This window comes from Clostridium sp. CCUG 7971 (assembly GCF_017590215.1).
Lineage (GTDB): Bacteria > Bacillota > Clostridia > Peptostreptococcales > Peptostreptococcaceae > Faecalimicrobium.
Map to the genome: position 1 here is coordinate 1 of NZ_JAFFPK010000065.1, position 57,671 is coordinate 57,671.

At 29.9% G+C, this 57,671-nt stretch carries 42 protein-coding genes and 2 rRNA genes; 34 read left to right on the top strand and 10 right to left on the bottom strand.

The annotated features are described in order from the left end of the window. From JWF52_RS08985 to uvrA, 5 genes are all read left to right on the top strand, one after another. Positions 1 to 337: ribosomal RNA gene (locus tag JWF52_RS08985) — 23S ribosomal RNA — on the top strand; the annotation flags it as partial. 86 nt (positions 338 to 423) lie between these two features. Continuing rightward, positions 424 to 540 (top strand): 5S ribosomal RNA (rrf, locus tag JWF52_RS08990). A gap of 132 nt (positions 541 to 672) precedes the next feature. Further along, entirely contained in the window at positions 673 to 2,187 is a 1,515-nt protein-coding gene (locus JWF52_RS08995) for a thiol-activated cytolysin family protein (RefSeq protein ID WP_208333239.1), read from the top strand. Between the two features lie 380 nt (positions 2,188 to 2,567). Beyond that, entirely contained in the window at positions 2,568 to 4,562 is a 1,995-nt protein-coding gene (uvrB, locus tag JWF52_RS09000) for an excinuclease ABC subunit UvrB (protein ID WP_208333240.1), read from the top strand. Then, a complete protein-coding gene (uvrA, locus tag JWF52_RS09005) occupies positions 4,563 to 7,388 on the top strand; it encodes an excinuclease ABC subunit UvrA (RefSeq protein ID WP_208333241.1) in 2,826 nt (941 codons plus the stop codon). It begins immediately after the preceding gene. Between the two features lie 71 nt (positions 7,389 to 7,459). Here uvrA and JWF52_RS09010 read toward each other — a convergent pair whose 3' ends face one another. The 5 genes from JWF52_RS09010 to JWF52_RS19675 all read right to left on the bottom strand — a co-directional run bounded on the left by JWF52_RS09010 (position 7,460) and on the right by JWF52_RS19675 (position 11,882). Beyond that, a complete protein-coding gene (locus JWF52_RS09010) occupies positions 7,460 to 8,413 on the bottom strand; it encodes an ABC transporter ATP-binding protein (protein ID WP_208333242.1) in 954 nt (317 codons plus the stop codon). Next, positions 8,406 to 9,431, bottom strand: coding sequence for an ABC transporter ATP-binding protein (locus JWF52_RS09015; protein ID WP_208333243.1), 1,026 nt, complete (start codon positions 9,429 to 9,431; stop codon positions 8,406 to 8,408). Before JWF52_RS09015 ends, JWF52_RS09010 begins: the two co-directional genes overlap by 8 nt. Positions 9,432 to 9,452: 21 nt before the next feature. Then, positions 9,453 to 10,484 (bottom strand): oligopeptide ABC transporter permease, encoded by a 1,032-nt coding sequence (gene opp3C, locus JWF52_RS09020; protein WP_208333244.1) that lies wholly within the window; start codon positions 10,482 to 10,484, stop codon positions 9,453 to 9,455. 1 nt (position 10,485) lies between these two features. Then, a complete protein-coding gene (locus JWF52_RS09025; RefSeq protein ID WP_353654906.1) occupies positions 10,486 to 11,427 on the bottom strand; it encodes an ABC transporter permease in 942 nt (313 codons plus the stop codon). Positions 11,428 to 11,519: 92 nt separating this feature from the next. Then, positions 11,520 to 11,882 carry a DUF3899 domain-containing protein gene (locus tag JWF52_RS19675; RefSeq protein WP_208333245.1) on the bottom strand — a complete coding sequence of 121 codons (363 nt, stop codon included), beginning with the start codon at positions 11,880 to 11,882 and terminating at the stop codon, positions 11,520 to 11,522. Positions 11,883 to 12,094: 212 nt separating this feature from the next. Between JWF52_RS19675 and JWF52_RS09035 the strand changes: the two genes are divergently transcribed. The 3 genes from JWF52_RS09035 (at position 12,095) to hprK (ending at position 16,837) form a co-directional block, all read left to right on the top strand. After that, positions 12,095 to 13,732, top strand: a complete 1,638-nt coding sequence (locus tag JWF52_RS09035) for an ABC transporter substrate-binding protein (protein WP_208333246.1) — start codon at positions 12,095 to 12,097, stop codon at positions 13,730 to 13,732. A gap of 241 nt (positions 13,733 to 13,973) precedes the next feature. Then, positions 13,974 to 15,782: an excinuclease ABC subunit UvrC gene (uvrC, locus tag JWF52_RS09040; protein WP_208333247.1), complete on the top strand. Its 1,809-nt coding sequence runs from the start codon at positions 13,974 to 13,976 to the stop codon at positions 15,780 to 15,782. A 125-nt stretch (positions 15,783 to 15,907) separates the two neighbouring features. Next, entirely contained in the window at positions 15,908 to 16,837 is a 930-nt protein-coding gene (gene hprK / locus JWF52_RS09045; RefSeq protein ID WP_208333248.1) for an HPr(Ser) kinase/phosphatase, read from the top strand. A gap of 50 nt (positions 16,838 to 16,887) precedes the next feature. Here the strand turns inward: hprK and JWF52_RS09050 are convergent, their stop codons facing one another. The 5 genes from JWF52_RS09050 to JWF52_RS09070 form a co-directional block, all read right to left on the bottom strand. After that, positions 16,888 to 18,681: an NADH-dependent [FeFe] hydrogenase, group A6 gene (locus JWF52_RS09050; RefSeq protein WP_208333249.1), complete on the bottom strand. Its 1,794-nt coding sequence runs from the start codon at positions 18,679 to 18,681 to the stop codon at positions 16,888 to 16,890. Positions 18,682 to 18,703: 22 nt separating this feature from the next. After that, entirely contained in the window at positions 18,704 to 20,584 is a 1,881-nt protein-coding gene (locus JWF52_RS09055) for an NADH-quinone oxidoreductase subunit NuoF (protein WP_208333294.1), read from the bottom strand. Positions 20,585 to 20,597: 13 nt separating this feature from the next. Further along, on the bottom strand, positions 20,598 to 21,095 hold the full coding sequence (locus tag JWF52_RS09060; protein WP_208333250.1) for an NADH-quinone oxidoreductase subunit NuoE family protein: 498 nt from the start codon (positions 21,093 to 21,095) through the stop codon (positions 20,598 to 20,600). A 373-nt stretch (positions 21,096 to 21,468) separates the two neighbouring features. After that, positions 21,469 to 22,956 carry a cardiolipin synthase gene (cls, locus tag JWF52_RS09065; protein ID WP_286184074.1) on the bottom strand — a complete coding sequence of 496 codons (1,488 nt, stop codon included), beginning with the start codon at positions 22,954 to 22,956 and terminating at the stop codon, positions 21,469 to 21,471. A gap of 175 nt (positions 22,957 to 23,131) precedes the next feature. Then, a complete protein-coding gene (locus tag JWF52_RS09070) occupies positions 23,132 to 23,998 on the bottom strand; it encodes a formate/nitrite transporter family protein (RefSeq protein WP_208333251.1) in 867 nt (288 codons plus the stop codon). A gap of 359 nt (positions 23,999 to 24,357) precedes the next feature. Between JWF52_RS09070 and JWF52_RS09075 the strand changes: the two genes are divergently transcribed. The 26 genes from JWF52_RS09075 (at position 24,358) to JWF52_RS09200 (ending at position 57,590) form a co-directional block, all read left to right on the top strand. Next, a complete protein-coding gene (locus JWF52_RS09075) occupies positions 24,358 to 25,152 on the top strand; it encodes a formate/nitrite transporter family protein (RefSeq protein WP_208333252.1) in 795 nt (264 codons plus the stop codon). Positions 25,153 to 25,330: 178 nt separating this feature from the next. Next, positions 25,331 to 26,245, top strand: coding sequence for a UDP-N-acetylmuramate dehydrogenase (murB, locus tag JWF52_RS09080; protein WP_208333253.1), 915 nt, complete (start codon positions 25,331 to 25,333; stop codon positions 26,243 to 26,245). Positions 26,246 to 26,248: 3 nt separating this feature from the next. Then, entirely contained in the window at positions 26,249 to 26,962 is a 714-nt protein-coding gene (locus tag JWF52_RS09085; protein WP_208333254.1) for a PHP domain-containing protein, read from the top strand. 20 nt (positions 26,963 to 26,982) lie between these two features. After that, positions 26,983 to 27,840: an RNase adapter RapZ gene (rapZ, locus tag JWF52_RS09090; protein WP_208333255.1), complete on the top strand. Its 858-nt coding sequence runs from the start codon at positions 26,983 to 26,985 to the stop codon at positions 27,838 to 27,840. Between the two features lie 13 nt (positions 27,841 to 27,853). Continuing rightward, on the top strand, positions 27,854 to 28,963 hold the full coding sequence (gene mgfK, locus JWF52_RS09095; RefSeq protein WP_208333256.1) for a gluconeogenesis morphogenetic factor MgfK: 1,110 nt from the start codon (positions 27,854 to 27,856) through the stop codon (positions 28,961 to 28,963). 65 nt (positions 28,964 to 29,028) lie between these two features. Then, the gene (locus tag JWF52_RS09100; RefSeq protein ID WP_042275935.1) at positions 29,029 to 29,454 is read left to right on the top strand and encodes an NUDIX hydrolase; all 426 of its coding nucleotides are present in this window, start codon (positions 29,029 to 29,031) and stop codon (positions 29,452 to 29,454) included. 16 nt (positions 29,455 to 29,470) lie between these two features. Continuing rightward, entirely contained in the window at positions 29,471 to 30,415 is a 945-nt protein-coding gene (gene whiA / locus JWF52_RS09105) for a DNA-binding protein WhiA (protein WP_208333257.1), read from the top strand. Between the two features lie 170 nt (positions 30,416 to 30,585). Next, complete coding sequence (locus JWF52_RS09110; RefSeq protein WP_208333258.1) at positions 30,586 to 34,134, top strand: DNA polymerase III subunit alpha; 3,549 nt, start codon at positions 30,586 to 30,588, stop codon at positions 34,132 to 34,134. A gap of 192 nt (positions 34,135 to 34,326) precedes the next feature. Beyond that, the gene (pfkA, locus tag JWF52_RS09115) at positions 34,327 to 35,286 is read left to right on the top strand and encodes a 6-phosphofructokinase (RefSeq protein WP_208333259.1); all 960 of its coding nucleotides are present in this window, start codon (positions 34,327 to 34,329) and stop codon (positions 35,284 to 35,286) included. Positions 35,287 to 35,316: 30 nt separating this feature from the next. Beyond that, positions 35,317 to 37,065 (top strand): pyruvate kinase, encoded by a 1,749-nt coding sequence (pyk, locus tag JWF52_RS09120; RefSeq protein WP_502711251.1) that lies wholly within the window; start codon positions 35,317 to 35,319, stop codon positions 37,063 to 37,065. Positions 37,066 to 37,267: 202 nt separating this feature from the next. Then, positions 37,268 to 38,845: a sodium:neurotransmitter symporter family protein gene (locus JWF52_RS09125; RefSeq protein WP_208333261.1), complete on the top strand. Its 1,578-nt coding sequence runs from the start codon at positions 37,268 to 37,270 to the stop codon at positions 38,843 to 38,845. Between the two features lie 249 nt (positions 38,846 to 39,094). Then, positions 39,095 to 39,787, top strand: coding sequence for a hypothetical protein (locus JWF52_RS09130; protein ID WP_208333262.1), 693 nt, complete (start codon positions 39,095 to 39,097; stop codon positions 39,785 to 39,787). Between the two features lie 80 nt (positions 39,788 to 39,867). Further along, positions 39,868 to 41,229, top strand: a complete 1,362-nt coding sequence (rlmD, locus tag JWF52_RS09135) for a 23S rRNA (uracil(1939)-C(5))-methyltransferase RlmD (RefSeq protein ID WP_208333263.1) — start codon at positions 39,868 to 39,870, stop codon at positions 41,227 to 41,229. Between the two features lie 218 nt (positions 41,230 to 41,447). Beyond that, positions 41,448 to 41,768 (top strand): (2Fe-2S)-binding protein, encoded by a 321-nt coding sequence (locus JWF52_RS09140; RefSeq protein WP_208333264.1) that lies wholly within the window; start codon positions 41,448 to 41,450, stop codon positions 41,766 to 41,768. Positions 41,769 to 42,060: 292 nt separating this feature from the next. Next, the gene (locus JWF52_RS09145; protein ID WP_208333265.1) at positions 42,061 to 42,996 is read left to right on the top strand and encodes a phosphoglycerate dehydrogenase; all 936 of its coding nucleotides are present in this window, start codon (positions 42,061 to 42,063) and stop codon (positions 42,994 to 42,996) included. A 284-nt stretch (positions 42,997 to 43,280) separates the two neighbouring features. Further along, on the top strand, positions 43,281 to 45,299 hold the full coding sequence (ligA, locus tag JWF52_RS09150) for an NAD-dependent DNA ligase LigA (RefSeq protein ID WP_208333266.1): 2,019 nt from the start codon (positions 43,281 to 43,283) through the stop codon (positions 45,297 to 45,299). Between the two features lie 201 nt (positions 45,300 to 45,500). Then, positions 45,501 to 46,847, top strand: coding sequence for a ribonuclease PH (rph, locus tag JWF52_RS09155; RefSeq protein ID WP_353654910.1), 1,347 nt, complete (start codon positions 45,501 to 45,503; stop codon positions 46,845 to 46,847). Then, positions 46,847 to 47,317 carry a metallophosphoesterase gene (locus JWF52_RS09160; RefSeq protein WP_208333268.1) on the top strand — a complete coding sequence of 157 codons (471 nt, stop codon included), beginning with the start codon at positions 46,847 to 46,849 and terminating at the stop codon, positions 47,315 to 47,317. Before rph ends, JWF52_RS09160 begins: the two co-directional genes overlap by 1 nt. Positions 47,318 to 47,462: 145 nt before the next feature. Continuing rightward, positions 47,463 to 48,749: a trigger factor gene (gene tig, locus JWF52_RS09165; protein WP_208333269.1), complete on the top strand. Its 1,287-nt coding sequence runs from the start codon at positions 47,463 to 47,465 to the stop codon at positions 48,747 to 48,749. 73 nt (positions 48,750 to 48,822) lie between these two features. Continuing rightward, a complete protein-coding gene (gene clpP / locus JWF52_RS09170) occupies positions 48,823 to 49,413 on the top strand; it encodes an ATP-dependent Clp endopeptidase proteolytic subunit ClpP (protein ID WP_208333270.1) in 591 nt (196 codons plus the stop codon). A 14-nt stretch (positions 49,414 to 49,427) separates the two neighbouring features. Beyond that, positions 49,428 to 50,675: an ATP-dependent Clp protease ATP-binding subunit ClpX gene (clpX, locus tag JWF52_RS09175; RefSeq protein WP_208333271.1), complete on the top strand. Its 1,248-nt coding sequence runs from the start codon at positions 49,428 to 49,430 to the stop codon at positions 50,673 to 50,675. Positions 50,676 to 51,013: 338 nt separating this feature from the next. Next, positions 51,014 to 53,380 (top strand): endopeptidase La, encoded by a 2,367-nt coding sequence (gene lon / locus JWF52_RS09180; RefSeq protein WP_353654907.1) that lies wholly within the window; start codon positions 51,014 to 51,016, stop codon positions 53,378 to 53,380. After that, positions 53,370 to 53,981, top strand: a complete 612-nt coding sequence (gene yihA / locus JWF52_RS09185) for a ribosome biogenesis GTP-binding protein YihA/YsxC (protein ID WP_208333273.1) — start codon at positions 53,370 to 53,372, stop codon at positions 53,979 to 53,981. Before lon ends, yihA begins: the two co-directional genes overlap by 11 nt. 194 nt (positions 53,982 to 54,175) lie before the next feature. Further along, positions 54,176 to 55,531: an APC family permease gene (locus JWF52_RS09190; protein ID WP_208333274.1), complete on the top strand. Its 1,356-nt coding sequence runs from the start codon at positions 54,176 to 54,178 to the stop codon at positions 55,529 to 55,531. A 164-nt stretch (positions 55,532 to 55,695) separates the two neighbouring features. Continuing rightward, a complete protein-coding gene (locus JWF52_RS09195; RefSeq protein WP_208333275.1) occupies positions 55,696 to 56,769 on the top strand; it encodes a PRK06851 family protein in 1,074 nt (357 codons plus the stop codon). A 137-nt stretch (positions 56,770 to 56,906) separates the two neighbouring features. Then, on the top strand, positions 56,907 to 57,590 hold the full coding sequence (locus JWF52_RS09200; RefSeq protein WP_208333276.1) for a DUF881 domain-containing protein: 684 nt from the start codon (positions 56,907 to 56,909) through the stop codon (positions 57,588 to 57,590). Positions 57,591 to 57,671: the final 81 nt, after the last annotated feature.

Sequence of the window (57,671 nt, forward strand, 5' to 3'; positions counted from 1 at the left end):
CCATTAAAGTGGTACGCGAGCTGGGTTCAGAACGTCGTGAGACAGTTCGGTCCCTATCCGTCGCAGGCGTAGGAAATTTGAGGAGACCTGTCCTTAGTACGAGAGGACCGGGATGGACGTACCTCTGGTGTACCAGTTGTTCTGCCAAGGGCATGGCTGGGTAGCTATGTACGGAATGGATAAGCGCTGAAAGCATCTAAGCGCGAAGCCAACTTCAAGATAAGATTTCCCACCGTAAGGGTAAGACTCCAGGAAGACTACCTGGTTGATAGGTCGAAGGTGTAAGTGCAGTAATGTATTTAGCTTATCGATACTAATAGGTCGAGGACTTGACCAATTAAAATGATTAATTCAATAAATGTTTGTAGTTTTCAGAGTATTAACTTTGAAAAACTTAATAGAAATATTAAGCATAAGAGATTATGTGGTTACAATAGCAAAGAGGATACACCTGTTCCCATTCCGAACACAGAAGTTAAGCTCTTTAGCGCTGATGGTACTTGGTGGGCAACTGCCTGGGAGAGTAAGACGTAGCCACGTAATCTTTTTTATGTGCAAAAATATATTGATATTAACTTAATAAGTGGACTTAAATCCTTAATAAATGGACTCAAATCTTATCAACCTTATTATAATCTGTCCGTAAGATTATAATAGAGAGGGGGTATTTTTATGAGAAATACAAAACAAATTCAAAGGATAAAAAAATTATTATGCCTTACAGTTATGTTGACTATGGGTACGCAAATGTCTTTAAGCTTTGCCCAAACATCTAGTGATCTCAATAAAGATGAAATTAACGATGGTATAGCTAACTTAAAGTATAATAGAAACGAGGTTCTAGCTACAAACGGTGACAGCATAGAAAATGTAGTTCCAAGAGAAGGAGTAGAATCTAATGGAAAATTTACAGTGATTGAGAGAAAGAAAAAGTCTCTTACAACATCACCAGTAGATATTTCTATAATAGACTCAGTTACAGACCGTACATACCCAGGAGCATTACAACTTGCAGATAACTCTTTTGTAGAGAATAGACCAAGCTTATTAATGTGTAAAAGAGAACCTATAAATATAAGTATAGATTTGCCTGGTATGAAGAAAGAAAATACAATAAAAGTAGACAATCCTACATATGGTAATGTATCTGGAGCTGTAGATGAATTAGTATCTAATTGGAGTGAAAAAAATTCATCAACGCATACTTTACCAGCAAGAACACAATATTTAGAATCTATGGTATATAGCAAATCTCAAATAGCAGGTGCGTTAAATGTTAATGCAAAGCTTATAGATAATTCATTAGGAATAGATTTTAATGCTATTGCAAATGGAGAAAAGAAGGTTATGGTTGCTGCATATAAGCAAATTTTTTACACTGTAAGTGCGCAATTACCAAATAATCCTGCAGATCTTTTTGATCAAAGTGTAACTTTCAAAGAATTAACAAGAAAAGGTGTAAGTAATGATACACCACCTCTTATGGTATCTAATGTAGCATATGGTAGAACTATATATGTAAAATTAGAGACAACATCAAAGAGTAAAGATGTACAATCTGCATTCAAAGCCTTAATAAAGAATAATAATGTAGAATCTAAACAAGAGTACAAAGATATATTTGAAAATAGTTCATTTACAGCTGTAGTATTAGGTGGAGATGCTAAAGAGCACAACAAGATTATAACAAAAGACTTTGATGAAATAAGAAGTGTGCTTAAGGAAAATGCAGAGTTTAGTTTAAAGAACCCAGCATATCCAATTTCATATACAAGTATATTCTTAAAAGATAATTCAGTAGCTGCTGTTCATAATAAGACTGATTATATAGAAACTACTTCTACAGAATACTCTAAAGGAAGAATAAATCTTGACCATAGTGGAGCATATGTTGCTCAGTTCTGTGTATCATGGGATGAAGTTACATACGATAAGGACGGTAAAGAAATATTAACTCATAAGACATGGGATGGAAACTATAGAGATAGAACAGCTCATTTCTCTACAGTTATACCCCTTAAACCTAATGTAAAAAATATAAAAGTTTCAGCTAGAGAGTGTACAGGTCTTGCTTGGGAATGGTGGAGAACGGTAGTTGATGAACAGAACATGCCATTAACAAACAATATAAATGTTTCAATTTGGGGAACAACATTATACCCAAGAACAGAAGTGACTTATCAATAAGATTAATAAATATTAATATGGTTTTGTAAAATTTAATATAATATTATTTATGAAAATATACATTGGATTTAAATTTAATAAATTTTGAATCTGATGTATATTTTTTATATATGTGGAAATAATTATAATGTAAAACTTAATAGAAACAAATGAATTACTCAATCTCCCCCATTTTATAAGACCTCTATCCCCCATAGAGGTCTTATTTTTTATACTTTATATAAAATAAATGGGGTTCAAATTATAATATATTGGGTAAAATATGTAAAAATATTTTATTAAATATAAGAAAAATTGATATAAAAATTATTTAAGAATTATATGATTAAAAACATTTAAATACATAAGAGATATGGTATAATGATATTTATAAGGAACGAATGTTCGAAAAAGGAGTGAGAGTTTTGGATTTTGACTTAAAATCAGATTTTAAACCAACGGGAGACCAACCCCAAGCTATAAAATCAATTGTCACGGCTATAAATAATGATGAGAAGTTTTCAACAGTATTAGGGGTTACTGGATCGGGAAAAACTTTTACAATGGCTAATATTATACAAGAAGTTAAAAAACCTACATTAATACTAGCTCACAATAAGACATTAGCAGCACAGCTATATGGTGAGTTTAAAGAATTTTTCCCAAATAATGCGGTTGAATATTTTGTAAGTTATTATGATTACTATCAACCAGAAGCTTACGTTGCACATAGTGATACATATATTGAGAAAGATGCAAGTATAAATGATGAAATAGATAAATTAAGGCATTCAGCAACAGCATCAATTTTAGAAAGAGAAGATGTAATAATAATATCATCAGTATCATGTATATACGGTTTAGGGGATCCAGAAGATTATAAAAAACTTATGGTATCTTTAAGGCCAGGAATGGAAAAAGATAGAGACGATATTATTAAACAATTAATTGAGATACAATATGAAAGAAATGATATAAATTTTACAAGGGGTACATTTAGAGTTAGAGGAGATATATTAGAAATATTTCCAGCTAGTAACGATGAAAGGGCAATAAGAATTGAATTTTTTGGAGATGAAATAGATAGAATAACGGAAATAGATTATGTTACAGGTAAAATAGCAGGAGTTAGAAATCACGTTGTAATATTCCCTGCATCTCACTATGTAACAACTCCAGAAAGAGTAGAAAATGCAGTTACCCAAATAGAAAAAGAGTTAGAAGATAGAATAAATTATTTTAAAGAAAATGATAAATTACTAGAGGCTCAAAGAATAGATCAAAGAACTAGATATGATATAGAAATGCTAAAAGAAATAGGATTCTGCCAGGGAATAGAAAACTATTCAAGACATATAACAGGTAGAGAGCCTGGAGAAAAGCCATATACATTAATGGACTTTTTCCCAGATGATTATTTAATAATAGTTGATGAGTCTCATGTAACTATACCTCAAGTTAGGGGAATGTATGCAGGGGATAAATCAAGAAAAGGCTCACTTATAGATAATGGATTTAGATTACCTTCAGCATATGATAATAGACCATTAAACTTTAGTGAGTTTGAAGAAAATATTAATCAAATTCTGTTCGTAACAGCAACGCCTGGTCCTTATGAAATTGAACATTCAACTACAATAGCAGAACAAATAATAAGACCAACAGGATTATTAGATCCTATAATTGAAGTTAGGCCTATAAATAATCAAATAGATAATTTAGTAGGTGAAATAAATCAAATAATTAAAAAGAAAGAAAGAGTATTAATAACGACTTTAACTAAAAAAATGAGTGAAGATTTAACTAATTACTTAAAAGAAATAGGTATAAAGGTAAAATATTTACACTCAGATATAGATACATTAGAGAGAGTAGAGATAATAAGAGACTTGAGACTAGGTAAATTTGATGTACTAGTAGGTATAAATTTACTTAGAGAAGGTCTAGATATACCTGAAGTTTCTCTTGTAGCAATACTAGATGCAGATAAAGAAGGATTCTTACGTTCAGAAACATCTTTAATACAAACTGTAGGTAGAGCTGCCAGAAACTCAGAAGGTAAAGTTATAATGTATGCTGATAAAATAACAAGATCTATGGAAAGTGCAATAGAAGAAACGAAAAGAAGAAGAGAAATACAAACTCTATATAATGAAGAACACGGAATAACACCGACTACTATTAAAAAGAGTGTAAGGGATGCTATAGAAGCAACTGTTGTTGCAGACGAAGAAGTAATCTATGGAATTAAAGAAAGTGATGATATAGAAGAAATTAAGAAAAATATAGCTAGCTTACAAGCTGAAATGATGGAAGCTGCGCAAAATCTACAATTTGAAAGGGCAGCTGAACTTAGAGACAAAATAAAACAGCTAGAGGAAAGGATGCAAGAATAAATGGAAGATAAAATCATAATAAAAGGTGCTAAAGAGCACAACTTAAAAAATGTAAATTTAGAGCTTCCTAGAAATAAATTTATAGTTTTTACAGGATTATCGGGATCTGGTAAATCTTCTTTAGCTTTTGATACTATATATGCAGAAGGTCAGAGAAGGTATGTGGAAAGTTTATCTGCATATGCTAGACAATTCTTAGGACAAATGGAAAAGCCAAATGTAGAATATATAGAAGGATTATCACCAGCTATATCAATAGATCAAAAAACTACTTCTAAAAATCCTCGTTCTACAGTAGGTACAGTTACAGAAATATATGACTATTTAAGACTATTATTCGCAAGAGTAGGGGAAGTACATTGTCCTGTTTGTGGAGAAAAAATAAGCCAAATGACAGTCCAAGAAATAGTAGATAAAATGATGGATTTCCCAGAAAGAACAAAACTTCAAATATTATCGCCTGTAATCAGAGGTCAAAAAGGAACTCACAAAAAAGTATTAGACAATATAAAAAAAGAGGGTTTCGTAAGGGTTAGAGTAAATGGAGAAAATTACGAAGTTACTGATGATATAGAGTTAAGCAAAAACAAAAAACACAGTATAGAAGTTGTCGTAGATAGAATAGTAATAAAAGATGGTATAGAAGCTAGACTTGCAGACTCTATAGAAACAGCTATAAAGTTATCGGATGGACTTGTAATAGCTCAAATAATAGATGGAGAAGAAATACTTTATTCAACTAAATTTGCTTGTCCAGAACATGGTATAGGTATTGAAGAGTTATCTCCTAGAATGTTCTCGTTTAATAGTCCATTTGGAGCATGTGATACTTGTAATGGCCTTGGAGAAAGTAGAGAAGTCGATCCTGATTTAGTTGTTCCAAATAAAGATTTATCTATTAAACAAGGTGCAATAGCTGCCTGGGGTTCAGTTGGAGCAAATGATGATACATACTATAGCAAAATGGTACAAAGTTTAGCTGATAAATTTGGTGTATCTATAAATACTCCATTTAAGGATTTACCAGAAGACTTCATTCAAGAACTGCTTTATGGAAAAGATAATGTTATGGTCGAATTTATATTTGAATCTAAATTTGGAGGAAGAAGAGAGTATAAAGCGCCATTTGAAGGTGTAATAGTAAATTTAGAAAGAAGATATAGAGAAACAAATTCTGAATATTCTAGAGAAAAAATAGAAGAATATATGGCAGAAACACCTTGTCCAAAATGTAAGGGAGCAAGACTTAAAAAAGAAGTACTATCTGTATTAGTAGATGGAAAGAATATAATGGATGTAACAGATTTTTCTGTTAATGATCTTATAGCATTTATGGAAAATATAGATTTAACTGAAAAACAAAAATTTATAGCTCATGAAATACTAAAAGAAATAAAAGGAAGAGCATCATTTTTAAGAGATGTTGGGCTAGATTATTTGAATCTATCAAGAAAAGCAGGAACATTATCTGGTGGAGAAGCTCAACGTATAAGACTTGCGACTCAAATAGGATCAGCTCTTGTTGGAGTATTATATGTTCTTGATGAGCCAAGTATAGGTCTACATCAAAGAGATAATGATAGACTTATAGGAACTTTAAGACATTTAACTGATATAGGAAATACTCTTATAGTTGTAGAACATGATGAAGATACTATGAGAGAAGCTGATTATGTAGTAGACATTGGTCCTGGAGCTGGAGTTCATGGTGGAGAAATAGTTGCACAAGGAACTTTAGAAGAAATATTAGAAGATGAAGACTCAATAACAGGTCAATATTTAAGTGGTAAAAAGCAAATTTTAATACCTGAACAAACTAGAGAAGGTAATGGACAATTTATAGAGATAGTTAAAGCTAGCGAAAATAACTTAAATAATTTAAGTGTAAAATTCCCTCTAGGTAAATTCACTTGTATAACAGGTGTGTCAGGTTCAGGAAAAAGTACATTAATAAATGATATATTATATAAAGGTATAGCAGGTAAAATAAATAGACTTAGAGAAAGACCTGGTAAACATAAGGAAATAAAAGGAATTGAAAATATAGATAAAATAATAAATATAGATCAAAGCCCAATAGGTAGAACTCCTCGTTCAAACCCAGCTACTTATACTGGAGTATTTGATATGATAAGAGATTTATTTGCAGCAACTAATGAGGCAAAAGCTAGAGGATATAAAAAAGGAAGATTTAGTTTTAATGTTAAAGGTGGAAGATGTGAAGCTTGTAAGGGTGATGGTATAATCAAAATAGAAATGCACTTTTTACCAGATGTTTATGTTCCTTGTGAAGTTTGTAAAGGAGAAAGGTATAACAGAGAAACTTTACAAGTTAAGTATAAGGACAAAACTATTTCAGATATACTAGATATGAACGTAGAAGAAGCAGTTAAATTCTTTGAAAATATACCTAATATAAAAAGAAAATTAGATACTTTAATAGATGTAGGTCTTTCATATATTAAACTAGGACAGCCTTCAACTCAGTTATCAGGAGGAGAAGCCCAAAGAATTAAATTAGCTACAGAATTAAGTAAAAGACCAACAGGAAAAACTTTATACATCTTAGATGAACCGACAACAGGTTTACATATGGCAGATGTAGATAAGTTAATTCATGTATTACAAAGATTAGCTGATACAGGAAATAGTATCATAGTAATAGAGCACAATCTAGATGTTATAAAAACATGCGACTATATAATCGATTTAGGACCAGAAGGTGGATACAGGGGTGGAGAAATAGTAGCAACAGGAACTCCAAAAGAAGTATCACAAGTAGAAGGTTCATATACAGGAATGTTCTTAAAAAAATATTTTGAATAAAATATCCAGAAATAAAAAAGACTACTTCTTATTTTGAGATAGTCTTTTTTATATATAGTTAAATTTTAACTCTAAATAGTATTTCCGTTTGCAACTAATTCCTTTTCATACTCAACTAATTCTGACGTAGAAGCATATATGAAATGACCTGGTCTTATTTCAACCCACTGAGGACTTTCTTTAGAATAATCATGCATATTAGGGTCATACTTAATACGAACTCTATCCTTTTCATAATCAGGATCAGGAAGAGGTATAGCTGATAGTAATGACTTAGTATATGGATGAAGAGGATGTTCATATAATTCATCAGCAGTAGTTAATTCTACTAATTTACCACGATGCATAACACCTATTCTATCGCTTATATATTTAACCATTGAAAGGTCATGAGCGATAAATAAATAAGTAAGACCATTTTCTTTTTGTAACTTTCTAAGAAGATTAACAACTTGTGCTTGGATAGATACATCAAGTGCAGATATAGGCTCATCAGCAATTATAAACTTTGGTTCTATAGCTAAAGCACGAGCAATACCAATACGTTGCCTTTGGCCACCAGAAAATTCATGAGGATATCTACTAGCATGTTGTTCGTTAAGACCCACAGTTCTTAAAAGCTCATAAACTTTTTCTCTTCTTTCTTCTTTACTTTTACAGAGACCATGAATATCTAACCCTTCAGCAATTATATCACTGACAGTCATACGAGGATTTAGACAAGCCATAGGGTCCTGAAAAATCATTTGCATATTTTTATTTACATGATTTTTTTCACCTTTTTTTAATTTTTTAGAGGATATATTTTTTCCGTCAAATATAACTTCTCCGTCAGTTGGGTCATAAAGACGAATTATAGTTCTACCTGTAGTAGATTTTCCTGAACCTGATTCACCAACTAATCCAAAAGTTTCACCTTCATATATATGAAAACTTACATTATCAACTGCTTTAACAGTAGTATTTCTATCAATTTTAAAATATTGTTTTAAATTTTTAACTTCAAGTAATTTATTTCTACTCATCTAAAGACACCTCTTTTCTTGATACATTGATAGGACTTTCTGTTTTCTTAGCTAAAGGATGTAAAAGCCAAGTAGCAGCATAGTGAGTATCAGAAACTTTAAACATAGGTGGCTCAGCTATATGATCTATTTTAAGTGCATAATCACTACGAAGTGCAAAGGCATCACCTTTAGGAGGATGCATTAAATCTGGAGGAGTTCCAGGTATATTATATAAATCATTATCTCCGATATCTAGAGTTGGCATTGATCCTAAAAGACCCCAAGTATATGGATGTTGAGGATTATAGAATATATCTTTAGATGTTCCATACTCTACAATTTTACCAGCATACATAACTGCAACTCTATCAGCCATATTAGCAACAACTCCAAGGTCGTGAGTTATAAATATAAGAGCAGCTTCAGTTTTTTCTTGAAGGGCTTTCATAAGTTCTAATATTTGAGCTTGTATAGTAACATCTAGGGCAGTAGTTGGCTCATCTGCTATTAATACTTTAGGGTTACAAGCTAAAGATATAGCTATTACTATACGTTGTCTCATACCACCAGAAAACTGGTGAGGATATTGTTTAAATCTTTTTTCAGGTTCAGATATACCAACTAAGTCTATAAGTTCTATAGCTTTAGCTTTAGCTTCTTCTTTACTAAGTCCCTGATGTTTAACAATACCTTCCATTATTTGCTTTCCTATAGTCATAGTAGGATTTAGAGAAGTCATAGGGTCTTGGAATATCATTGCAATATCCTTACCTCTTAATTTCTCCATTTCACTTTCACTAAGTTTAGTTAAATCTTTTCCATCAAATAATATTTCACCGTCTTTTATATAACCATTTGCAGATAAAATTCTCATTATAGTTTTACAAGCAACAGATTTACCTGATCCAGATTCTCCAACTATGGCTAAAGTTTCGCCTTTATGTAAATCAAATGTGACACCTCTAACGGCTTGAACTTCACCACCATAAGTGTTGAAATTAACACATAAGTTTTTAACTTCTAATAATTTTTCCAATTTCCTCATCTCCCTTACTAATTATTGATTACGCATCTTAGGGTCAACTGCATCTCTTAAACCATCAGCTAATAAGTTAAGAGCAAATATTAATGAACATACTACAATAGATGGTATGAACATCATATATGGATAGTTTTGTAATGCCTTGAATCCTTCGTTTATTAGTACACCAAGTGATGCATCTGGTGGTTGTAGTCCTAATCCTATAAAGCTTAAAAATGCCTCATAAAATATTGCTTGAGGTAGTGAGAACATAATCATTACCACAATTGGGCCTATAACGTTAGGGAAAAGATGCTTAAGAATTAGCCTAAAGTCAGAAGAACCTAAAGTTTTAGAAGCTAATACAAATTCTTGGTTTTTAAGTCTAAGTACATGTGAACGAACAACCCTAGCCATACCAGTCCATCCAGATACAGCCATTGCTAAAGAGATAGAAACTATACCTGGTTCAAACACCATTATAAAAAGAGTAACAATAACTAATTGAGGAATACCTGTAATTATTTCAATTATACGCTGCATCACAATATCTACTTTTCCACCATAGTAAGCAGATATACCTCCATAAGTAACGCCTATAAGTAAATCAAACACAGCTGCTAAAATTGCTATGAATAAAGAAACCCTAGCACCAGTCCACGTACGAGTCCATATATCACGTCCAAGTGCATCTGTACCAAATAAATAATTATCTTTTATATCTTTTTGGGCATATACATCAACGCCATTTGAATCTTTACCATTCATTATACCTAAAGAAGATACTATAGGCATTTTAGGTGGAATTTTAACATGTCTTAAATTCTGAGATTTATAATCATATTTAGAAAACATAGGAGCAAATATAGCCATTAAAACTATACTTATAAGGATGACTAATCCTACTACAGCTCCTTTATTTTTAAATAATCTTTTTCTAGCATCTTGCCAGAAAGTAAGACTTTCTCTAGTAATGGCCTCATTATCTCCTGCTTGAACAGGGGTAGGCTCAAATAAATCTGCTGTTAATTCTACTTCTTGACCATCAATTATTACTTTATCAACCATTTTATTTACCTCCTGCCAAACGAATTCTTGGATCTATTATGCCATAAAGGACATCAACTATTAGTATAACTGCTATATAGAAAGCACTATAAAGTATAGCGACTCCTGAAATTATAAATAAATCATTAGTAGTTATAGCATTAACTAATAAGTCACCTATACCAGGAACAGCAAAAACTTTTTCTACGACTAAAGAACCAGTAAGTAGGCCTGCAGCTAAAGGTCCTAAAACAGTTATGACAGGTATTAATGCATTTCTAAGAGCATGTTTTAAAATAACTGTAGAGCGTTTTAATCCTTTTGCCTTTGCTGTAACTATGTAGTCAGAATTTAATACTTCAACAAGCTCTGTTCTAGTAAAACGAGCTACACTTGATATTGTAAAGAATGAAAGTGCAATTGATGGAAGTATAGTCCAAACATATCTAAAATCTGAACCTAGAGGAACTCCCCAAGTTATAGGTAGTAATTTAAATTTACTTGCAACATATAATTGGAGTGTGGCCGCAAATACAAAAGATGGGACAGAAACTCCTATTACTGAAATTATGGTACAAGTATAATCCCAAATAGTATTTCTTTTAAGTGCTGCAATAATTCCAAGAGTTAATCCTACGAAAGTACCTAAAATTAAAGATTGGGCTCCAAGTAAAGCAGAAGGACCTATACGAATAGCTATAATATCTTCTACTTTTTTATTAGCTTGCTTAAAAGAAGTACCAAGATCGCCTTTAAATACACCTGTTAAGTATCTTACATATTGAACAGGAACAGGATCATCTAAACCATAAGTAGCTTCCAATCTAGCAATTTGTTGAGGATTTAACTTTTGTTCATTAAATGGACTACCTGGAAGAAGCCTTACTAGGAAAAAAGTAACTGATATAACTACAAATAAAGTGACAAACATATATGCAATACGTTTCATTATATAGCGAAACACCGCTATCCCCCCCTTTTTTTATTTTTTAATCAAAACCACGAATTTTGAGTGATATAAACTCTGAGAATAATAACTTATATAGTTTTATATGCTTATGATATGATAATAAAACTTATACCAATAGAAGAGATTGATATTAATAGACCTGATATTAATAAACTATTTGTAAGATGAAAGCTATTTTGTCTACAGATATAATCTTCAATTGTTATATTATTATCCTCTGATAATATTCCTTTTCTTCTTTGAAATTGTTGACTTATCTTATTAAAAGAGAAAAGTGTAATATTAAAGAAGCCTTTTTCCCAAACGAAACACAATAATCCGAAAAGGAAATAGACCATTCCTACAATAAATGCGCAATTTAGAAATGAATATGCACTAAAATTGTTGATAATTGAATATAATATACTAACAATAGCATCAATTGCAAGAAGATGTAATATATTTTTCATATTTGACCACCTTTCGAAATTATTTATTATTCTAATTGTAGTACCATAATAAAGTATTTTCAAGTTTAAATTAATATTTTTGTATAAAAAAATTTTTTAATTAAAAAATCAGAAAATTTAAAAAAACAAATGATTTTTAACTCAATATGTTATATAATAAATTTTAAACATATGAGTTTATTTATAAAAAGGTATATGGGAGGGTGATTGTTATGTTTTTAAAAAGAAAAATATCTGCATTAGCAACGATAGCTCTAGTAAGTTCAAGCTTACTTGTTGGATGTAGTAGTAGTAAAGATGGAGGAGAAGCTACTTCAGAAGAGGTTCTTGCAAATAAGAATGCAAGAAATGCTATAGCTATGGCTATAGATAAGCAAGCTTTATGTGATGTTATATTAAATAATGGTTCAACAGCGACAAATACATTCACATCATCTAACGTAGCCTTTGATAACGGAAAAGATTATGCAGAGTATACTAAAGGTATGGGAATGGCATATGACGAAGAAAAAGCTAAGGAAGCTTGGAAAAAAGCAAAAGAAGAAGTTGGATTTGATACAGTTAAACTTGAATTATTAACATTTGATCATGACTCAGGAAAAAGAACAGGAGAGTTTATTCAAGGAGAATTAAATGACGCATTAGAAGGATTAACTGTAGAAGTTAAAAACCTTCCATTTAAGCAAAAGCTAGCAGAAGAAACTGCTGGAAATTTTGATTTAGCTTATTCAGGATGGGGAGCAGACTATCCAGATCCATTGACATTCTTAATAACAATGAAAAGCGGAAATCAATTTGCTAATCAAACTGGGTATAAAAGTGATGAATTTAACAAGTTGGTAGATGAAGCTACAAAGGCAGATAATAATGCTGATGCTTATAAAAAATACTCAGAAGCTGAAAAACTTATGCTAGAAGATGGATTTTTAGCACCATTACAACAAAAAGGAAGAACTTATTTAGAAAAACCTTATGTTTCAGGAATAATAAATTACTCTTGGGGAGCTGACTATGATTATAGATATGCAGATGTAGATAAGCCTAAAAAAGTTCTTAATTTAGATATAACTTCAGATATACCTACAATGGATCCAAGTAAAGCAACAGACGTTTCATCTTTTACAGTTATGAATAATACTATGGAAGGTTTAACTAGAATAGATAAAGATGGTAAAGTTGAGCCAGGAGTAGCAGAGTCTTGGAAAGTTTCTGAAGATGGATTAACTTGGACATTTAAATTAAGAAAGGATTCTAAGTGGTCAAATGGAGAACCTGTAACAGCTAAGGACTTTGAGTATTCTTGGAAGAGAACATTAAACCCTGAAACAGCATCTGAGTATGGATACATAATGAATGATATAGCAGGGGCACCAGAAGCAGCTGATAAAGGCTCAGAAAATGTAGGAGTTAAAGCTATTGATGATCATACTTTAGAAGTTAAATTAAATAGAAAAGTTTCTTATTTCCCTGAGTTAGTATCATTCCAAGTATTCTTCCCTCAAAATCAAAAATTTGTTGAGGCTAAAGGAGAAAAATATGGTACTACAGCAGATGCTCAATTATACAATGGACCATTTACATTAACTTCTTGGAAAACAGAAGATCAATATACTATGACTAAAAACCCTGGATATTGGAATAAAAATATAATAAAATTAGATACTATAAACACTAAAGTAGTTAAAGAGACTGGTGCATCAGTTAACTTATATGAAGATGGTCAAATAGATAGATGTTTATTGGATTCTGACTATGTTGATAAATATAAAGATAGTAAAGAAATACACAACTATAGTCAAGCGTCTACATTCTTCCTACAAGTAAATGGTGGAAGAGGAGCTTCTAAGTAAAATAAATTAAAAAGTTTAAATTTATGATATCCCTTAAATAGTTTTATAATAAATGATTTGAAATTTGTTTAAAGTAAATATATTAATTAAAGCGGTTTGTCCACAAACTAAAGTGTAGATATAAATCAGTTCTGACTGTATTATATCTACACTTATTTTTTAAATAAAATTATCTATGGGAATAATTTATTCTTTTAGGGTATAATTTTAGTATGAAAATATAAATGTCGGAGGTAATAAATTGTTTGACATACAGGATCATTTAAAGAAGCTTCCAGCTGAGCCGGGTGTGTATTTAATGAAAGATAAATTTGATAATATTATATATGTAGGAAAAGCCATATCTTTAAAAAATAGAGTAAGGCAATACTTTCAGTCATCGAAAAATCATTCTTCAAAAGTAAAGTCTATGGTTAAAAATATATATAAATTTGAATACATTATAACAGATTCGGAATTAGAAGCACTGATATTAGAATGTAATTTAATTAAGCAATATAGGCCAAAGTATAATGTTTTACTAAGAGATGATAAAACATACCCATATATTAAGGTAACTACTAATGAAGACTTTCCTAGAGTACTAAAAGTTAGAAGAGTACTAAAAGATAAGGCTAGATATTTTGGGCCATATACAAATACAACAGCAGTTAATGATACATTAGAAATAATAAGAAACACCTATCCAATAAGGACTTGTAATATAGATATAGATAGAGCTGTAAAAAACAAAGTAAGACCATGTTTAAACATGCATATAAAAAAATGTGTTGGTCCATGTACAGGAACTGTTACAAAAGAAGAATACGATAAAATGATAGAAGAGATAATATTGTTTTTATCTGGAAAAGAAGAAAAATTAATAGAATTATTAAAAGAAAAGATGAATAAATGTGCTATAGATTTTAATTTTGAAGATGCAGCTATGTATAGAGATAAAATTAGAAGTCTAGAAGATATGATGCAAAAACAAAAGATAGATGCAACTACATCAGATTTAAACCAAGATGTAATTGCTATGGCTAGAGCTCATGATGAAGCTTGTGTCCAAGTATTCTTTGTTAGAAATGGGAAAATAGTAGGTAGAGAACACTTTATATTAGAAGGTGTAATGGATAGCTCGAGAGAGTCTATCTTAGGATCATTTGTTAAGCAATTCTATATGGAACAAGAATATATACCAAAGGAATTAATAGTAGAATATGAAATAGAAGATAGTTTCATATTAGAAGAATGGCTGTCTTCTAAAAAAGGTCAAAAGGTAATAATAAGGGTACCGCAAAAAGGGGAAAAGAAAAATCTTGTTGAAATGGTAAGAAAAAATGCAGTAGAGTATTTAGAAAAATTCTCTGATATGAATAAGAGAAAATATGAAAAAAGCATGGGTGCGCTAGAAGAATTAAAGCAAATACTAGATTTAGAAAATGTACCGAATAGAATAGAATCATTTGATATTTCTAACATACAAGGAGTTGACTCAATAGGGTCTATGGTTGTATTTACTAATGGAAAAAAAGACAAAAAGGAATATCGTAGATACAAGATAAAAACTGTCATAGGTCCAAATGATTATGATTCCATGGCAGAAATAGTAGAAAGAAGATTAAAATATGGAAATTTACCAGATTTAATATTATTAGATGGAGGAAAAGGTCAAGTAAGCTCTGTTAAAAAAGTTTTAAATTTATATAATGTAGAAATTCCTCTATGGGGGATGTATAAAGATGATAAACATAGAACAAAGGGATTAATTTCCCAGGAAAAGGAGATTGAATTAGATAAAACGTCTAATTTGTATAGATTTGTCGCGAGTATTCAAGAAGAAGTTCATAATTATGCTATAACATACCATAGAAGTCTAAGAAACAAAGCTTTGACAAAATCAGTATTAGATGATATACAAGGAATAGGAGAAAAAAGAAAAAAAGCATTATTAAGTCACTTTAAAGATATAGAAGCTATAAAAAGTGCTACTTTTGAAGAACTATTAGAAGTAGAGGGGATGAATAAAGCTTCTTGCGAGAGTGTGTATAACTTCTTTAAACAGTAGGAAACTATAATTTCCTACCGATTACCTTGAGCAACAGGCCTGATTTGTAGGTCGTTTGAGCCACGTGTGGGCTAATTACTTGAGTGAAATGAGCAAAGGGAATTTTTCAGAAAGGGATAAAGAGTATGAATTTAATCGATAAAGTATCAATAAAAGATATAATAAGAGATTTAGATTTAGAAGTGGTTTATATGCCTGAAAATAAGGACTACTATGTATATTCTCAGGATATAAATAGACCAGGATTACAATTTGCTGGGTATTTCGAATACTTTGCACATGACAGAATACAAATAGTAGGTAAGACAGAATATAATTTTTTTAGTTATATCGATGATGAAACAAGAGAAAATGTTTTAGATAAATTTTTCTCATATGAAATTCCTGCATTAATAGTATCTAGGGAATTAGAGGTAAAACCGGATGTTATAAAGTATGCAAAAAAATATAATAGAGTAGTGTTAAGTACACAAAGAAACACTACAAGGCTTATAAATAGGCTATCAAATTATCTAGATGATAGGTTGGCTCCCTACACAACCTTACATGGGGTTTTAGTGGATGTATATGGAATCGGAGTATTAATAAAGGGTGAGAGTAGCATAGGTAAATCAGAAACAGCATTGGAATTAATCCAAAGAGGTCATAGATTAATCGCTGATGATGCTGTAGAAATAAGAAAGCTAGATGAGAGCATACTTTCTGGTAGATCTCCTGAACTTCTTAAACATTTCTTAGAAATAAGAGGTATAGGAATAATAGATGTAAGAAGCTTATATGGGGTAGGAGCAGTTAAGAATTCTAAGACAATAGATTTAGTCGTTCATCTAGAAGGATGGGATGAAGGTAAATATTATGATAGACTTGGATTAGATAAAGAGTATGAAGAAATATTAGGGATAAAAGTTGAAAAATTAGTTGTACCAGTTAAGCCTGGTAGAAATACAGCTATGATACTTGAGGTAGCGGCTATGAACTTTAGACAAAAAGGTATGGGATATGATGCAGCTCAAGAGTTTACAAAAAAACTATCTAATTTAATAGATGCTAAATAATAAAAAAGGATTGGTATTAGCCAATCCTTTTTTATATAAATAATTTTAGATTATTCGCAAGTAGATTCTGCTAATTTATTACAATCACATGAGTCAGACTTTTCATATACTAAGCTTTTGTCAAAATAGTAAGTATGAAGATACTTATGAGCAATCTCGCTATAAGGTTTCTCTAAAAATTCTTTATATAAAGCAATTATAGAAGGGTTTTCATGAGATTTACGAAGGTTTTTATTGCTATCTATATTATATAATCCATCAGAACGTTTTTTCACTATATCATAATTTCCATAGTGATATGGCTGACCAGCGCCACCTATACATCCTCCAGGACAAGCCATTACTTCTATAATATGATACTTAGAATTGCCAAGAGCAACCTCATCCATAATTTTTCTAGCATTTCCAAGACTATTAGCTACACATACATTTACTATTGTGCCGTCAATATCTATACTAGCTTCTTTTATACCTTCTAATCCTCTAACAGAAGTAAAATTAACATCAGTTAATTTTTTATCTGTTGCCCATTCATATGCAGTACGAAGAGCAGCTTCTAAAACACCACCAGAAGTTCCAAATAAATCAGCAGCACCACTAGATTGACCTAGAGGGCTATCAAATTCATCTTCTTCGAGGTTAGCTAAATCTATACCGGCCTCTTTTATCATCTTTGCTAATTCTCTAGTAGTAATAACTATATCTACATCAAGAGAATCTTCTTGACCTAGTTCATATCTTGCGCATTCATATTTTTTAGCTACACAAGGCATTATAGATACTACATACATATCTTCTGGATTTATATTTAATATTTTAGGACCATAGTAATTTTTAGCTATAGATCCAAACATTTCTTGAGGAGATTTACAACTAGAAGTTAAGTTTAGAAGATTAGGATAATTGTGTTCAATAAAGTTTACCCAAGCAGGACAACAGCTTGTTAATATTGGAAGTTTATGATTTTCTTTAAATCGATGTAAAAACTCAGAAGCTTCTTCTAAAATTGTAAGGTCGGCTGAAAAATTAGTGTCAAATACATGTTTAAATCCTAGAGATTTTATAGCGGAAACCATCTTTCCTGTAGATATAGAACCAGGCTCTAATCCAAATTCTTCACCAATAGCAACTCTTACAGCAGGAGCTACTTGAACAACTACAGTTTTCTTATTTTGATTTGATATATCCCATACAGTAGGAATATTATTTACTTCAGTTAAAGCACCTGTTGGACAGACTGCTATACATTGACCACAGAATGTACATTCAGTATTGCATAATTCAGTATTAAAGAATGTTCCAACTTGTGTATTAAAACCACGGTTAACTCCAGAAAGAACACCTACAGTTTGGATTTCATTACACATTGTTTCACATCTTCTACATAAAATACATTTATTATAATCTTTTACTATTGATTTTGAAGAGGTATCCATAGGAGCATAAGACTTCTCACCATTAAATTTTATATCTCTTACACCTAAGTCAGATGCTATATTTTGTAATTCACAGTGTCCGTTCTTATCACAAGATAAGCAATCTTTAGGATGGTCAGATAATAATAATTCAACAACATTTTTACGAGCTTTTAGAGCTTCTATAGTATTAGTTTTAACTTCCATACCTTCTTTGACAAGAGTACCGCAAGCTGGCACTAACCCTCTTCCAGAACTTACCATACATACACGACAAGATGCACATTGATTAACCATGTTTATTTCATCCATGTGCAAGTGGCAAAGATTAGGTATTTTAATGTTTACTTGTTTAGCTGCTTCTAATATAGTGGTACCCTTAGGAACCGAAACAGATTTACCATTTATAGTTAAATTAACTAAACTCATTAATATTCCCCCTAAACTAAAATTATTGCTTAATTATAGCTTTGAATTTACATGAATCCATGCAAGCACCGCATTTTAAGCACTTAGTAATATCTATTGAATGCTTTTCTTTTACTTTTCCAATAATACATCCAGCAGGACAGACTTTAGAGCATTTAGTACAACCTTTACAGTCGTCTGTTATAACAAAATCTAGCAATGCTTGACATTTACCAGATGGACATTTCTTATCTACAACATGAGCTAAATATTCATCATAGAAACAATCAAGTGTACTTAAAACTGGATTAGGAGCACATTTACCAAGACCGCATAAAGAAGTAGTTTTAATAGTTTTAGCTAAATCTTTTAGATCATCTAAATCTTCTTTTGAACCTTTACCTTCTGTTATTTTAGTAAGAATTTCTAAAAGTCTTTTATTTCCTATACGGCATGGAGTACATTTACCACAAGATTCTTCAACAGTAAATTCAAGGAAAAATTTGCATATATCAACCATACAGTCCGAATCATCAAGGACAAGCATACCACCAGAACCCATCATAGAACCTATTGAACTTAATGACTTGAAATCTATAGGGGTATCTAAATTTTTAGAAGCAATACATCCACCAGATGGACCTCCAGTTTGAACCGCCTTAAATTCTCTACCATTAGGTATACCGCCGCCTATTTCATATACTATCTCTCTTAAAGTTGTTCCCATTGGAACTTCAACAAGACCAACATTATTAATTTTTCCACCAAGAGCAAATACTTTAGTACCAGAAGAATCTTCTGTACCATATTCAGTAAACCAAGAAGCTCCTTTATTAATTATTGCGGGTATATTAGCAAAAGTTTCAACATTATTTAAACAAGTTGGAACATCCCAAAGACCGCGCTTAGAAGAACTAAATGTTTTCATTCTAGGCTCTCCACGTTTACCTTCGATTGAATTTATTAGAGCTGTACCTTCACCACAAACAAAAGCTCCAGCACCGTATTTCAATTCAATCTTAAAATTAAAGTCTGTACCAAGTATGTTTTTACCAAGTAAACCTGCTTCTTCAGCTTGATTAATAGCTATTTTTAATCTTTCAATAGCAAGGGGATACTCGGCTCTTATATAGATATATCCGGTATCAGCTCCAATAGAATAACCACATATAGCCATAGCCTCTAATACACTATGAGGATCTCCTTCAAGTATAGATCTATCCATAAATGCACCAGGATCACCTTCATCGGCATTACATACAACATATTTTTGTCCGGGAGGTGTTTGCGAAGAGGATTCCCATTTAACTCCAGTAGGAAATCCTGCTCCACCTCTACCTCTTAATCCAGAAGTTTTTACTTCTGCTATAACATCTTCAGGTTTTAAATGGCAAATGCATTTAGCCAAAGCTACGTACCCACTAGCACCTATGTATTCTTCAATATTCTCAGGATTTATATGACCACAATTTCTAAGGGCAACCCTTGATTGTTTTTTATAGAAAGACATATCATCGTGTTTTTCAACCTTTTTATGATCTAAAGAAGGTTCTTCGAATAATAATCTCTCAACTACTTTATTATTAACTATATGCTCAGTAACTAATTCTTTAGCATCAGAAGGCGTTACTTCTATATAGAATACATTATCAGGAAAAACTTTAACTATTGGTCCTTTAGCACAGAAACCAAAGCAACCTGTTAAGTGAACTTTAACTTCATTTTCAAGGCCTGCACATTTTATTTCATATTTTAAATTTTCAATTATGTCTAAACTATCTGCAGAAGTACAGCCAGTACCACCGCAAACTAGAATTTCTCGTTTTGTAAGGTTCTCTTTAGTATGATTTTCTCTTAAATCAAGAGTTGGTTTTAACTCAGTGACTAAATCTTTTAATTGATCAAATGATACTATTTTATTCATCATTCATCACCCCTTAGCAATTTAATTCTAAATTCTTATAATGGCTTAATATTTCTCCTACCGATTCTGGTTTTACCTTTCCGTAAACTTTTCCATTAACAACTACAACAGGAGCTAATCCACAAGCTCCTACACATCTTAGTCCTTCAAGACTAAACTTAAGATCTTTAGTTGTTTCACCAGATTTTATACCGAGCTGTCCTTCAAATTCAGCAAGTATTTTATCTGCACCTTTTACAAAACATACAGTACCTAGACAAACACTAATTTTATATTTTCCTATAGGTTCAGTAGTAAAGTATGAGTAAAAACTTACAACTCCATATACTTTAGATGGTGCAACATTTAGCTTTTTAGCTATATAAAGTTGAACCTCTTGAGGTAGATAGCCAAATATACCTTGAGCATGGTGAAGCACTTGTATTAAAGAGCCTTCCTTGGTTTCAAGTGTATCAATAAAACTATCTAACTGTTCAAATAACTGTTTATTGCGTGAAACAAAATCGCACATACAAATCCCCCTTTGTTTTAAAATTGCTTTGATTTTACTTAACTAGTAAGAATTATGATTTAAAATAAAATATTGGGTAAAATTAAGAAATTTATAAAAGATGAATGACTTATAAGAATATACAAAAGTCTGCTTTGGTTTGAAATTGAAATGGTTAGTTTATGATAAGTATATTATAATATATAACCACTTCAAAATGACGATAAACAAAAAAATAACTGAAAAAGTTTTATATTAACTGTTAAATTTTAGTTTAGAAATATTTTAGTATATAAATATTAAAAAACACTATATAAAAGTATAAATAAATTTAAAGCAAAAAATTCCTAATATAGGTATTTATATTAGGAATTTTAAAAATTATAATATTTTTTTATAAAACAGGAGATAAAAGTCTAGAAATAGATTCTTTAAATCTCATATAAGTAGATCTTGAATTATAAATCTCTTCTGTAATTTCCTTTGAGTTTAATATATCATTTGCAAATATTAATCTTTGTTTTTTAGCGATTTCAGAAGAATAAATAAATGCATTTACTTCAAAGTTTAATTCAAAACTTCTTATATCCATATTGGCAGTTCCTATTGAACAAATGGAGTCGTCCATTACTATAGTTTTTGCATGTAAGAAAGAACCTTCGTCATAAGTATATAATTTAGCTCCAAATTTTAATAATTCTCCAGCATATGAACAAGATGCCCAATATACAAATGGATGGTCTGGCTTAGATGGAATCATAATTCTAACATCTACACCAGATAAGCAAGCTATCTTTAAAGTATCAGTAAGAGTTTGATCTAGGATAAAGTATGGACTTTGTATATATACATATTTTTTTGCCTTTTGTATCATTTTAATATATCCATATTTTATTTCATCTAAGTCGGTAATATCAGGTCCACTAGATACAATCTGTATTCCAATATCTTTACTAGATTTAGATTTTGAATTAGAGGTATGGCATGTCTCATTAAAGTACTTATTTAAATCTAAATCTTCTTTAGTTGTGTATCTCCAATCAAGAATAAATCTTATATTTAAATCTCTTACACAATCTCCGGTAAGTTTAAGGTGAGTATCTCTCCAATTTCCGAATCTAGGGTCTTTACCTAGATATTCATCTCCAATATTATTTCCTCCGATAAATCCTATATCTCCATCTATAACTACAATCTTACGGTGATTTCTATAGTTTAAGTTAAAGTTTATAATTTTAAGAAAAGAAGGGAAGAATGCACCAACTTTAACACCTGAATTTTTTAATTTAATTACAGATTTTTCAGTAAATAATCTACTTCCGACCTCATCATATAAAAGTCTTACCTCAACTCCTTCTTTTACCTTATCTATAAGAATATCAATTATTTTATTTCCAATTTCATCATCTTTAAATATATAAAATTGTATATTTATATATTGCTTAGCATTTTTTAATTCCTCTAAAAGAGTGTCAAAGAAACTATTACACTCGGGGTATATATCTACGTCATTATTAGTTGTAAAATTAGCATCATTTGAATTAGCTAAGGCATAAATCATATCACGATGCTCTATTATATTAGAATCTAGTTCGTGGTCATACTCAAGCCGAACCTGAGTATCTAATATATTTTTCTTTATAATTTTATCTTCAGCTTCCTTTATTTTAAACATATTATCCTTAGAAATGCCACGACCTACAGCTAAGTATAAAATACACCCCACAGCAGGTAATATAATTAATATCATAACCCATGCTATAGTAGTTTCGGTCTTACGTTTTTCCCTAAATAAAAGATTTAATATAGCTAAGAAGTTTATTAAGTATACAATTGTAATAGCTATTTCATAGGCAAAATCTTTAAAAAATGACAAGTGCAATGTGAAAATTCCTCCTTTTATAAATATAAATGCTTAAAACGTGTAATAAATAGGTATATTAACATTATAAACATTATAAAGTCAATAGGTAAAAACTGAAGATATAAAAAAGGTTGCCTATTGAATATAGAACAACCTTTGTATATTTACATATATTAAAAATTATTTAATTATATTAAGCAGCTTTATTTGATTCAGAAGCTTCATTCTTAGTTTCAAATATGAAGAAGTATACACCAGCAACAAATACTGCACCACCTATTATGTTACCTATTGTAACAGGTAATAAGTTGTTTACAAATATATTAGGTATATTTATAACAGATGCATCAGCTATAGTCTTATGAGCAGCTTCTAAAAATGCTGGGTTAGATTTAGCGAATAAACCACCGAATAAGTATGCCATATTAGCAACACTATGTTCAAATCCAGCACATACAAATAAGAATATACCGAAGAATCCAGTTAAAGCTTTACCTGATATATCTTTAGCACCGTAAGTCATCCAAACAGTAGCACAAACTAACCAGTTACATAATATACCTGAAACTAAAGCAGGCATAAAGCTATATCCTAGTTTACCTATTGCAGTTTTAACTACAACCCCACCGTATAAACCATTACTCCAATCGAATACTCCTGAGAAGCTTACCATCCAAGCCACTAAAGCTCCACCAATTAAGTTACCTATCCAAACTAAAGCCCAGTTTTTGAAAGCTTGTCCCCAAGTTACTCTTTTCTTTAAAGCAGCTAAAGTAACAAGTATGTTACCAGTAAATAAATCCGCACCAGCTATTAAAACAGCTATTAATCCAACTGGGAACATTAATCCAGCAACAAATTTACCTAATCCATAAGTTGCAGGATTTGCTAATAAGTTGTAAGAAGCTGCAATTGACCCTAAAGCTCCGAATGCTATATAAGCACCAGCTAAGAATGCAGAAGCTAAAACTTTTTTAGCAGGTGTATTAACTTTTTTTATACCAGCTTCAATAGTATATTTAGCTATTTCTGCTGGGTAAAGCATTTTTTTATCTGACATATAAAAGTCCTCCTTAAATATTAATTAGAATAATTTATTTTAAAATTCCATTTTAATTTTTGTGCATAAAGACACAACATTTGTAATTATACATCAAAAAAAAATATTTGTATACATTAAACAACATAAGTTTTTAGTTAAATTATGTATAGAAAGGTATTTTTGTTAATAAATTAATTATATATAGTATAAATGATTATATAATATTAAGATATTGAATTTCTAACAATGATAAATAAGGTGTAGAACCTATAAAAAATGAAAAATTTAGAAAATTTCAAAATTTAAATTAAACAATGATAACTTAAAAGTGTTACAATATTTTATAAGCTTGTTAAATAAAAATAGGGGGTGGATTTATGGACAAAAGATTCTTAACACCCGGGGAAATAGCAGAAGCTATAGTAAATGTAAATATAAAAAGGGCTGGACTTGATACAAAGCCATGTCTTTTGCTAGGAGTACTTGCAGGTATTTTTATTGGCTTAGGGGGATTAGGTAACATTATATTTACCCAAACTCTCGCAGGAATAGATCCAGGATTAGCAAAATTTGCAGGCGGTGTAGTATTCCCAGTTGGACTTATGCTAGTTGTTATGTGTGGAGCAGAATTATTTACAGGTAACAATTTAATGTCTTTAGCAGTAATGGAGAAAAAAATATCTATGGGTCAAATGTTTAGAAACTGGGGATTAGTATATATAGCTAATTTTATAGGGTCATTATTTTTAGTTTTACTTGTTTTTTATTCATCAACTCTAACTGGAGATGCTGCTACAAAGGCAATTGCAATAACTGAAAGTAAGGTTGCATTGACTTTTTCAGAAGCATTTTTTAAGGGTATACTTTGTAATATATTAGTTGTATTAGCTGTATGGATGGCAACAGCAGCTCAAGATGTAGTATCTAAAATATTTGCATGTTGGTTTCCTGTTATGTTATTTGTTTTATGTGGATTTGAACATAGTGTTGCAAATATGTTTTTTATACCAATGGGAATGTCTTTAGGAGCTGATGTGGGAATTGCTCAACTTATTATGAATTTAATTCCAGTTACATTAGGAAACATAGTTGGTGGTGCAATAATAATTCCTTTTATGTATCGCAGCTGTTATTTAAATAAAAAAGTAAAAAAAACAGAAAAAGTACGATAGAAATTTCGGCGTTGATATAGATATATCAACGCTTTTTTAATTTACTTTAAACTCTTTATATATTGTTATTTTTTTTTAATACATTATTATATTAAATATATGAAATTAATTACGAAATTAATAATATAGTTTAACATAGATAAATAATGAATAAATAGTATAAACTAGGAGGAAATATATGAATAAAGAATATATATATGAAAATTTATTAAATATATTAGATAAGGAAGACATAAAACTGGATGAACCTATGAGAAAGCATATTTCTTTTAGAGTTGGTGGTCCAGCTGACATATTAGTAAAGCCAAGAACAGAAGAACAATTAAGAGGAGTTTTTTCTTTAATAAAGAAGGAAAATATTCCTTATCTAGTAATTGGTAATGGTTCAAACCTTTTAATAAAGGATGGAGGTATCAGAGGTATAGTAATAGAAATATCAGATAACTTTAATTCATTTAATATAGAAGGGAATAAGCTTACAGTTCAATCAGGAGCATTACTTTCTATAGTAGGTAAAGCCGTTTTAAGAGCAGAATTAAAGGGATTTGAATTTGCTGCAGGAATACCAGGAACAATAGGTGGAGCATTAGCTATGAATGCAGGAGCTTATGGTGGAGAAATGAAAGATATGGTTAAATCTGTAAGACTTATGGATACAGATGGAAACATAGTAGAATTCACAAATGAGCAAATGGAATTTGGTTATAGAAGAAGTATACTTTCTAAAACAGATTATGTAGTTTTATCAGCAGAAATAGAACTTGAAAAAGGGAACTACGATGAAATAAAAGCTAAAATGGCTGATTTTACACAAAGAAGAATTACGAAGCAACCATTAAGTTTACCAAGTGCTGGAAGTACATTTAAAAGACCTGAAGGATATTTTGCAGGTAAATTAATAGATGATAGTGGGCTTAGAGGACTTACATTAAGAGGAGCTCAAGTATCTGAAAAGCATTGTGGATTTGTTGTTAACCTAGGTAATGCAAATGCAAAAGATCTTTTAGACTTAATGTACGTAGTTAAGAGTACTGTAAAAACTAAATTTGGAGTAATACTAGAGGAAGAAGTAAAAATACTCGGAGAGGATTAACAAATGCAAATATTAGCAGATTATCATACACATACAGTATATAGCCATGGAAAAGGTACAATAGAAGATAATGTTAAGGTAGCTATTTCTAAAGGGATAAAAACTATAGGAATATCAGACCATGGATATAAGCATATAAGCTTTGGAGTTAAAATAAATGATATCTATAAAATGAGAGAAGAAATAGATAATCTAAATATGAAATACGATAATATTAATATACTTTTGGGAATGGAATGTAATATATTAGATGATAATGGTAATATAGATATAAATGACAAGATTATTGGCTCATTAGATTATGTTATGGCAGGTTATCACTTTGGTTCGACACCTACTTCATTAAAAAGTATGCTAAACCATTGCAACAATTATATAATAAAAAGTGAGAAATCTAAAGAATATAATACAAAAGCTTTAATAAATGCAATGAAAAAAAATGATATATTTATAATAACTCATCCTGGTGATAAGGGAGATATTTATATTGAAGAAGTTGCAAAAATAGCAAAAGAGACAGATACTAAGTTGGAAATAAATAGTAGTCATGGATTTTTAAATGCAAATCAATTAAAAGAAATAAAAAATATAGGAAATAAATTTATTATTGGTTCTGATGCTCATATACCAGAAAATGTAGGGAATTTTGAACTAGCTATGAAAATTGCAAAAGAGGCAAATTTAGATTTATCACTAATTGAAAATATAAAAATATAATTTAAAGAGGGGGAGAAAAGATGAAATTCGTAATAGTAACAGGTCTTTCAGGATCAGGGAAAAGTGAAACTATGAGGGCTTTAGAGGACATGGGATTTTATTGTGTAGACAACTTACCTCCTGCCCTAATAACTAAATTTGCAGAACTTTGTTATCAGCCTAATTCAAGTATTGATAAAGTTGCTTTAGGTATAGATATAAGAGGTAGAAAGTTTTTTAAAGAACTTCATGAAAGTTTAAACTACCTTCAAGAACAAAACTATAAATATGAAATATTATATTTAGAGTGTGCAGATGATGTATTATTAAAAAGGTATAAAATGACAAGGAGAAATCATCCATTATCTATAGACATACAGATACCTGAAGGTATAAAAATGGAAAGACGTATAATGGAGCCTTTAAAGGAAATATCAAATTGTATAATAGATACAACAAATATGAAACCTAAAGATCTTAAAGAAGAAGTTAGTAAAATATATTCTGTTGGAGAAGAAAATCCTAATTTGACTATATCAGTAGTTTCTTTTGGATTTAAACATGGAATACCATCAGATTGTGATTTATTATTTGATGTAAGATTTCTTCCAAACCCATATTATGTAGAAGAACTAAGACCTAAAACTGGAGATGAGCAAGATGTTAGGGATTATGTAATGAACTCTAAAGTAAGTGAGGAGTTCTACGAAAAACTTAAAGATATGATAGAGTTTTTAATACCTCAATATATTGAAGAAGGAAAACACCATATAGTGATAGGGATTGGTTGTACAGGTGGAAGACATAGATCTGTAACTATATCTAACCTTATATATGAAGAATTAAGTAAAAAAGGATATAGAGTGGTAAAAAAACATAGGGACTCTATGCTAAGATAATTTGGAGGAAAAAATGACAAGTATACTTATAGGCATAGGTGTAACAGGATGGATTGCCCTTTTTATATCTCTATATTTATATAAAAAAATAAAGAGAGAAAAAAATCAATCTTTGCATATTAAATCTAAAGAATATAAAGGGCCAAAAGTAGTGGTAATTGGTGGAGGAACAGGCCAATCAATTTTCTTAAGAGGTCTTAAGCATTTTACGCAAAATATAACCGCAGTAGTTACTGTTGCAGATGATGGTGGAGGTTCAGGTATATTAAGGGAAGACTTAGGTATGCTACCGCCAGGAGATATAAGGAACTGTTTGCTGGCTTTAGCTAATATAGAGCCAACTATGAATGAGGTTATGAAATATAGATTTACAGAAGGTGCTTTAAAAGGTCAAAGTTTTGGAAATCTATTTTTAGCAGCAATGAATGGATTATATGAAAATTTTGAACTAGCAGTTTATAAAATGAGTGAAATATTTGCTATAACAGGTAGAGTACTGCCTATAACATTAGAAGATATAAACTTAATTGCTAAACTTAAAAATGGAGAATTTGTAAAAGGAGAATCAAGTATACCTAATGAAGTAAAGACTCAAAAAAGTTGTATAGATAGAGTATACTTAGATCCAATAGATGCAAAACCTTTAGATGAAGTAATCAATTCTATTGCAGATGCTGATATAATTATAATGGGTCCAGGAAGTTTATACACGAGTATAATACCAAACTTATTGGTCGAGGGTGTAGTGGATGCTATTAAAAAATCTAGTGCTCCTAAAGTATATATATCTAATATAATGACTCAACCAGGAGAAACAGATGACTACAATGTATTAGATCATATAAATGCTATAGTAAAACATGCTAATGAAAATATAGTAGACTATGTAATAACTAATAATGAAGTATTACCTATTGATATTTTTGAAATATATCAAAGGGATGGTGCAAAACAAGTTATACTAGATAAAACTCAAAAAGATGTTTTAAAAAGTATGGGGATAAAAGCTATAGAAGAAAATTTAATTGAAATAAAAAGCAATTATATTAGGCATGATGCAAATTATATTGCTAATATAGTAGTTAATTTGGCACTAAGTCATAAAAATGACACAAGCAAGTAAAAAAGGATTTTAAAAATTTATGTAGAAATCCTTATTATTATGTTAGTTTTAAGGAGTGAACATCTATGAGAGAAGAGGTTAGTGCCGGTGGTGTAGTACTTTTTGGTAACGCTATACTTTTACTTAGAAAATTCAACGGAGATTGGGTTTTGCCAAAAGGTAAAGTAGAAGAAGGAGAAAACAGACAAGAAGCAGCGTTGAGAGAAGTACTAGAAGAAACTGGAGTAAAAGCGGATATACTAAAGTATTTAGGAGAAATACATTATACTTTTAAAGAAAACTGGGATGAAAATAGGGCAGTTCATAAAACAGTTTTTTGGTATTTAATGCAAGCAAGAGGCATGGATACAGTACCTCAAAAAGAGGAAGGATTCATCGATGCTAAATTTATACACTTAGATAGAGTAGTAGATTTAGCAAGATATGATGATGAAAAAGAAATAATAAAAGTAGCACTACAAGAAATAAAAAAAAGATCAAAAAAGAACTAGTTAATAGGTGATAGATATGTCTTTTTCAGCTGAAACAAAGAATGAATTAGCAAGGATTTCATCTGAAAACCATTGCTGTAATGTAACTGAACTAGCTGCTATAGTTAGGTTAGCAGGAAGTATACAAATTGCAGGGTATAAGAAATTAAATCTTAAAATAACAACGGAATTAAACTCAATAGCTCGTAAAGCATTTAAATTATTAAAACAAAACTTTGGAATCAACACGACAATTTCAGTAAATAAGAACCAAATGCTAAAGAGAAATAATAGTTATGTTTTAATGGTTACAAGTGAAATGGGAGCTGAAAAGTTGTTAAAGGAATTAGGAATACTAGCTCCAGGAGATCAATTTTATACTTTGAATAAAGTACCTACAAACCTTATACAACACGATGAGTGTGCAAGGTCGTTTATAAGAGGAGCATTTCTTGGAGGAGGGTCCATAAGTGATCCTGGTAAAACATACCATATGGAGTTTGTAACTAACAATGAAGATTTTGCAGAATCTTTAAAAGAGCTTATAAATTCTTTAGGATTTAATTCTAAGATAGTATCTAGAAAAAATAATTATGTTGTCTATCTAAAAGAAAGTGAGCAAATATCAGATTTACTTAGTATAATAGGAGCTCATCAAGCCTTATTAAGCTTACAAAACATTAAAGTAGTCAAAGAAATGAGAAATAATGTTAATCGTATTGTTAATTGTGAAACGGCAAACCTTTCGAAAACAGTTAATGCAGCTGTTAGGCAAGTAGAAAATATTAAGTTAATACAAAATACAATAGGAATAAGCAGTTTACCAGAAAATTTGCAAGAAATAGCTAGCCTTAGAGTAGAATATGAAGACATGACATTAAAAGAATTAGGAGAAATGTTAAGTCCTCCTATAGGAAAATCAGGAGTAAATCATAGGCTAAGAAAAATAGAAGAAATTGCTAATAGATTAAGAGATAAATAATTATAAATAGGGGGTTATATTACAATATAATCCTCTATTTATATTGCAATAATTTATTCAAGATAATGTAGTATTAAAAGTAATTATGTCAAATTTTATATAAAGTGTTGAACTTTGTTTTATAATATACTTTTGTGGTAAAATTATATCATAAGATAGGAGGTGATTTGATGAATAAAGATTTTGTTCATCTTCATGTTCATACAGAATACAGTTTACTTGATGGTTTCTCAAGAATAAAGAAACTAGTAGGTAGAGCTAAAGAATTAAATATGAGTTCAATTGCTATAACAGACCATGGATGTATGTTTGGTGTTATAGATTTTTATAAAACAGCTAAAAAAGAAGGAATAAAACCTATAGTAGGATGTGAAGTATACACAGCACCTCGTACATTAAAAGATAAAGACCCAAATTATGATAAAAGACAAGGGCATTTAATTTTATTAGCTAAAAATATGGATGGTTATAAAAATTTAATTAAATTGGTATCTACATCTTATGTAGAAGGGTTTTATTATAAGCCAAGAGTAGATATGGATGAATTAAAGAAATATAATGATGGAATAATAGCTTTATCTGCTTGTCTAGCAGGTGATGTATCTCAAGCTCTTATGGACAGAAATTATGACAAAGCAAAAAGTAAAGCTTTAGAGTATAGAGATATATTTGGAGAAGAGAATTTTTATTTAGAAATACAAGATCACAACTTACCAGAACAAAGAGAAGTAAATTCAGGCCTTGTAAAACTATCAAAAGAGACGGGAATTCCATTAGTAGCAACAAATGATGTTCATTATGTAAATAAAGAAGATGCAAAAATACATGATGTGCTTATGTGTATACAAATGGGGAAAACTGTAAATGACCCAAATCGAATGAGATTTGGTAGTGATGAATTTTATTTAAAATCTAGAGATGAAATGGAAGAATTATTTCCATATGCATTAGAAGCTGTAGAAAATACAGTTAAAATAGCAGAAAGATGTAATATTGAATTTGATTTTAATACTATACATCTTCCTCAATATGAAGTACCTAATGGATATAATACGGATAGTTATTTAAGAGAATTGTGTTTTAAAGGTTTAGAGGAAAGATATGAAAATCCAAGTCAAGATGTTATAGATAGACTTAATTATGAGTTAGATGTAATAGAGAGAATGGGATATGTAGAATATTTCCTTATAACATGGGATTTTATAAACTTTTCAAAGAAAAATAATATAATGGTTGGACCTGGAAGAGGTAGTGCAGCAGGTTCAATAGTTGCGTATACTCTTAAGATTACAGATATAGACCCTATAAAGTATTCTCTTTTATTTGAGCGTTTTTTAAATCCAGAACGTGTATCTATGCCCGATATAGATATAGATTTCTGTTATGAGAGAAGAGAAGAAGTTATAGATTATGTAAAAAGAAAATATGGAGAAGACCATGTTGCCCAAATCATAACATTTGGAACTATGGGAGCTAAAGCTGCCATAAGAGATGTTGGTAGAGTTCTTGATATACCTTATAATAAGGTTGATAAGATAGCAAAAGAAATACCTTTTGCACTTGGAATGACAATAGATAAAGCACTAGATACCAATCCAAATTTAAAAGATTTATATGATCAAGATAAGGAAACTCGTGAAACCATAGATATATCTAAGCAGATAGAAGGAATGCTTAGACATGCTTCAACTCATGCAGCAGGTGTAGTTATATCCAAAAATCCAGTAGATGAATATGTTCCGTTATACAAACATCAAGATGCTATAACAACGCAATTTACAATGACTACACTAGAAGAACTAGGCTTACTTAAAATGGATTTTCTAGGACTTAGAACTCTTACTGTAATTAGAGATGCATTAGAACTAATAGAAAAAAATCATAATAAAAAAATAGATTTTTCTAAAATGGGTGATGATGATCCGAAAGTATATGAATTATTATCATCAGGAAACACACTAGGAGTGTTCCAGCTAGAAAGTGCTGGTATGAGAAGTTTCATGAAACAACTAAGACCAGACAACTTTGAAGATATAGTAGCGGGAATTTCTTTATATAGACCAGGACCAATGGACTCTATACCAACTTATATAGACAATAAAAATAACCCACAGCATGTAAAATACTTACATGATAAGTTAAAACCTATAATGGATGTTACCTATGGATGTTTAGTTTATCAAGAGCAGGTAATGCAGGTAGTTAGAGATTTAGGTGGATATAGTTATGGTCGTAGTGACTTGGTTAGAAGAGCCATGGGTAAAAAGAAAATGGATGTTATGGAAGAGGAAAGAAGATATTTCATCCATGGTAAAGAAGACGAAAATGGTAATATAGAAATTGCTGGATGCGTAAGAAATGGAGTTCCAGAAGATATAGCTGATAAAATATTTGATGATATGATAGATTTTGCAAAGTATGCATTTAATAAATCACATGCTGCGGCATATGGAGTTTTATCATATCAAACAGCATATTTAAAAGCATATTATCCAGTAGAATTTATGGCAGCACTTATTACAAGTGTAATGGGTAATACAGATAAAGTTGTGGAATATATAAGAGAATGTAGTGCTTTAAAAATAGATATTTTAAAGCCAGATATAAATAAAAGTTTTGCAAAATTCTCTGTTGAAGGAAATAATATTAGATTTGGACTAGCAGCAGTAAAAAATGTTGGTGTAAATATAATTAATAACATAATAAATGAAAGAGAAACTAATGGTTACTTTAAGGATTTTGGTGACTTAGCAAAAAGATTAGACTCAAAAGATACTAATAAAAGATGTATAGAGAGTTTAATCAAATGTGGAGCATTTGATGAAATAAGTGAAAATAGAGCAAGTTTAATGGCTGGATATGAAAGTTTACTAGACAGTATATCTATGGATAGAAAGAAAAATATTCAAGGCCAAATATCATTGTTCGATGCTTTTTCGTCAACTGAAGAAAGTCAAGATTTTCAAGAGGTAAGTGTAATTAAAAAACTGAAGGAATTTGAAGAAAGAGAAAGGCTTAACTTAGAAAAAGAAGTATTAGGTATGTATGTAAGTGGACATCCATTAGCTGAATTTAAAGAAGAATTACAAATAAATACGTCTATAGATAACGGAAAACTAAATTCCTTAAGGGAAGATGAAGAATCTTATGTTAGTTTAGACGAAAGAGAAGTTATAATGGGTGGGATGATTGTCAATAAAACCATAAAAACTACTAAAAGAAATGATATAATGGCATTTTTAGAATTAGAAGATTTATATGGAACAATAGAAATAATAGTATTCCCTCAATTATTACAACGATATAATAATATTTTAAATGAAGATAATATTATATATGTAAAAGGAACTTTAAGCATAAAAGAAGATGAGAGTCCAAAACTAATAGCAAGAGAGTTTAAAGATATAAATGATAAGTCTGAATTTGAAGATAGTAGATATAAATCTAGAAACACGTATAACAATCAAAATAATAGTAATAGTAATAATAATTCTAAGTTAGGACTATATTTAAAAATAGATAGCTTTAACAATAAACCACTTATTGATAATATAGTTGATATTTTGAAACTTTATCCAGGAAGTGAAAATATATTTTTATATGCCCAAGATTCAAAACAAATGTATAAATACAATGGGCTATTAGTAAAAACGTCTGAAGAATTAATTAAAAAGTTAGAAAAAATACTATCTAAAGAAGATATAAAAATTAAGAAATAATATTAAAAAAATTAGAACTTTAAAAGTAAAAAATTATATAATAATATGAAAAAGTTTTTCAGATTATGGTATAATATGAAAAAATGGATATTTTAACAGTTCTAATTTTTTTATCTTTGATGGGATGAAAAATTAATAGGGGGACAAAAAAAGACCCTATGTTACTAAAATAGATAATTAGGAGGTAACACTATGAAAACTATAGGAATATTGACAAGTGGAGGAGATGCTCCAGGAATGAATGCAGCTATTAGAGCTGTAGTAAGATCTGCAATATACTATGGATGTAAAGTATACGGAATTAACAGAGGATACAAAGGATTAATAGAAGAGGATATAAAAGAAATGAATTTATCCTCTGTTGGAGATATTATACATAGAGGTGGAACTATACTAAAATCTTCTAGATGTGAAGAATTTAAAACAGAAGAAGGAAGATTATTAGGGGTAAAAATGTTAAAAAAATATGGCATAGACTGTTTAGTTGTTATAGGTGGAGATGGATCGTTTAATGGAGCTTTAAAGTTAAGTGAATTAGGATTCCCAGCTATAGGTCTTCCAGGAACTATAGATAATGATTTAGCTTACACAGATTATACAATAGGATTTGATACAGCTATGAATACTGTTATAGATGCAATAGGTAAAATAAGGGATACATCTTCATCTCATGAAAGGGTTAACATAGTAGAAGTAATGGGAAGACACTGTGGAGATTTAGCTTTATATGCAGGTCTTGCAGGTGGAGCGGAAACTATAATAGTGCCAGAGGTAGATTTCAAAGTAGAAGATGTATGTAATAGATTAAAAACAACTCAAAAAAGAGGTAAGAGACACAGCATTATAGTACTAGCTGAAGGTGTAGGAAATGCACAAGATTTAGGAAGAGAAATAGTTGAAAATACAGGAGCAGATTTAAGAGTTACTGTTTTAGGTCACGTACAAAGAGGCGGAAGCCCAACTGCATTTGATAGAATACTAGCTAGTAGAATGGGAGTTAGAGCAGTAGAATTGCTTTTAGATGGAAAAGCTGCAAAGGTAGTAGGTATAAAAGATAATAAGATAATTGATATGGAAATAAATGAAGCTTTAGCAATGAATAGAGATTTTGATAAAAATACTTATGAAATGGCAAAAATACTATCTATATAACAATAGGAGGGTAAATATATGTTAAAGAATATTAAGAGGACTAAAATAGTTTGTACATTAGGACCAGCATCAGACAAAGAGGAAACTTTAACTCAACTAGTTGAAAATGGGTTAAATGTTTGTAGATTTAACTTTTCACATGGATCTCATGAAGAACACAAGGGGAGATTAGATCTAGCTAAAAAAGTTAGAGAAAAATTAAATCAACCAGTAGCTCTTTTATTAGATACTAAAGGACCTGAAATAAGAACTGGAAACTTTGATCAACCAGAAGTTCTTCTAGAAGAAGGTAAAAAATTCACTATAACTATGAAAGAAGTTATGGGAACTAAAGAAATGTGTACAGTAAGTTACAAGGGTCTTGCAAATGATGTTAAATCAGGGGATACTATATTAATCGATGATGGATTAGTTGGACTTAAAGTTCAAGAAGTAAATGGTGATGATATCGTTTGTGTTGTTGAAAACTCAGGAATAGTTAAAAATCATAAAGGTGTAAATGTACCTGGTGTAAAAATAAATTTACCAGCTATAACGCCTAAAGATAGAAGTGATATAGAATTCGGTATAAGCCAAGGAATAGACTATATAGCAGCATCATTCGTAAGAAAAGCATCAGATGTATTAGCGATAAGAGAAATATTAGAAGAAAACAATGCTACAGATATACAAATAATATCTAAAATAGAAAACCAAGAAGGTGTAGATAATATAGATGAGATATTAAAAGTATCTGATGGTATAATGGTTGCTAGAGGAGACTTAGGTGTTGAAATACCTACAGAAGAAATTCCAATAGTTCAAAAAATGATGATAAAAAAATGTAATGAATTAGCAAAACCTGTAATAACTGCTACTCAAATGCTTGATTCTATGATTAGGAACCCAAGACCTACTAGAGCAGAAGTTACAGATGTTGCAAATGCTATATATGATGGAACTGATGCAATAATGTTATCAGGGGAAACTGCTGCTGGTAAATATCCGGTAGAAGCTGTTAAGACTATGGCTACTATAGCTAAAAGAACAGAAGAAACACTAGACTATGATGCTATATTAAAAGCAAACGGAAAAAATAATAATACAGTTACAGACGCAATAAGCCATGCAACTTGTACAACAGCAGTAGATTTAGATGCATCTTCAATAATAACTTCAACTTCTTCAGGATATACTGCAAGAATGGTTTCTAAATTTAGACCTAAGTGCCCTATAATAGCAACTACAAATGATGAAAAAATAATGAGAAGATTAGCTCTTACTTGGGGTGTATACTCTATTAAATCATCAGAAGCAGGAAATACAGATGAAGTTATAGAAAATTCTATAGAAGCAGCTAAAGAAGCTAAATATATAAATAATGGAGAATTAGTAGTTATAACTGCTGGAGTACCAGTTGGTGTAAGTGGAACTACTAACTTAATAAAAGTACATGTAATAAGTGAAGAAATGGCTCAAGGTATAGGTGTAGGAGCTAAAACAGTAGAAGGTAAAGTCCGTATAATCAAGAGTGGAGAAGAGTGTAAAGATTTTAATGAGGGAGATATATTAGTTACTACTATGACTGATATAGAAATGAACCCTTATATAGAAAAATCATCTGCTATAGTAACAGAAGATGGCGGAATGACTTCTCATGCAGCAATAGTAGGATTAAACTTAGATAAGCCTGTTATAGTATCTGTAACAAACATAACTAACTTAGTAAAGAATGGTGAAGTAGTAACTGTTGATGCAGCAAGAGGTGTAGTATACAGAGGTTCTACAAGAGTATTATAAAATAATGTATTTTTCAGAAAATTTAAAAAATAGCTTGAAAAAAATATAATATGATGCTACTATATTTTATAAGTAGTATAAATGGCCGCTAAGTCTTAAAATGCTTAGTGGCTCTTTTATAAAATGAATAGTCAGAATATTCAAATTAAATAAAAAATTATAGAGATTAGTTTGAATATGAAAAAAAGAGGAGGGAGAGTTAATGACAGAAAGTAGAGAGAACTGGGGTTCAAAAATAGGTCTTATATTAGCAATGGCAGGTAATGCTGTTGGATTAGGGAATTTCTGGAGGTTCCCATATGTAGCTGCTTCAAATGGTGGAGGAGCATTTATGATACCATACTTCTTTGCACTAATCGTTATAGGTATACCTGTAATGCTAGTAGAATGGAGTATCGGTCGTTACGGTGGGAAATATGGTCATGGTACATTAGGTCCAATGATGTACTTACAAGCAAAACAGGCTATGAAGCCGAAAAAGGCAATTATAGTTGGAGCTTTATGCGGAATGATAGCGTTTGGGGTTACAATATTAGTCAACTCTTATTACAACCACATAATAGGATGGTCACTAGGATTTGCATTTAATTCTCTTACAGGAGGGTATAACGCAGATCCAGGTGGTTTCTTTAGTGCATATATACAAGATCCCAAAAATTTAATATTTTGGGTTATAGCATTGCTTTTCCTAGCAGTTGCGGTAATGAAAGGTATACAAAAAGGGATAGAATCTTGGGCTAAAGTAATGATGCCTGTACTTTATGTATTCGGTATAATACTGGGTATTAGAGCATTAACTTTAGGTTCACCTGTTAACCCTGATTGGAGTTCACTAGCAGGACTTAACTTTATATGGAATCCAGATTTTAGCCAATTATCATGGGGTTCTGCAATAGCTGCAGCGGGTCAAATATTCTTCACACTATCTTTAGGAATGGGTATAATTCACAATTACGCTTCATATCTACAACCAGATGAAGACATAGTAACTGCATCTGTAGCAACAGTATCATTAAACGAATTTGCAGAAGTAATATTAGGAGGAACGGCTGTTATACCTATAGCTTATGCATTTTTAGGACCAGAAGGTATAAAGGGAAGTATAGGTTTAGCATTTATGGCACTACCAAATGTATTTAGCACAATGACTGGTGGAGGAATATTTGGAGCGATGTGGTTCCTATTATTATTCTTTGCTGGTATAACATCTGCTATAGCAATGTATAATTATTTAGTTGCATTATTAGAGGAAGATGCTGGAATCGAAAGAAAAAAAGGTGCTTGGATAGTATTTATTGGATACTTAATAGTTGGAGCTCCTATAGCATTAGAATCAATATTGACTCAAAGCTCTAATTTAATATACTTTACAGAAGTTGATAACTGGATAGGTAACTATTTATTAATAGTTTTAGGATTAATAGAAATAATAGTAATTGGATGGTGCGTTAAAGATAAAGCACTTGATGAAATGAATAGAGGTGGATTATGGAAAGTACCTAAATGGTTCTTTAGATTATTCCATCAATTCTTAACTCCAATTACAATAATAACATTCTTATTATTCTTCACAAGGGATTACTGGATTGCTGGTAACTTTAAAGCAGTCCCTAGCTATATAGCTCAAATACCAGAGTTTGCTGTTTGGGTTAATTTAGGTAGAGCTGTAGTATTTGGAGTACTATTAATAGGATTTATACAATCATATAGATCAATAAAGAAAAAATATAAAGATGAAATAGATTCTAATAAAGTAAGAGATAAGGAGAAAAATAAGTAAACTCCATAAAAAGTAGGAGGGTGATTATATGACAGGTGCAGCATGGGTATTTATGGGGACAATATGGGTTACCATATTTACCTGTATAGGTATATCAATGAGAAAAATAGTAAAAGATCAAAGATAAATTCATAAAAACCCTACTTAAAACAGGTAGGGTTTTTATATAAAAAGTGATTATAAAAAATTAGAAATTTTCTGATAAAATAAGATTGAGTATAGTATTATATACTTAAAGGGGGGATTTAAATGAGTTCAAATTTAGTTATGAGTACAATAAAGCAATTAAAATTAGAAATAGGAAAATCTAAGATAATAAAAGATAATAAAAAACAAAAATATAAATCTGATTTAGCTAAGATATATGATAAATACGATAATATTAATGTGCCAGATGGCATGAAAAATCAATATAATCAATTAAATTCAAAAGGAATAGAGCTTATAAAAGATGTAAAGTCATTAAAAGACAAGAATAAGTTAGAAACTAATATAGAAGTTTATATAAGATATTTAAAAGCATCATTATGTGACTTTGAAGGTAAAACTAATTACTTAAGAAAATACATAACAAGTTTTTTATTTAGTGCAATATTATTTCTAGCACTATCACCTCAATTTTATGGATTTATACTTCCGGTATTATTTTTCTTACCTATTTATTTGGGATTAAAAGGTGTAAAGAAAAGGACAATAACAGGATTTTATATGACTATGAGTTTAGTACCAGTTGCACTAATGACATCTTTTACATGGATAAGATATGGAATAAATGTAAAGATAGATTACCAAGGTGCAGTTAAAGCAATTGTAGACAGTGGAGTAGCTCAAGGGCTAGCAGAGAAATTAGTATATATAGGACCATTATTTGGATGTGTTCTTCTAATATTTGCATGTTTACAGCTATATAGAGGATATAAAAGTAGAGATTTATTCATATAAGGGCTTTATAAGCTCTTATTTTTTTGGTAAAATTAATTCTTGGAGATTTTTTTAAAAATATATGTACGGAGGACAAACCTATGCTTCAAAAACAAAAAGAATATATAGTAGATATAGTAGATATAGGTCAAGGTGGAGTTGGAATAGGTAAATATGATGGCTTTACTGTTTTTGTAGAGGGCGGATTAATACAAGATAAGATAAAGGTTAAAATAAATAAATCTAAAAAAAACTATGCAGTAGGTGATATAGTAGAAATAATAGATGCATCACCTTTTAGAGTAGAAAGAGCTTGTAGTGATAGCCTTAAAGATTGTGGAGGATGTCAAATACAAGAATTAGACTATAAAAATCAGCTTGATATAAAAACAAATGAAGTAAAACAAGTTATAACTAGAATCGGAAAATTAGATAATGTTTTAATACATGATACTATGGGAATGGATACGCCTTTAAGATATAGAAACAAAGCTCAATTCCCTATTCAAAGAATGAATAATGCACCAGCGATAGGTTTTTATAAAAAGAAAAGTCATGATGTGATACCTATGGATAAATGTATAATACAACATGAAGTAAATGATAAAATAGTTAAAATTATAAAAACATATATAAATGCATATGACGTAAGTATCTATGATGAAAAGTCTCATACAGGAGTACTTAGGCACTTAGTTACTAAAATAGGATTCACAACAAATGAAGTTATGGTAGTATTAGTTGCAAAAAATAATAAATTACCACATCTAGATGAATTAGCATCAGTTCTTAGAGAGAATGTACCTGGTTTTAAAACTCTAGTGATTAATGTTAATAAAGAGAGAACGAATGTAATATTAGGAAAAGAAAATATAGTAGTGGTTGGAGAAGGAAAAATAAATGATTATATAGGAGATTTAGTATTTGAGATATCGCCTTTATCATTTTTCCAAGTGAACCCTATACAAACAGAAGTTTTATATAATAAAGCATTAGAGTATGCGGATTTAAAAGAAAATGATACTGTATTTGATATATACTGCGGAATAGGAACTATATCTTTATTCTTAGCTCAAAAAGCTAGTAAGGTATATGGTATAGAGATAGTAGAAGATGCTATTAAAGATGCTAAAATAAATGCTAAATTAAATAACTTGGATAATGTAGAATTTTATGTAGGTAAAGCTGAAGAAGTTGTTCCTAGAATGTATAAAGAAGGAAAAACAGCTAATGTAGTGGTAGTTGACCCACCAAGAAAAGGATGCGATGAGAAGGTACTAGATACAATGATATCTATGAAGCCAGATAGAGTTGTGTATGTTTCTTGTAATCCGTCTACTTTAGCAAGAGATTTAAACTATTTAGATGAGCGCGGATATAAATGCACAGAAATTCAACCAGTAGATATGTTCCCACATACTATGCATGTTGAATGTGTTGCTAAGTTAGTAAAAAAAGATTAATTATAAATCAAATGTGTTTACACTAATAAAAAGCATTGCTGAAAGTTGAATTTTTTAGCAATGCTTTTTATTTATATACTAATCTACTGTTACTTGCATATAAATACTTAGATAGTAAAAGATTGTGTTAGATAGGCTATATTATTTATAATAGTTTAACTGTGGATATATTTGGTATAATATAATTACATAAATTTAATTAATTAAGGAGAATGAAAATGGCTGGAGATCAAATGGTGTGTTTTTGTAAAAATGTAAGTTATATAGATATAAGAAAGGCAATGATAGCGGGCGCTCGTACTGTAGATGAAATAAAGGAAATGACAGGGGCTGGAACAGGATGTGGAAGATGTATACCAGAAATACAAAAAATATTAGCATCAGTTTGTGGATGTAAAGGAGTTTCTCTTGAAACTGTAGTTAATGCAGTTAAAGATGGAGCGGATACAACTGATAAGGTAGCAGAAATAATAGGAGCAGGATCTGCTTGTGGAAGATGTAGAGCTTTAGTTCAAAATGTAATAGATACTAAAAAATAATAAAATTAAAATAAAACTAGTTATTTTTAAATTGAAATTAGCTAGTTTTATTTTATGCAATAAACTTAATAGAAAATATTTCTAATGAGCAAATTAATATTAAGCAAATAAATAGTCTAAAAGTGGATAGAATATTATTAAATAAATGTATATCACACCTCGTCATTTTGACATCATAGTCTTTATGCATTTATTTTAAAATAGATTAAGTCCTCCAAATTTTGGAGGACTTTTTAATTTTATATTAAAATATCTATATATGGTAGGATATTTTAATTGGAGGAGATTATAAATGAAAGTTCTATTTACACATAATTACGGAGAAGAGAAGTTTCAAAAAATTAGAGATTTAGGATATGAAGTAACTTATTATAAAGAAAGTAAAATTCAAAATAATGAAGATACAGATTCAGCGGATGTATTAGTAACATATAATCCATTTAAGACACTAGATATATCAAAAATTAATAATTTAAAATATATACAGACATCTAGTGTAGGAGTAGACCAAGTTCCAAAAGAAGAAGTGCTAAAGAGAAATATAGTTTTAGCAAATAACAAAGGTGCATATAGCATACCTATTAGCGAATGGATCATAATGTATATACTACAAATTTATAAGAATAGTATGAAATTGTATTCTAATCAGCAAAATAGAAAGTGGAAAATAGAATTTGATTTACTTGAACTATATGATAAAAGAGTAGGATTTATAGGAACTGGTACTATAGCAACAGAAGCTGCTAAAAGATTAAAAGCTTTTGGAGTAGAAGTATGGGGTGTAAATACAAAAGGAACTGATAAAGAATACTTTGATAGATGTTTCTCTAGTGAGAATATGAATGATGTATTTAAAGAATGTGATGTGATTGTATCAACTATACCTGCTACTAAATCTACTATAGGTATGATTAATAAAGATAAATTTTCAATTATGAAAGATAAATCAATTTTTATAAATATTGGTAGAGGAAATATAGTCAATGAAAATGATTTAATAGACTGTATAGATAAATTTAGAGGAGTAGCATTAGATGTCTTTGAAAAAGAGCCGCTAAGCAAAGATAGTAAGTTATGGGATTTTGAAAATGTGATAATAACACCTCACAATTCATGGATATCAGATAAAGATACAGAAAGAACATTTAATGTTATTTATAATAATTTAAAAAATTATATAGAAAATAAACCTTTAAATAATGTTGTTGATATATTAAAAGGTTATTAAAATAAAAAATGTCTATTAAGCTACCGAATTTTAAGGTAGCTTTTGTTATAATACTAAGGTAGTATAAAATATCTATTTATTTAAATATGGATTAAATAGAATACTTTTTATTAATTAATATACTAAAAATATATTAAATTCATAAAAGGGTAATAATACTATGGAGTTAATTTTAAGCAACTGATATGGATTAGATGAATAATAGATAATATGGTTGGCAACACAAACTAATTCTATAATAAGTTGCTTAAGTGAATCAAATTTTTAAAAGAGGTGAGATAAAAATGAATATTGAAAATAGAATAGATGAACTAATAAATTTAATAAACTATCATAATGAAAAATACTATAATCAAGATGCTCCAGAAATATCTGATGCAGAGTATGACAATTTAGTTAAAGAGCTAATAAAATTAGAAGAGGAAAATCCAAATTTAAAAAGAGTAGATTCTCCAAGCAATCGTGTTGGAGGAAAGGCTTTAGATAAGTTCGATCAAATAGTACATAAAATACCTATGCTAAGTTTATCAAATGCATATTCAAGTCAAGGCTTAAAAGATTTTGATAAAAGAGTAAGAGATATGGCAGATTCAGATGTAGAGTATGTAGTTGAATTTAAAATAGATGGATTATCTGTAGGCTTAACTTATAATGATGGAGAATTTGAAAAAGGTGCAACTAGAGGTAATGGAGTAGTTGGAGAAGACATTTCTCAAAATTTAATGACAGTAAAAAGTATACCTTTAAAGATAAAAGAGGATAATGAAATAGTAGTAAGAGGGGAAGTTTATATATCAAAAGAAAACTTCCAAAAGATAAATGACCAACAAGAAAATTTAGGACTTGCCCTTTATGCTAATCCAAGAAATCTTGCAGCAGGTTCATTAAGACAATTAGACTCAAAATTAACAGCTAAAAGACCATTGGATATATTTGTATTTAACCTTGAGTATGGTCAAAATTTAGAGTTTGAAAGCCATAGTGAATCTCTAGAATTTTTAAGTGATTTAGGATTTTCGGTTAGCCCAAACTATAAGGTATTTAAAAATATAGATGATGTAATAGAACATATTGAGTACTGGACTGAAAATAGAGGAAATCTAGATTTTGAGATAGATGGAATGGTTATAAAAGTTAATAACCTTAAACAAAGAGAATCTATGGGATATACTGCAAAAAGTCCAAGATGGGCAATCGCCTATAAATTCCCAGCAGAAAAGAAGAAAACAAAAATTTTAGACATAATAGTAGAAGTAGGTAGAACTGGAACTATAACCCCAACTGCAGTACTTGAACCAGTAAGACTTGCTGGAACTAGTGTAAGTAGAGCAACATTACATAATGAAGATTACATAAAAGAAAAAGATATTAAAATAAATGATACTGTATTAGTTCAAAAAGCTGGAGATATAATACCTCAAGTTATAGAAGTAATAAAAGAAGAACGTAGTGGAGAAGAAATAGAATTTAATATTCCTAATGTTTGTCCGGTATGTTCAGAGCCAACAGTTAGACTAGAGGGAGAAGCTGCTGTAAAGTGTATAAATATGTCTTGTCCTGCTCAAATAAGAAGAGGGATAATTCACTTTGTATCAAGAGATGCAATGAATATAGATGGATTAGGAGAATCTATAATAACATTATTATTAAATGAGAAAATAATAGAAGATGTTTCAGATTTATATAGCATAAAGAAAGAAGATGTAATTAACCTAGAAAGAATGGGAGATAAATCAGCAAATAATTTAATTAAATCAATAAAAAAATCAAAAGAAAATGATTTATGGAGATTAATAAATGGTTTAGGAATAAAATTTGTTGGAGTAAAAGGTGCAAAGATACTTGCTAAAAACTTTAAAGATATAGATGAAATTATGAGTGTATCAGAAGGAGAATTAGTTAATCTAGAAGAATTTGGAGAAACTATGGCTAATAGTGTTGTAGAATTCTTTAAAGAAGATAAAAATATAAAAGTAATAGAAAAGCTTAAAAAAGCTGGTGTTAATACTAAAACTATAGAAGATAAAAATTCTAATATACCTAAAATATTTGATGGCATGAAAATAGTATTAACAGGAACTTTACCAACACTAAAAAGAAATGATGCTAAAGAAATGATAGAAGCTAGAGGAGCAAAAGCAACTTCTAGTGTTAGTAAATCAACAACATTTGTACTAGCAGGAGAGGAAGCCGGTTCTAAGCTAACAAAGGCTAATGAATTAGGAATTAAAGTAGTTGATGAGGAAATGTTTATAAAACTTTCAAACTTAAACTCTAAAGAAGAGGTAGAAAGTAAATTATAATTATAATTTACTTAAATAATAAATTTAGACTTTATCCACACAAAATTTAAGATAAATTAAGTTTATATAGATATGTTTGAATGTAGAAAAATACTTAAAACTTGTGTTAATATTATTAATAGATAAGATAAAATTTCTAAAAAATATAATATTGATAATTCAATAATATTTTGAAATAGATTTAAGGAAGGATTAAAAATGATTAGAATTGATAATAGAAAGAACGACCAAATAAGGGATATAAAAATTACAAGAGATTATACTAGATATGCAGAAGGTTCTGTTCTTATAGAAATGGGAGAAACTAAAGTAATATGTACAGCTTCAATAGAAGATAAAGTACCACCTTTCTTAAGAAATACTGGAACAGGATGGATAAATGCAGAATACTCTATGTTACCTAGATCTACTCATCAAAGAAAAATAAGAGAATCATCTAGAGGAAAGGTTGATGGAAGAACTCAAGAGATACAAAGATTAATAGGCAGAGCTATAAGATCGGTAATAGATTTAGATAAAATAGGAGAAAGAACTATTTGGGTAGATTGTGATGTAATACAAGCGGATGGAGGAACAAGAACAGCATCTATAACAGGTGCATTTGTTGCTGTGGTAGACGCGTTAAATAAATTACATAAATCAAAAGCAGTAAAAGAAATACCGGTTAGAAATTTTGTATCAGCTATAAGCGTGGGTATAGTAAATGGGGAACATGTTCTTGATTTATGCTATGAAGAAGATTCTAATGCACAAGTAGATATGAATATAATAATGACTGATAAAGGTGAATTTGTTGAAGTTCAAGGAACAGGGGAAGAAAGACCTTTCTCAAGAAAAGACTTAAATGCACTTTTAGAGCTTGGTGAAAAAGGAAATAAAGAATTAATAAAGGCTCAAAGAGCTGCACTAGGCGAGATAGCAGATGAAATATTAGGTATGGAATATGGAGATGAAGTAGTCATAGCTACTAATAACGCTCACAAGTTAGAAGAAATAGGATCAATATTAGAAGATTTTGATTATACAATATATTCATTAAAAGATGTAGATTTAGGTGGTATAGAGATAGTTGAAGATGGTAAAACATTTGAACATAATGCACTTATAAAAGCTAGAACTATAGCAAAACTTACTAATAAAATATCAATATCAGATGACTCAGGTTTAGAAGTTGATGCTATAGGTAAAAAACCAGGTGTTTATTCTGCTAGATATGCAGGAGAAAACGCAACAGATGAAGAAAATAGAGAAAAGCTAATAAAAGCATTAAATAATGTACCTATGAGTAAAAGAACTGCAAGATTTGTATCGGCAATAGCAGTAGTATTTCCTGATGGAAAAGAGTTTGTTGTTAGAGGAACTTGTGAAGGTAGCATAGGATTTGAAGAAAAGGGAAAAAATGGATTTGGATACGATTCATTATTTATAGTAGATGGTTATAATAGAACTTTTGGAGAGATACCAGCTACAATAAAAAATTCTATAAGCCACAGAGCTAATGCTTTAAAATTAATGAAGAATGAGTTTAACAAAAGGGTATCAAGATAATGAAAGTTGGAGTAGTAAGTGACACACATATGATGAAGAAGTTCATTGATAAAACTATACCATACCTAAAAGAATGTGATTTAATAATTCATGCAGGAGATAATTTTTCTGATTCTAAGTATATACATGCAGAAACTAAAGTGCCTATTATGGCGGTAAAAGGAAACTGTGATTTTGATAATGTAGAAGAAGAATTAGTATTTGATATAGATGATAAAACTATATTTCTATGCCATGGTGATAGATACGCTGTAAAATATGGTATTGAAATGTTAGAATCAATGGCAAAATCTGTGAATGCTGATATAGTAGTATTTGGTCACACTCATGTACCTTTATATATAGAAAAAGATAAAATCATTTATATAAACCCAGGGAGTGTATCACTTCCTAGAGAAGTTGATTATAGAAGTTTTTCTATACTTAACATAGAAAAGGGGAATATAAATATAGAAAAAATAAAAATATAATAAAGCGTGTACAACCTTGCAAATCAAGGCAAAGACTTGTAAATAAAAAAAGTTATGTGCTATAATTAAAGAGTTAAACTATAAGTAGAATGGATTATAATGCCATACGAAAATTATTACATAATGATATAGGAGGATTAATTCAATGAAGGCAGAATTAATTAAGAAAGAAGGTAACAAAGTTACTTTAAAAATAACTGTAGATAATAATAAATTTGAAGCAGCGGTAACTAAAGCTTACAATAAAAATAAAGGTAAGTACAATATACCAGGATTTAGAAAAGGTAAAGCTCCAAAGGTTGTTATAGAAACTCAATACGGTAAAGGAGTATTCTATAATGATGCTATAGAATTATTATTCCCAGAGGTTTACCCAACTGCTCTAGATGAGTTAAACATAGATCCAATAGACAGACCAGACTTAGATGTTGAAGAAATAAGCAAAGATAACGGATTAGTAATGGTTGTTAATGTTGAAGTTAAACCTGAGTTTGAGTTAGGGAATTACAAAGGTATAGAAGTAGCTAAAGTTGATAATACTGTAACTGAAGAAGAAGTAAAATTCGAGTTAGAAGAGATGGTAAACAAAAACGCTAGATTAGTAAGCGTTGAAGATAAAGCTTTAGAAGCTGGAGATACAGCTGTTATAGACTTTGAAGGATTTGAAAGTGGTGTAGCTTTCGAAGGTGGAAAAGGTGAAAACTATAGCTTAGTTATAGGATCTAACTCTTTCATACCAGGATTTGAAGATCAATTAGTTGGTAAAAAAGCTGGAGAAGAAGTAGAAGTAAATGTTACTTTCCCAACTGAATACCATGCAGAAAACTTAGCTGGTAAAGCTGTAGTATTCAATGTAAAAGTAAATGATGTAAAGGTTAAAGAATTAGCAGAGTTAGATGATGAGTTTGCTAAAGATACAAGTGAATTCGATACATTAGCTGAATTAAGAGCAGATGTAAGAGCTAAATTAGAAAAAGATGCTACAAATAAAGCTGAGGCAGAAATGAGAAATGCTATAGTTGAGAAAGTTGCTGCAAACACAGAAGTAGAATTACCTGCTGTTATGGTAGAACATCAAATAGATAATATGTTAATGGAGCTTAATTACCAATTACAATATCAAGGACTAAACTTACAACAATTATTATCAATGACTGGTAGAGATATAGCTGAATTAAGAGAAGAAAGAAAAGCTGATGCAGAGAAATTAGTTAAATCTTCTTTAGTATTAGAAGCTATAGCTAAAGCAGAAAATATAGAAGTAAGTGATGAAGACTTTAATGCTGAATTAGAAAAAATGGCAGCTATGTACAACATGGAAGCTGACAAATTAAAATCTTCTTTAAGAGAAAATGATATAGAAGATATAAAAGGTCAAGTAAAAATAAGAAAAACAATAGACTTATTAGTTGACAACGCAACAATAGCTTAATTTTTTACAGTAGCCTAATTTGGCTACTGTAAATTATATATAGAAATAGAAAGATATAGAGGGGGTATGATATATGGCATTAGTACCTACAGTTGTAGAGCAAACAGGAAGAGGAGAAAGGTCTTACGATATATATTCTAGACTATTAAAAGATAGAATCATATTTCTAGGAGATGAAGTAAATGATGTTACAGCAGGGCTTGTAGTAGCTCAGTTGTTATTTTTAGAAGCTGAAGACCCAGATAAGGATATACATTTATATATAAACTCACCAGGTGGTAGCGTAACTGCAGGAATGGCTATTTATGATACTATGCAATACATCAAACCTGATGTAAGTACTATATGTATAGGCCTAGCTGCTTCAATGGGAGCATTTCTACTAACAGCAGGGGCAAAAGGAAAGAGATTTGCATTACCTAACAGTGAAATAATGATACATCAACCTTTAGGTGGAGCAAAAGGTCAAGCAACAGATGTAGAGATACATGCTAAATGGCTGCTAAAAACTAAAGAAAAATTAAATAAAATACTAGCAGAAAGAAGCGGTCAGCCAATAGAAAATATCCAAAGAGATACTGATCGTGATAACTTTATGAGTGCACATGAAGCTAAAGAATATGGTTTAATTGATGAAGTAATCACACAAAAAGACCGTGGATAGGAAGAGGTGTTAATATGTCAAAATACGAAGAGAAAAGACAGTTAAAATGTTCATTCTGCGGTAAAAATCAAGAGCAAGTAAGAAGATTAATTGCAGGTCCAAATGTTTATATATGTGATGAATGTGTGGAACTTTGTGATGAAATCATTCAAGAAGAAATAGAAGAAGCTGTAGAAGAGGATACAACATCATTACCAAAGCCTAAGGAAATGATGGAAATATTAAATGATTATGTAATAGGTCAAGAAAAAGCTAAAAAAGCTTTATCAGTAGCTGTATATAACCATTACAAGAGAATCTATAGTAAGAAATCAACATCAAAAGATGTAGAAATACAAAAGAGTAATATACTTTTACTGGGACCAACAGGTTCAGGAAAAACTTTATTAGCTCAAACTTTAGCAAAAACTCTTAATGTACCTTTTGCAATGGCAGACGCTACATCTTTAACAGAAGCAGGATATGTTGGTGAAGACGTTGAAAATATTCTTTTAAAACTTATCCAAGCTGCTGATTTTGATATAGAAAAAGCTGAAAGAGGTATAATCTATATAGATGAAATCGATAAAATTGCTAGAAAATCAGAAAACCCATCTATAACTAGAGATGTTAGCGGTGAAGGGGTTCAACAGGCCCTTTTAAAAATATTAGAAGGTACAGTTGCTAATGTTCCGCCACAAGGTGGTAGAAAACATCCTCACCAAGAATTCTTAAAAATAGATACTACTAATGTATTATTTATACTAGGTGGAGCTTTCGATGGAATAGAAAAAATAATCCAAAAACGTGGTGGAGAAAAAACACTTGGATTTGGAGCTAAAATAGAAAGTAAAAAGGAAATTGATTTAGGTAAAATATATGCTCAAGTTTTACCAGAAGACTTACTAAAATTCGGTATAATACCAGAGTTTATAGGAAGAATTCCAGTTGTAGCAACTTTAGAATTATTAGATGAAGATGCTTTAATGAGAATATTACAAGAGCCTAAAAATGCCATAATCAAACAATATAAAAAATTACTAGAATTAGATGATGTCACTCTAGAGTTTGAAGAAGATGCTCTTCGTGCTATAGCTAAAAAAGCTATAGATAGAAATACAGGAGCAAGAGGACTTAGAAGCATAGTAGAAAATACTATGATGGAAAGTATGTTTGAAGTTCCTTCTAGAGATGATATTAAAAAAGTTATAGTAACTAAAGAAGCTGTAGATGATGGTGAACAACCAATTATAGTACTTAAAGATGAAGAAGAAAGTGCATAATAAAAAAAGGAGCTTTAAAAGCTCCTTTTATATTTAAAACATAGAAGTCAAATTGACTTCTTTTTTAAATTTAAAAATATTTAATGGGTAAATACATATTAAGCGAGAATGAATATAATAACGTTGGTGATATGAGCAACTCAAATTTTGATTTAAAACTAAATCTTAAGGTATAATGAATATTATATAATTATAAAGTAGATAAACAAGTATATTACTAATCATATTATATAATAATAAAATAAGAACAAAATATGCTAAGAAATTTGCATTAATGTTGAAAATCAAGTATTGTAAATATATAATATATAAAGCGGTAAAATCTAGCACTTTAAGGAGTGATATTATTGGAACAGAATTATGCTAAATTAGAACATGAATTACCGTTAATTCCGCTTAGAGGATTAGCGATATTCCCATACATGATATTAAATTTTGATGTAGGTAGAGACTTATCACTTAAAGCTTTAGATGAAGCAATGTTAAAAGAAGAGTTAGTCTTCTTAACTTCTCAGAAAAAAGCAGAGGTAGATGAACCAACAGAAGAAGATTTTTATCATATAGGAACGATATGTAAAGTAAAGCAAATGATAAAATTACCAGGAGATACAGTGCGCGTATTAGTAGAAGGTATCTCTAGGGGTAGTGCAAAAGAAATAAAATTTGAAGATGGATACTTTAAAGCTAAAGTAGATGAAATAGTATTTGATGAAGAACATGCACAAGAGGATGTAGAGGTAGAAGCATTTGTAAGAAATGTATTTGATGCTTTTGAAGAATACATAAACATAGGAAACAGAGTTTCTCCTGAAATACTTATATCTTTATCAGAAACAGAAAATGTAGATAGATTTATAGATACTGTAGCTTCAAATATTTATTTAAAGTCTGATCAAAAACAAGAAGTATTAGAAACTTTTGACTTAAAAGAAAGATTAGAATTAATATATAAGATATTATTAGAAGAAATAGAAATTCTAAAGATAGAAAAAAAGATAACTCTAAAAGTAAAGAAACAAATGAATAAAGTTCAAAAAGAATATTATCTTAGAGAACAACTAAGAGCAATTCAAAAAGAATTAGGTGAAGAAGAAGATATAAATTCTGAAGCAGATGAATACAGAGCTATGCTTAAGAAAATAAAAGCACCTAAGCAAACGAAGGAGAAAATAGAAAAAGAAATTACTAAATTCTCTAAATTATCTCCAATGTCTCCAGATGTATCTGTTCTTAGAGGATACTTAGATACAGTATTTTCGCTACCATGGAATAATGAAACTAGAGACAAATTAGATATAGTAGCTGCAAAAGAAATATTAGATAATGAACATTATGGATTAGAAGAAGTTAAGGAAAGAATATTAGAGTACCTAGCTGTAAGAAAATTATCTAAATCACTAAAAGGGCCAATAATATGTTTAGTTGGACCTCCAGGAGTAGGTAAAACATCTATAGCAAAATCTATAGCAAATTCTTTAGGCAGAAAATTTGTAAGAATATCTTTAGGTGGAGTTAGAGATGAAGCTGAAATAAGAGGGCATAGAAGAACTTATGTAGGGGCTATACCAGGTAGAATAGTAAATGCTATGAAAGAAGCTAAAACTAAAAACCCTATAATGTTATTAGATGAAATAGATAAAATGGCAGCTGATTATAAGGGTGACCCTTCTGCTGCAATGTTAGAGGTATTAGACCCAGAACAAAATAAAGACTTTGTAGATCACTACTTAGAGCTACCATTTGATTTATCAAAAGTATTATTTGTAACTACAGCAAATAGCTTAAGTACAATACCAAGACCTTTATTAGATAGAATGGAAATAATACAAGTATCAGGATATGTAGATGAAGAAAAGCTAAATATTGCTAAGAAGTACTTACTTCCAAAGCAAATGAAAGAAAATGCATTAAAAGATGGATTCATAAAAATAGATGATGAAATTATGAAAGAAATAATAAACTCTTATACTAGAGAAGCTGGAGTAAGAAGTTTAGAGAGAACATTAGGAAAATTATGCAGAAAAGTAGCTAAAAAATATGTAGAAGATTCATCTATTGAAGAAGTAGTTATTACTAGTTCAAACTTAGAAGAGTATCTTGGAAAAGATAAATATAGACATCAAATGGCAGGTTTAAAACCAGAAGTAGGAACAGTTACAGGTCTTGCGTGGACAGCTGTAGGTGGTGAAACTCTTACAGTAGAAGTTAATGCGCTAAAAGGAAAAGGACAAATTGTTTTAACTGGAAAGCTTGGAGATGTTATGAAAGAATCTGCTAGAACAGCTATATCATATACAAGATCTATAGCAGAAAGATATAATGTAGACCCAGAATTTTACCAAAATAAGGACATGCACATCCATATACCAGAAGGAGCAGTACCAAAAGATGGACCATCAGCAGGTATAACTATGGCTGTTGCTGTTATATCAGCTCTTTCTAATATACCTGTTTTAAATAATGTTGCTATGACAGGTGAAATAACTCTAAGAGGTAAAGTATTAGCCGTAGGTGGAGTAAAAGAAAAGCTATTAGCAGCACACAGAGCGGGAATAACTAAGGTATTATTACCTAAAGATTGCGAAGCAGATTTAGATGAAATACCTAGCAATGTAAAAGAAAAAATGGAATTTGTGCTTGTTGAACATATGGATGAAGTATTAGAACATGCATTATTAAGGAATGGTGAAAGCAATGAAAATTAGAAATGCAGAAATAACTATGAGTGCTGTAAATAAATCTCAGTACCCAGATGAAGGTATACCAGAAATAGCTTTAGTAGGTAGATCTAATGTTGGAAAATCATCGACAGTAAATACATTACTAAATAGAAGAAATTTTGCAAGAACTAGTCAGACTCCAGGTAAAACGAGGACTATAAATTTTTATCTTATAAATAATGAATTTTTCTTTGTGGATCTTCCGGGTTATGGGTATGCTAAAATAGCTAAATCTGAAAAAGAAAAATGGGGAGCGATAATGGAAAGATATTTACAAGAAAGAGATGAACTTTGTGCAATATTCTTACTTGTAGATATAAGACATGAGCCAACTAAGGATGATGTTATGATGTATGAATGGATAAAGCATTTTGGGTATAATTGTGTAGTTATAGCAACTAAAGCAGATAAAATATCTAGAGGTCAATATCAAAAACATATAAGTATAATCAGAAAAAAATTACAAATGGATCCTAATGAAAAAGTACTTCCGATTTCTTCTCTTAAGAAGACTGGTGTAGAAGAGATATGGAATGAAATAATAAATCAATATAATCAAAATGGTTATGAAATAACTGTAGATTAATAAAAAAGGGTAGATATATCTACTCTTTTTTTATCTATTAAGATATAATTTGGTAATAAAATTAATATATTAAAATATTTTGAAAATTTAAACAAAATTTAGAAATAATATTGCAATTTTTAGTATTAAATAGTACAATATGTAAAAATAGTAAATAAAAGTACGAAAATGAATTTCAAAAGGAGGTGTAAACTATGAGTCAAAATGCTAATCAGCAAAAGCTGAGGAAGACAATCGGATTTAGTGCGGCTTTATCAACAGTGGTAGGGATGTTAATAGGTTCAGGGGTATTTTTTAAGCCTCAAGCTATATACTCTGCTACAAATGGAGGGCCTGGACTAGGATTATTAGCATGGCTAATAGGAGGGCTTGTGACTATTGCAGCAGGATTAACTGCAGCAGAGGTATCATCAAGTATAATAAAACCAGGTGGATTAATGGTTTACTTAGAAGAAATATATGGAGAAAGAATCGGATTTTTAACAGGATGGATGCAAACTATATTATTTATACCAGCAATAGCAGCCGCGTTAGGAATTATATTTGCCCAAGAAGCTGTAAGTATGATGGGCTTAAATAGTAAATATGTTATTATTATAGCGGTAAGTGTTATAGTGTTTATAGCAGCTCTTAACTCATTAGGAGCAAAATTTGGTGGAAGTATACAAACTATATCAACAGTGTGTAAATTATTACCATTAGCAATTATAATTATATTTGGGTTTACAAAAGGGGATTCATCATCTCAAATAATAACACCATTTGTAGGTGAAGGTGTAAATGTAGTAAGCGCTATTTCTCAGGTGCTTATAGCAACATTATTTGCATATGATGGGTGGATATATGTAGGAGCATTAGCTGGAGAAATGAAAAATCCATCTAAACATTTACCTATGGCAATTGTTGGAGGTATATCTATAGTTATGGCAGTTTATTTAATGATAAATGTAGCATATCTATTTGTAATACCAGCATCAGAGATGGCACCAGTAGGAGCGGCTCCGGCTACATTAGTTGCTCAGAAACTATTTGGAGCTTCAGGAGCTAAAATAATTAGTGTAGGGGTACTGATATCAGTATTTGGAACACTTAATGGATTTATATTAACAGGTGGAAGAATACCATATATGATGGGATATGAAAAGAAAATACCATTATCTAATGTATTTTCTAAATTGAACAATAATGGTGTGCCTTTAAATGGAACGTGGTTAATAGCAGGATTAGCTATACTATATTCTTTAACAGGTCAGTTTAATTTACTATCTGATTTAGCAATATTTACTATATGGATATTCTATACAATGTTATTTGTAGGGGTTATGAAGCTTAGAAAGACTAAACCAAACATGAAAAGACCATATAAAGTTCCTTTATATCCAATAATACCTATGATAGCAACAATAGGTGGAATATTTGTAGTAATAAGTACTATTATTACTCAACCTCAAAATGCTATATCAGGTCTTATTATAACGATTATTGGTTTACCAGTTTACGAATATATGAAGAAAAAGAATTCTAAATCAAGAAGAGAAACAATTGCATAATATATATAAAAGACTACTTATATGGTAGTCTTTTTATTTTGAATAAAAATATAAAATAATAGAATTAAAATTAAAAATATAAGCAAAATAAAATTGATAGTAACAAATTTGAAGCATAACTAATATTTTAGTATGGAGACGATTAATCATAGGGAGGAATTTATATGGAAGGTCAAACTAGAAAATTATTTCCAGGTGGTAACACTGCAAATGGATCATACAACTTTTTTAATTATATGATACCGGAAAATGTTAATAGAATATTTTGCTTAAAAGGTGGACCAGGAGTAGGTAAATCATCGCTTATGAAAAAGATAGCAAAAGAATTTATAGAAAAAGGATATGATGTAGAGTTACATCATTGTCCATCAGATCCTAGCTCTTTAGACGGGGTAGTAATAAAAAAATTAGGTGTAGTATTATTAGATGGAACGGCACCTCATATCGTAGATCCTAAAGATCCAGGTGCTATAGATGAAATAGTTAATCTAGGAGAATATTGGAACTTAGAAGGATTAGAAAAAAATAAAGTAGAAATAGTAGAATGCGGAAAAGATATTAGTAGCTCATTTAGAAGAGCATATAAATTCTTAAAAGCAGCTGAACCAATATACTATGATATAGAAGAAAAATATAAAGATTCTATGGATTATGGAAAGGTAAATTCGTTAACATCAGAATTTATAAATGATTTATTTAAAGATGTTAAATGTAGTGGGAATTATAAAAAAGAAAGACATTTATTTGGAACAGCTATAACTCCTGTAGGCCATTTAGATTATACAGATAGTATATTAAGCGAAGCTAGTAAGGTATATTATTTAAAAGGTGAAATAGGAACTGGTAAAACTACATTTTTACAAAAGGTATATACTAAAGCTGTGGAGCTTGGATTAAATGTAGAAGTTTATCATTATCCATTAATAAAAGAAAAATTAGAAACAATATTAATAAAAGATTTAGGGATTGGAATAACATCTAGTAATTTATTTGAAGGTCAAAATAAGATTGATTTAGATAGTTGTATAAACAAAGAAAAATTAGAAAGATATAAAGAAGAAATAGAATTTGATAAAAAAGTATTTGATGAATTAGTAAATTATGCTATTTTAAACCTTAAAAAAGCTAAATCTAAACATGATGTAATAGAGGCTCATTATGTACCAAATATGAAATTTGACGAAATAGAAGAATTAAAATGCGAACTTATTGAAAGAATATTAAAATACGAAGATTAAATATAAAAGAATGAGGCTTAAAAGTCTCATTCTTTTTACATATAGATAGAATATATATAGATATTTATTTGAAAGAATATTAAAATAAGTATAATGGAATTAATAAAGTGATTAAAAAATCATTTATAGGAGTAATTTTGTATGAAAAAAAATATGTGTTGATAATATTAACTAGTACTGTATTAGGTCTATTTATAGGCATAGGTTTAAAGGACTATAACTATAAAGATGGCGTTTATATGCCTAAGGATACGTTGGTAAAAAAAGAAGTAAAACAAGTTAATAAAAATATAAAAAAATTAAATAAGTCAAAAGAAAAATTAGAGGAAGAACTATATGGCTTAAAGACTAAATATGAGGATAATGAAAAAATAGAAAAAATAGAAGATATTAAGTATATGCTGTCATATACAAATTTAAAAAATGAAGGAGTAATCATAAAAATAGATGCTTTAAATGAAGATACTGGAAATATAGCAAACTTTGTTGACTATAATAAAATTTTAATAAACTTAATCAATGAAATAAAGATAAATGGAGGAGAATTTATATCTATAAATGACCAAAGAATAAACCAATATTCGGAGATAGTTTTAGCTGGAAGTCATATAAATATAAACTCTGTTCCAATAGCTCCACCATATGAATTTAAAGTTATAGGAGACACTAAAAAGTTAGAACAATATATTGATAAAGATAGCCAGTATATAAAGAGTATAAAAAATAATTATCCTTTAAAAATTGAAAAGAAAATTGAAAAAAATATATCTATGGAAAAAATGAATATTCCTAATAAATTAAGGTACATAGAAGGGAAGTAAAGTTATTTTAAGTACTAGTAGTTTACTAGAAACATTAATCCCAGAAAAGTTAGCAGTTAAATACAATGTATTCCCAATTGA

Coding starts and splice junctions, on each gene's coding strand:
- tig (WP_208333269.1), top strand. CDS start 47,463: ATGAAGGCAGAATTAATTAAGAAAGAAGGTAACAAAGTTACTTTAAAA.
- JWF52_RS09085 (WP_208333254.1), top strand. CDS start 26,249: ATGCAAATATTAGCAGATTATCATACACATACAGTATATAGCCATGGA.
- JWF52_RS09055 (WP_208333294.1), bottom strand. CDS start 20,584: ATGAATAAAATAGTATCATTTGATCAATTAAAAGATTTAGTCACTGAG.
- uvrA (WP_208333241.1), top strand. CDS start 4,563: ATGGAAGATAAAATCATAATAAAAGGTGCTAAAGAGCACAACTTAAAA.
- JWF52_RS09075 (WP_208333252.1), top strand. CDS start 24,358: ATGGACAAAAGATTCTTAACACCCGGGGAAATAGCAGAAGCTATAGTA.
- hprK (WP_208333248.1), top strand. CDS start 15,908: ATGAATTTAATCGATAAAGTATCAATAAAAGATATAATAAGAGATTTA.
- opp3C (WP_208333244.1), bottom strand. CDS start 10,484: ATGGTTGATAAAGTAATAATTGATGGTCAAGAAGTAGAATTAACAGCA.
- JWF52_RS09060 (WP_208333250.1), bottom strand. CDS start 21,095: ATGTGCGATTTTGTTTCACGCAATAAACAGTTATTTGAACAGTTAGAT.
- JWF52_RS09100 (WP_042275935.1), top strand. CDS start 29,029: ATGAGAGAAGAGGTTAGTGCCGGTGGTGTAGTACTTTTTGGTAACGCT.
- JWF52_RS09130 (WP_208333262.1), top strand. CDS start 39,095: ATGAGTTCAAATTTAGTTATGAGTACAATAAAGCAATTAAAATTAGAA.
- JWF52_RS08995 (WP_208333239.1), top strand. CDS start 673: ATGAGAAATACAAAACAAATTCAAAGGATAAAAAAATTATTATGCCTT.
- ligA (WP_208333266.1), top strand. CDS start 43,281: ATGAATATTGAAAATAGAATAGATGAACTAATAAATTTAATAAACTAT.
- uvrB (WP_208333240.1), top strand. CDS start 2,568: ATGTTCGAAAAAGGAGTGAGAGTTTTGGATTTTGACTTAAAATCAGAT.
- JWF52_RS09035 (WP_208333246.1), top strand. CDS start 12,095: ATGTTTTTAAAAAGAAAAATATCTGCATTAGCAACGATAGCTCTAGTA.
- murB (WP_208333253.1), top strand. CDS start 25,331: ATGAATAAAGAATATATATATGAAAATTTATTAAATATATTAGATAAG.
- rlmD (WP_208333263.1), top strand. CDS start 39,868: ATGCTTCAAAAACAAAAAGAATATATAGTAGATATAGTAGATATAGGT.
- JWF52_RS09070 (WP_208333251.1), bottom strand. CDS start 23,998: ATGTCAGATAAAAAAATGCTTTACCCAGCAGAAATAGCTAAATATACT.
- JWF52_RS09195 (WP_208333275.1), top strand. CDS start 55,696: ATGGAAGGTCAAACTAGAAAATTATTTCCAGGTGGTAACACTGCAAAT.
- JWF52_RS09190 (WP_208333274.1), top strand. CDS start 54,176: ATGAGTCAAAATGCTAATCAGCAAAAGCTGAGGAAGACAATCGGATTT.
- JWF52_RS09145 (WP_208333265.1), top strand. CDS start 42,061: ATGAAAGTTCTATTTACACATAATTACGGAGAAGAGAAGTTTCAAAAA.
- JWF52_RS09050 (WP_208333249.1), bottom strand. CDS start 18,681: ATGAGTTTAGTTAATTTAACTATAAATGGTAAATCTGTTTCGGTTCCT.
- clpP (WP_208333270.1), top strand. CDS start 48,823: ATGGCATTAGTACCTACAGTTGTAGAGCAAACAGGAAGAGGAGAAAGG.
- yihA (WP_208333273.1), top strand. CDS start 53,370: ATGAAAATTAGAAATGCAGAAATAACTATGAGTGCTGTAAATAAATCT.
- JWF52_RS19675 (WP_208333245.1), bottom strand. CDS start 11,882: ATGAAAAATATATTACATCTTCTTGCAATTGATGCTATTGTTAGTATA.
- rapZ (WP_208333255.1), top strand. CDS start 26,983: ATGAAATTCGTAATAGTAACAGGTCTTTCAGGATCAGGGAAAAGTGAA.
- JWF52_RS09110 (WP_208333258.1), top strand. CDS start 30,586: ATGAATAAAGATTTTGTTCATCTTCATGTTCATACAGAATACAGTTTA.
- clpX (WP_208333271.1), top strand. CDS start 49,428: ATGTCAAAATACGAAGAGAAAAGACAGTTAAAATGTTCATTCTGCGGT.
- JWF52_RS09125 (WP_208333261.1), top strand. CDS start 37,268: ATGACAGAAAGTAGAGAGAACTGGGGTTCAAAAATAGGTCTTATATTA.
- JWF52_RS09160 (WP_208333268.1), top strand. CDS start 46,847: ATGAAAGTTGGAGTAGTAAGTGACACACATATGATGAAGAAGTTCATT.
- mgfK (WP_208333256.1), top strand. CDS start 27,854: ATGACAAGTATACTTATAGGCATAGGTGTAACAGGATGGATTGCCCTT.
- pfkA (WP_208333259.1), top strand. CDS start 34,327: ATGAAAACTATAGGAATATTGACAAGTGGAGGAGATGCTCCAGGAATG.
- JWF52_RS09140 (WP_208333264.1), top strand. CDS start 41,448: ATGGCTGGAGATCAAATGGTGTGTTTTTGTAAAAATGTAAGTTATATA.
- JWF52_RS09010 (WP_208333242.1), bottom strand. CDS start 8,413: ATGAGTAGAAATAAATTACTTGAAGTTAAAAATTTAAAACAATATTTT.
- whiA (WP_208333257.1), top strand. CDS start 29,471: ATGTCTTTTTCAGCTGAAACAAAGAATGAATTAGCAAGGATTTCATCT.